Source organism: Morganella sp. Je.2.23 (assembly GCF_051129855.1).
Classification (GTDB): Bacteria; Pseudomonadota; Gammaproteobacteria; order Enterobacterales; family Enterobacteriaceae; genus Morganella; species Morganella sibonii.
This window is the reverse complement of sequence record NZ_JBCPSQ010000011.1, coordinates 1-46870: the sequence shown is the minus strand read 5'-3', so window position 1 is coordinate 46870 and position 46870 is coordinate 1. Positions and strand designations below refer to the sequence as shown.

The following is a 46870-nucleotide window of genomic DNA, read 5'->3' as shown; positions in this document are numbered from 1 at the left end:
CGGTTTTAACGCCACCGGTGATTTCCAGTTTGGGATAACAAAACGCCGCACTTATCAGCGGGAATTTCTGGTTATCTTTCCCTGTCTGTAATGCGCCGTTAATGATATTAAAACCGTTATCGATACAATTCAGCAGTGTCAGTTTATTTTTGTTTTGTATAAATTCCTGTTTTAGCTCTGCCGTATAGCCGTGTCTGTCACTGCCGATAACAGAGAGAACCTCACCCTCTATGGTTACGCCATTTTTTATCTGATACCGGCTGGTGTGCCTTGTCCAGCCGCTATGAGAGGGACGGTAACCGGCTGCCACATTCTGCTCTATCCGCTCCTCCTTTCGTTCGTCGTTATTTTTTTTCTTTAACGCGGATTCCAGACCGATACTGACGGTGGCGGTTAATTCCCGGTACAGAATGAGATTGAATCTGGCTGAGGCCAGATGCCGGAGTCCCTCAACAAACAGTACCGGCAGACCGTGAGTCACAGGGTTAATGACTGATGTGCCTATCTGTACGGCACGGGGCAGGGTCAGAAACGGCTTACCGTTACATTCTGCGAGTCGCATGGTGTAGTACTCCCGGTAGCGCGGGTCATCCGTCAGTCCGTCACGGCTTACCAGACTGTCAAGTACGGCAACAGGGTTATATTCGTCATAAGAGAATCCGCCGGTTTTCCCGGTATACGGCAGGGTGCCGCTGAAGGATTTTTCCGGATTAAACTCCCCGAATAAACTGCCGTCTGACCTGAAAATATTGCCGGTCGGGCAGTGAGGGCTTTTGGATATGCAGCGTTTTGCGCTGGCGGTTAATGTCAGGGGAGCTTCAGTGGCGACGTCTTCTGTATCCTGTGCTTTCATTTCCACCAGGTAATCATAGTGTTTAAAAAAATACTGCTCCTGACGGTAGGTGTCTGTTTTCCCTGCAAACACGATTTCTGCATCAAGGGTGCAGGCCGGCGGAATTTTGCAGGTCTGGCAGGCCCCGGAGATATTGGCTGTTCGTCTTTCTTTGTTGTCTGACATAGTGTTCCCTGTTCAGTCGGCACATCATGATGAATGATAGATATCAGGAAGTGCATCAAATAACGATATCATCAGCTTACAGACCCTGTAATTACCGTCACCCTCTGAATCCGACAGAAAAGAGAGCCATTCCGGCGGGATATCACTGAATCGTTTTATCCTGAAAAAGGCCAGGGCATAGCAGAAATACAGGTAGGACTCTTCCGCTGAAACCGATAACCCGTTAAACAAGGTAATAATATCCCGTGACAGTGCCAGGTATCGCTCAAGGCCGGACGGTGACAGTCCTGCCGGTAACGGTTCATAACCGAAACGGTCATTCGTCAGTGTGCGGCTCATAATGTCCGTGACAGAGAAATCTGAACTGACATTATGACTGTTTGCCTCATACATTAAAAAATAGACCGCCATTTTCTGAGCCAGCTTCCGCTCAGATACGGCACTGATTTTTGCATAATCAGCGGCGGAGAATTTCATGAACATGCCACGCATTCCGGCCTGCTCCGGATAGCGTTTCCGCTGCTCTTCAAACCGGTCAGATTGTTTATTTCCCCACAGGTTCGTTTCCAGTTTAGTGACCGGCCCCAGAAACGTATGCAGGCGCCAGTCATCAAACGTGGCCAGGATTTCCCGGATAGTCCGCGGGTCGTAAAAACGCCAGAAGACCGGTTTCTCCTGCCCCGGAATGATTACCATGGTGAATTTCCGCAGATGATGGCGTAACTCGCGCATCGTCACCGCGGAATACAGATAAATCCCCCACGGTGTCTGCCGGGTATCCAGCCATTGCCGGACGTCATCCGACACCTCAACCAGATACGGGGCCAGTTCCGCCATTTCCGGCTGCAGCGGCTCACTGTACAGGCAGCATGCCGGCGGATTGTATTCATCCAGCAGTGAAAATACGTCAGGCTCTGATGCCGCATCAATAACCGCATAGCAGATTTCCGTGTCAGTCATTATCCGTCTCCTCCGGTGTTTCCTCCTCATTCAGCGGACAGTGCGCCACAAAGGGCGCACCACCGGCTGCAGCAGCTTTCAGCACGGCAGGGTTGGTGGCCTGCAGCACATCACCGGGGCTTCCGCCTGAGTTCAGATTAATAACCGGCCCTTTAATATCAACGCCGCCGCTGTGGATAACCACAAAACTGCCTCCGACCTTCAGCGTGATTTTTCCCTGACTCTGCAGCGTGATGTCTCCATCGGCATCGGTACTGACGGTACCCTGTATACGCTCCGCGCAATCCCCGGCCACAATCCGGTGACTGTCGCCGTCAGTCTGCGCCTGATAATTACCGGTCGTTTTGTGAGCCTGATCCCCCTCAACCGTCACCGTCCGGTTACCGGCAACGGCCAGTTCATCGTTATGCCCGATACTGGTTGTTCTGTCGTGGTTTATCCGCTCTCCGCGGGAATTCAGGACCTTAACGGCCAGATTTTTCTGGGCATGAATATACACCTCTTCCTGCCCGGCCAAATCCTCAAACCGCAGTTCGTTAAACCCGTCACCTTTATGCGTTTTACTGCGGAAAATAGTCCGGGTTTTCTCTTCCGGCAGGTTCAGCGGCGGGTTATTGCGTCCGTTATAGGTGCAGCCGGTAATAACGGGTTTATCAATGTCGCCGTTCAGATAGGAAACAATCACTTCCTGGCCGATACGCGGCACCGACATAAACCCGTAACCGTTACCGTTCCAGCCGTGGGCAACCCGTACCCAGCAGGAGGCACTGTGGTCAGGATTACCGCAGCGGTCCCAGTGAAAATACACTTTCACCGCGCCCTGTTCGTTGGTGTAGATTTCTTCTCCCGGCGGCCCGGTCACGGTAGCCGGCTCGCAGCCGTCGGCCTGCGGGCGGAAGCGGTACGGGGGCCGCCATTCGCGGTCGCCGGGGATAAATTCCGCGCTGTTACTGAATGTGGTGCCCTCGCCGCCGCTGTTGTCTGCCAGCGGCTGAACGCCGCGATGATTCACGGTGATGACCTGCCACGACCGGTTCATCGCCTCTGACGGGTGGTTTTTCAGGGTAAAGATTTTGCCCGGCCTCAGCGCAAAGCAGTTGGTACCTGCGGTGCCGGTCTGCCGCTGATTCTGTGACTGCTCATAACGCAGCTGCGTGAATGGCTTACCGGTTTCATCATCACGGTAACGGCCGTAACTCTCAAACACCGGGTGCTGCTGATGTACCTCACCGGTGACGTTATGCTGAAACGGGTAAGACGGCCGGTCAGGGTTGTAATCTTTCTGGATAATCACGTCGCTGCACAGCTGTTCGGTGTAGCGCCAGGAAAAGGCGGTGCTGTCACGGATATCCGTATCCGCCTGCGGGTTATAGGTCAGATGAATACCGGCGGTCATGCCGAGATGGTTGTCGCTGTAAAAGAGTTTCGGCCCTTCCTCGAACCAGAAGTTAATGCCTTCCTCAGAGGCCAGACGGCACCAGAAATCATACGCGGATTCCCGTTTCTGCGTGATGTAATCCCGCTTCTGATGCAGTTCATCCTGATAAAATTTCCGGTCATTTTTGACGTGTGCCTCATTAAGCAGTACTGCGAGGACTTCCGGCACGGACTGTTTCTGAAAGATGCGACTGTCCTGATTCAGCGTCATAATCCACATTTCAGGGCGGATAAGGAAGTGATACCGGGTTTTGTTGCCGTCAGTATTGCCCTGTTCCGCAGAGGCCAGCAGTCCCTGTACGGTACGGACTTTAACGCCGTCACGGGTGACGGTCAGTGAGGCGGCGGCGCCGAGATGCTCCTTAAACGGGATTGACGGCAGCAGGCTGACCGCACTGAGGGTCAGTGAAAATAATGAAGACAGGGATTCACTGAGGGAAAATTCGGTGACCTGAAAGGTCTGCTCCGGCAGCCGCCCGATTTTGCAGGTAAACACCAGCCCGGAATGCCCGGGTAATAATTCAGAAACGGATGGTATCACACGGACTCCCTCAGTCAGAACAGACGGGCGACCGCATATCACTGCAGCAGGGCAGAGTTACCCGGCTCCCGTCACTGAAAACAGAACGGCCCGGCAGTCATCCTGTCCGGGCCGGTATCATTATGCTTCGATTGGTGCACGCCAGTCGTCAGCACCGGAGGTGCCTGCAACGGTGTGCTCCCAGTCAATTTTGCGGTAAGAGAGTGACACTTCAATCAGCTGGGTGTAATCCGTTTTTCCCGGGTCCTGGCAGTGCGGCATTTTGCAGTCGATATTGACGATGGTCGCATCTTCCAGTGAGGTGGTGAAGAAATGCTCCTGTTTCCCCTCAACGGAGGTGCGGTACCATTTCAGCTGCACTTTCGGCAGCATTTCACCGGCGGCCAGTGCGTTGTACAGCAGCGGAACGGCTTTGTTCAGCGCCACGGTGAATTTAAACGGACGGTGCGCACGCTGGCCGGACGGCTGACCGGACTGCGGGTCGGTCGGCACGGTGACGATATGGTCAAACTGCTGGACCAGCATCTCATCCTCATGCCCCTGCACATAGATGTTACCGACGGACTCGGCAGTAAATGCACCGGCAGTGATATTGCCCTGGGTTTTCCCTTCGATCGAGATATAGCACGGAGTTGGCATGGTAAATTCCTTATAAGATAAATGATAACAGTGCGTTATCTGACGGTATGTTGTCATCAGCCGGTGCGCATGGTGTGAACAGGGAAAGCATAAATTTCACTTACGGGTCTGTAAAGGGCGGAGGCGGTGCTGTATCTCACAGGATGTATAACTTAAGTTAAACTCGTTGCAAAAACAGGATATCAGGCTGAGGGGAGTCATAATAACCGGCGGGGACAGTGAAATATGTCAGATTAAAAAAAACGATAATGACCATGAAATTTAACATATACATATAACACACTGTAAAACAAAATAAAAAACACCATTCCTCTTATGATCACAGAAATAAAACATGTAACAAAATGTAATATCATCATAACCTGATGAAATGTAATGATAAAAAACAAAAAATAAGCCCGGTGATAAAAACAGCCTGATTTTTCACAATTAAATATCCTTCACATGCATGATAAATCAGTATATTCCACTGCATTACCTGATTTGGTTATTTTGTTTTTAAAACAGCGGGTCGTAAAAATTACCGGAGTGAATATTTAACCATAATAAATGTATGGTTATGGGGGTGTGACATTCGGGTGTACCCCAGTGTCATAACCTGAAATACTGCCATTTTTCCATTAGATCATGACCTATCTGTCACGTATATTAAGATCATCATTTAAGTGTCACAAACGGGTGAAAAATGTACATTCATGGTTACCTCCGCGCCTCAACAAAAGAGCAGGATGCTCTCCGGGCAAAAAACAGGATGAAAGCTTTTGTGGAAGAAAAAGGATTCCGGATGGCGAGCTGGTACACCGAAAATGTCTCCGGGGCGTCACTACAACGACCGGAACTTTTACGGTTACTTGATGACGCTGCGCCCGGTGACATTATTCTCATCGAGCAGGTTGATCGCCTTTCGCGCATGGATGAGGACGGCTGGCAGAAATTAAAGCACCTTATCAGTGAAAAAAACCTGGTGGTTGTCAGTCTTGACCTTCCGACGAGCCATATGGCGCTGACATCACCTGCCGGTGATGAGTTTACCCGGGCAATGCTTAAGGCGGTTAACGGGATGATGCTTGATATGCTGGCCGCGATAGCCCGCAAAGACTACGAGGATCGCCGCCGTCGCCAGAAAGAAGGTATTGTGAAAGCGAAAGCAGCCGGAAAATACCGGGGCCGCCGGGCTGATGAGCAGTTACATAAAAAAATAATCGAACTCCGGGTCAAAAACAGACAGAGTATCCGTGATACCGCGAGGTTGTGCGGTGTATCAGAACGGACAGTGATACGGATTGTTAAACTCAGCGCAGGCTCCTGATGCGTATATTCCGGACGTCTGGTGTATTTGATAATGGGATAGTCTAAGCCCGTTTTTTAAGATGCATTATTTTTTTCGTGTTATACTACGCATAATTAACCGTGTATCTTACACGATAATTGGTGCGAGGAATCTATGGCTATAAAACAACGGGCAACCAAAAGCGTTACCATGACTGTAGAACGAGTCTTGCTCAGTCGTGCGCGGGAGGCCGGAATTAATCTCAGTGCTACCCTGACAGCTGCGCTTGATGCGGAACTACGCCGGTATGAAGCGAAAAAATGGCAGGAGGAAAATAGTGAAGCACTGGAAGCACTCAACCGGTTTCATGATGAACATGGTTGTTTCAGCGATGAATACAGGACATTTTAAGAATGCAGTTCACTGTATACAATAATACCGGGAAAAGTGCTGTCTATCCTATGTTGCTTGATGTAACAAGCGATATTATTGGTCAGTTGAACCGCAGGATTGTGATTCCCCTGCTGCCCGTTGAAAATTATCCGGCAGGTACTCGTCCCAAACGGTTGGTTCCGCTTATCAGACTGACCGACGATAAAGAATATGCAGTAATGACACATGAGATGGCCAGTATTCCCGCCCGTTCTCTGGGTATTGTGTTTTGTGATGCCTCCCTTTATCGTACAGAAATAAAAGCGGCGATTGATTTTCTTTTTGATGGTATTTAAGAATGATGAATTAATACCGGCAGGAACCCGTAATGAGTGATACATCCCGTCCCGTTCTCACGCTGAACCGTAAACCGAAAGCGGAGGCGGAAAAAAATAAAGACACCCCAATACAGCCGGTGTTCCGCAGAAAACAGCGGATAGATGCTGTCCCACGCCCGAAAAAAAATAAAGCGGCTCCGGCCGTAAAGCCCCCTGCCCCCGTCAAAAAAACAAAATTCCCTGAACCGCCTGCGGTGAAGCCTGAAAAAGTCCCGGTCCCGCCGACACCGCCGAAAAAACGGATGAATATCATTGAGGCACTGGGGATTATTACCCGGTACTGGCCGAAACTGTTTCCGGACGGTCAGCTGCGGCCGATGAAAATCGGACTAAAAGAAGATTTGCTCCTGGACCGGAAAGTCAGGGAGCTGCCGGTTTCAGTGCGGACACTGACCCGCTGCCTGTCTTCGGTATCGTATGCCGGAGGCTATCGTCTGACGGTGATTGCCGGTGCGGCTCGTTATGATAAGGACGGACAGCCCTGCGGAACAGTGACCCCGGAAGAAGAAGCGGATTCCGTGAAGCGGCTGGAAAAGTTAAGAAAACGACAGGCAAAAGGAAAGGCGGAGTAACGTAAGTCTGGGGTAAGTTGATTAAATAATGCACAGGTTGGTGAGGTGGCTGCGGAACGGTGGATACAGCCTGTTTTCCCCCGGGATTCACTGATTTACCCACAGAATTTCTGGATAAAACGCCCTGCTCTGCTCTTCCTGTCAATGCTCTCAGTTTTGCCGGACAGTTCGGTAAATCTGTTCTGAAATCAGTTTACCGGCTTCCGGCGTGTAATGGATACCGTCAGCAGTACGCAGAACAATCCCATTGACTGAATATGTCCATGTCCTGCCGGTGAGCGGACGCGGATCAAATACGGTGTAACCGGCTATTATTGCTGTTTCTGAAATAATTCTGCGGGTATTCACCAGTGCGTTTTCTGTCTGTGTGTTTTTCATGGCCGGAGGCAAGACCCAGATAATATTGGCCGCCGGGTAACGTGTTTTCAAAACGGAAATAAACTGCCTGATCTTCTGGTTGTAACGATAACTGGCAGAGGCAGAAATACCATCATTAGCACCCAGCGATACGATGATAATATCAGGGGAACTGACAGGCATCCGTTGCACGAATGCCAGCCAGTCATAAAATGCCCCATTTATTAGTCCTGATCTGTCCAGGTAATAATATTCCAGAACGTCCAGCTCTTTCGCACCTTTTGCCAGGCTAAGAGTCAGGCTATCTCCAATAAAAATAGATTTAGCAGATGAATCAAAGCTCATAAACATCATACAAAGATAAAAAATATATTTCTTATCTATCATATAGATAACCATGTTATAGATAATTAATCCATTATATAATTGAGTAATTGAGTAATTGAGTAATTGAGTAATTGAGTAACTGAGTAACTGAGTGTCATTCGTTTTTCAATAACCAATTATCAACCAGATCATTCATTACATCTGAGATAGATAGTCCTTTTCGGGCACAGGTAGCTTTCAACCTCTGATGTTTATTTTCTGGCATATTGAAATTAACTCGTTTTTGAGTTTCCGTTGATTTTGCCGAAATTATTTTTTTCAAATCTCGATTATCACCAAATGTCATGATTTTATTTGATGCACTTGCACCATTACCTTTTTTATCAAGCGCCATGATAAAGTTATCCTTTCTATCTGATTGTATATTTCTAACTTTCATTTGAGTAGATACTCAAATGAGTTTTTAAGTAACTGGGTTATGTGATAATTACCATATTTATCAATGGTTATTGAGAACAATATTCATGAAACTAACTTTAAAATCTCATTAGCTAAAACGTCAATTTCTCCTTTTGCGGCGCTATCATTAGTCTCAAAAACAGTTTCTCCGTCGAGGATTGATTTAACATAACTCTGTCTTTGGTTAACCGATGTTTTAAGTAATCCAATTCCAGTAAGGGCAATGCTTTCACGTAACACTGATAACATAGAAGCCTGTTCAATCTTTCGGGTAATAAGGAAACGACACTCTACTGGCCGGTTATATGATTGTGCTTCCAAGACATTGATAACTGCACCTGCAGCTGAAAAATCTAAAGGTGAGGGAGTGACCGGAACAATAACTAAATCACTAACCATAACCGCAGCTGCGGTGATAACAGACAAAGCACCTGCTCCGTCAATAACCACAAAATCATAATCACTTAATTCTTTTCTTATTGTATATACGTCTTTTTCGGATGCTGCTGTATACACATCAAAGTTAGCTTTATCGGCCTTGTTCCAATTAGCCAAGCTTTGCTGTGGATCTGTGTCAACTACGGCTACTCTGTAATTTTTAGCTATGCTTGTGCTTACATTAATTGCTACGGTAGTTTTACCACTACCACCTTTAGGATTTAAAAACGATATGACTTTCATTAAGTTGCTCCACTGTTTTACTCATATGAGTATATGAGTTCATAATACATTCTCTGCTTGTTTGTGTAAATGAGTAAATGAGCAAATGAGTTTTTTGTGAGTAATTGAGCTTTTGAGTAATTGGTGTTGTTATTTTGCTTTATTTTCAAAGTGATAAATCAATGCTATATCGCGTGAGTGATTTAGTACCACTTAAAAAATAATGCTCAAACAGCCAAACTACCAGTTCAAAAGAATTTCGCCCCCGCAGTGTAAGGGGCAGTACGTCCGGGTGACCCGGCCGTCATTCTCTCCTGTGTTTCATTTCTCCTCCGTATCGGGGTTCGAGGTCCAATGATGTAAAAAACCACGCTAAGAGGTTAATCCATTGTTTGTATTGAAATTTAACGGCCTTAACTCGCCCTTCAAAATATCTTCTGGTAACGAAAACGTATAATGCCCCAGCATATTTATATGGCCATGTATCAGCGGCGATAATCTTGCCAGGTGCTCCTCCTCAGGCGCTTCCCCCGATTTGCGAAGATGTGACAACGCCTCCTGCATGTAAAGTGTATTCCACAGCACAACCGCATTGGTCACCAGGCCCAGAGCACCCAGTTGATCTTCCTGACCTTCACGGTAGCGTTTTCTAATCTCACCACGTTGTCCGTAGCAAATGGCTCGAGCCACTGCATGGCGTCCTTCTCCCCGGTTGAGCTGAGTGAGTATCCGACGCCGGTAATCCTCATCATCGATATAGTTGAGAAGATACAAAGTCTTGTTGACCCGGCCCACTTCCATAATCGCCTGAGCCAGACCAGATGGTCGGCTACTTCTCAACAGTGAACGAATAAGCTCTGATGCATGGATGGTCCCAAGCTTCAGTGAACCCGCCATTCGCATCATTTCATCCCATTGGGATTCTATTTTTGAAAGTTCAACACATCCCCGGGCCAGCTCATTCAGGGCACCATAATGGGCCATTTTATCTGCCCGCCAGAATATCGCCCCACCTGCATCGGCCAGACGAGGGGAAAACTGGTAGCCCAGTAACCAGAACAGGCCAAAAATGATATCGCTGGATCCTGCCGTGTCCGTCATAATTTCTACCGGATTCAGCCCGGTCTGCTGCTCCAGAAGCCCTTCCAGTACAAAGATGGAATCACGAAGCGTACCGGGAACGACAATGCCATGGAAACCGGAGTACTGATCTGAGACGAAGTTGTACCAGGTGATACCGCGTCCTGAACCAAAGTATTTACGATTTGGTCCGGAATTAACCGTTTTAACCGGTGTGACAAAACGCATACCATCTGCGGAGGCAACCTCCCCACCTCCCCAGAACCCCGCGAGCGGAAGCGTGGACTGAAAATCAACCAGCCGTGCATTAGCGCTAACCAGCGTTTCTGCCCTGAGATAATTTTGTTTAACCCAGCTCAGACGATGGCGAGTAAGCGCGGGAATATTATGCTTTATCAGAGGTTCATGCCCTATATTGCAGGCTTCCGCCAGCAGTGTTGCGCACAGACTGACCTGGAGATCCTGCGCCCGTGCACCTGATTCACTGACGTGGCTGAAATCGCGGGTAAAACCGGTTCGGGCATCTATTTCAAGTAACAGCTCAGTCAGATCAACGGGTGGGATCAGTTCTCTTACCCGACGATTCAATTGTATCAGTGCCGGTGGCTCATCCAGCTTATCCAGACTACTGATCGTCAGTGAGGGATGCTTACCTTCATTGCTTATGCTGACTGCCGCGTTGCAGGCAAAACGTGAAGCCACTGATTTCCAAGTGTCATCAAGCCGCGTAGCCAGTTGCTCTGCTGCTTTAGTTCCGTCTGATGGATGACCCAGCGCCCGACATACCGGGATCCGTTGTGCGTGCCATTCAGCTCCCTGAAGCAATTTTTGACGCGGGTCACCCCATCGGTCACTGTTCTCCAGCCAGAGATCACGACGGCGCAAAGAGTCCTGAAGACGCTCGAGAAGGCACAACGAGTAACCAGCGCGTAGAATCCTGCCATCTCTGTCGTATACCAGTCGTTTCCAGGGACTGGAAATGATGTGCTCTGGTGCATCGTCGAGAATTCGCTTTTTTGAGCCACTCAGTTCGGCCAGATAATGGATTGCTGACAACGTGTGCTCCCCGGCCGGGGCAGCCTGAAAGTGTAAGTCACGCAACATCGCGGACAGAAAGCGCTTCACCCGTCCATATTGTTCCACCATTTCATCCTGAAAGTGAGTATCCTGCGGGCGCGCCAGCTCATTTACCTTACCGACGGATTCAGCCAGTTTGTCCTTTGGTATGCGGCGAAAAATAGCCTGCCGCAGAGCTGCTTCATCGGTGTTCTCATCAAGTAATAACGAGCATGCCCGTGCCAGCAATAGCGCGGCACGATCAAGATCTTTCAGGGTCCTGAGCCGCTTTTTCTGCCCAATGTTTTTCGCAGAACGAGTGATATCCAGAATAAGCATATCCAGCACATCCACGGCCTCGTCAAGCGCCGAAATTTCCTGCGCTTTCACAAACGCAGTAAGCACGGCCAGTCGCCGTTCCTCAGGCATTCTTGAAATATATTTCACCGAAGCCATTCCGGCATAACGGGCCAAATTCCGCAGCTGGATGGCAGGCAGACCGGAAAAATTCAGCCGGGAAAACTCCATGCTACGCAGTCGGGTATATCGCTCCAGGGCGTCAGTAAATGACGGTCCACTGATAGTGACAGGACCTTTTCGTATCTCCTCCAGAACCGATATACGCTGCCCTTCAGGTATTTCAAGTAAACCGTCCAGTTGCGCTTTCTGCCAGCTGTCAGGCAACAAAGCCAGCCTTCGCCACAATCGTCGACTTGCCCGTTCACGTACTTCGCCAATCAACCTTGTCAGAGTCGAGGCTGCGGGTAACAGGATCTTATTTTGCAGCAACCATGCGGTAGCAAAATCAAACAGCAGACCTGGGCGCTCATTGCTGAGCCAGGCGCGAGTATAGAGCAAACGCTTCAGTCTGAATGTCCAGGGGAAATCACCAAAATCATGATAATCATAATAGAGCTTGATAAGCCCCTGATGCTCCCAGCGGGTATTTTTTCTTTCAGCATATCGGGAAAGGATCTCTGGTCGGCTGATGTTCAACTGTGCCGCAATGTAAAAACGGATGAATGAGGGTATTTGAAGGGGATCAGGAAGAAACGTTCCCAGGAAGCGCGCCGTAGTCAGTTGAAGTGCAATCCCAAGACGGTTATGTTTTCCCCGTCGCTGATTAATAAAAGCAAGGTCACGCTCATCCAGATGAAAATATCGGGCCAGTTGAACCTCATTTGGCTCTGCCACATAGCGACCGTAGTTTTCTGTCTGTTCTCTGGTCAGAAAATCGTCACTCATTGCGCATCCTTTCGTAAACTGGCGATCTGCTCTATTTTTGACAGTCTCAGATATTATAAGTTTTGAGACCTAGCTAAATGGGTATAAACATGAGTATCAAAAATCGTATTTTATGCTTTATGATACTACGCAGTATCAATATCGATTTATGAGACCAATATGGCATTACTGGGATATGCGAGAGTATCAACCAGCCATCAGAAACTGACGATGCAAATTTCTGAGCTGAAATCTGCCGGGGTCAGGGACGATCGAATTTTTACTGACATGATGTCGGGAGCCACAGACGCACGGGAAGGGTTGCAGCGGCTGCTGGCACGGGCAGAAAAGGATGACGTCATCCTGTGTACCAAAATGGATCGTATGGGCCGTAATACCGCTGATATGATCCACATTGTGGATGCCTGCTATAAAAAGGGGATCGCCATACGTTTTCTGGAAAACGGCCTCAGTACCGAAGGAACTATGGGAAAAATGGTGATACAGATTCTGGCCGCCGTGGCTGAGGCAGAACGGGAACGCATTCTTGAGCGTACCAATGATGGCCGGGTGATAGCTATGGCTGCTGGTGTTAAATTCGGGCGAAAACCCCATAGCAAATCTGTGATTGCCCTGCAATTTATACATCAAAAAATGACGGCTGAAGCCGTGATGAACAAAACGGGGATTTCGCGGGCAACCTATTATCGTTTGAAAAAAGTAGCACTAAATCCTTTTTAAATCGACGCTAAAGAATGAGCAAGTTCACTCATTTCAGGAACAAATTTTCATTCCGGTATCAGGTTGCCAGTTTTTTAAAACTATTCTGATTTCTTAGCTTCCGCTCAGGCCTTTTCGTGATCAACAGGTACAGGACCGCGAAATGCCCGGCGCCATTCGCTTGGGCTGACGCTGAATTTCGCCTTAAAACTCTGGCGGAAAGAGATTGGCGACTGAAACCCGGCCATGTTAGACACGCTTTCAATACTGCTGTCCGTAGTTTCCAGTAACTCCTGGCTTCTCTGAAGACGCTCAGCGTTTAGCCAGTCACCCAGCGTTGTCCCGGTTGCCTTAAAAAAATGACGGGTAAGTGTCCGCCTGCTCATGCTGGCAAACCCCGCCAGCGAGTCGAGGTCGTGCGGCTTGTCCAGATTGCGACGCAGGTAGTCCATCAGCTCGTTCATTTTTCCGTCCCGCGTAGATACAGGGACCGGGCGTTCAATAAACTGTGCCTGACCGCCTTCCCGGTAAGGAGGAACCACCATTCTTCTTGCTACCCGGTTTGCAACCGCTGAACCGTAATGATCCCTGATGATATTAAGACAGCAGTCAATACCGGCGGCGGTGCCGGCAGAGGTAATAAGGCGTTCATCGCTGGTATACAGCGAGTTGCTGTCCAGACGAACGGCGGGAAATCGTTCAACGAAGTCCTGCTCGAACTCCCAGTGTGTTGCAGCCCGGTGCTGATCCAGCAAGCCGGAATACGCGAGCACGTAAGCTCCCAGGCAAAGCCCCACCACTTCTGCGCCGCGCTGCCATGCGTTTATCAGCTTATCAAGTAACGCCTGAGAAGGCCGCTCTTCCGGATGATTCCAGTAAGGCACGATAATAATGTCTGCGACGTCAAGTAACTCAAGGCCATGTTCCACATTGATTGACAGGCCAATATCTGACAGGACGACGCCCGGTTTTTCAGCACAAATTTCCACGCGGAATAAATCCGGCTGCGGCATAGACTGTCCGAAAATAATACAGGGGACTGAAAAGTGAAACGGGCTGAATCCGGCCGTGGCAATCACGGCGACCGTCAATGCAGACATAACGTTAACCTTACCGTAAAGGATAGCCACCGGAACACCGGCGGCAGTATTGCTGATTCCGATTGATCAGAGGATAACAGGTGACCTGTCGGAATACATTCTTCCCCTGAATCAATCTTATTGGCTTATCAGAAAGCCATTGTTTCACCGTCTGCAGGAATAAGAATCTTATCTTCAATACCGTGTTCAAGTGAGAACTCGCGTAATTCTGCGCGGGTAAGGAGGCAATGATTGATTGATTCCATGTGAGACGCCACGATGGTCGCAGTTGGCAACATCTTAAGCGTGCGCAAGGTATCTTCTTTGCCCATGATGATCGGACCGTACAGGTCGTTGACCGCATAGCCGGTATTGAGTACCACAATCTCTGGCTTGAAGCGCTGAAGGCTTTTTACATAAGGCTTAACCCAGACGGTGTCACCGGCGATATAAATCGTTTTTTCATCATGATGCATGAATACCAGACCGCATGCGTCACCCAGTAAATCACCCAATTGGGCATCGGCGTACAGTTCGTTACTGCCGTGCTGGCCGTCAGTTTTATAAATCGTCAGTCCGTCAACAAAATGATTTTCATCTTTCAGTACCCGGATGTTAAAAAAGCCCTGAGAACGGATCAGCGCCGCATCTTTTTCATCCTGCGTATAAATAAGCATGTCTTTAGGAACAGCCTGCTGCGCTGCTTCGTCCCAGTGATCGGTATGAGTGTGGGTCAGGATAACGGCATCAACAGCCAGTAAATCTTCTACAGGCACAGGCAAAACAACCATGGGATTACGCAGGTGCGGGCGAGCACTCCCGGCAAAACCATCCCAGGCTTCCTTTTCTGCCAGCATTGGGTCGATAAGGAATTTTTTACCGGCATATTGCAGCACGAGAGTGGCATTGCGGATTTGCGTTAATTTCATTAGTTGCTCCAGGGATTCATCAGATTTTGAGGCTCAGCCACTGCGTTCGGCTGGGTGGCTGCGAGTGGCTTTACTATAAGAGCAGGAAGGGATAGGCCGTGATATGCCCACAGGTCATAAGTCGATGAAATCAGGTCAATCGCAATGGTTAAGTTTTCTTACTGTCCTTTCTCCGCTGCCAAAAGGCCTGTTCAAAGGTAATAGAAAAAAGGGATCAAAAAGGGAACAACCAGCGTCGTGATCCCGCCCATCAGAACAGCAAAAGGGACATAATCCGCGCCGCAGTACTTCTCAATAACTGGCAGCGTCACATCAAGAGCAGTTGAACCGGATATAGCGATGGTGGCGTTGCTGTAACCGAACCGCGAAATCAGCGGAATGAGCATCAGCGCAGATATCCCGCGAAACAGGTCGCTTAAGAAAGCCACGGTTCCTAACAGAGGATTGCCCATTTTGGTGAATAGCGTTCCAGAAAGGGTATACCAGCCAAACCCGGATCCGATCGCAAGAACCTCATGGAGCGGCACGTTGATAAACAATGATGCCAGGGCGGCCCCCATAAATGATGATAATATCGTGACCAACGTCAGCCTCAGGTTAGCTTTGTTTAACAGCACGCGTTTAATACTGATATTCGAATACGATAATTTTACCGCGACGGAAAATATCAACAGATACAGAAGCAAAGAGATAATGCGGTCTGCGTCCAGGTCGGGCATTAACCCTCTGAACCCCAGTATAAAGCCGGCCGCCGCCGTGATTATCTGAGTAAGTGTGGGAAGAAAAATTGACAGCAGATCTGAATGACTGTTCTGCAGGTGTGAAGCATTACGGAGAAGCCGTTTTTCTCCACTCAGCTTGCCCACAGCGACCAGGGTAATAAAGGTAACCACCGATGTACCTGACGCAATGATCAGAGCATTAAAGCCCGCGACGGAGAGTTGCCCCTTAATATCAGGGATCTCGCCAACCGTGGCCCCCATAAACAACAGAAGCAAATACAGAGACAGCATTGAAATTTTATCAAAGAAGGAAGGGTTACTATTTTTAACGACTTTTTTCAGGTTAAGTCCGCCCGCAAAGGCCAGGAAAATAGGCAGCAGGCTGTATAAGGCGATGAGCATTTTTTCCTTAATAAATTAAGCAGATGTTTATATGAATAAGCGGTCGTACACTGTAAATAGCCACGATGAAGCCGGGAGGGTTATCAAAGAGAGGGCTGTGTTATCGGGTAACAACACAACCCATATATAGACCTGCGATTTTTACAAACCAGAGAGTTATTTTACGCTGCAGCGCGCACTCAGTCCGAACAGGGCAAGGTCGCTCAGTGCTTTGGTTGGTGCAGCGCACCCTTCAGCAATAATGTGCATATTCATCCCCAGTCCCTGCGGGGAAAGTGCCGTATGCGTGACACAGTGTTGCGTCATCATGCCGGTAAGATAAATATCAGTAATGCCGTTGTCACGCAGCAGCTGCTCAAGACCGGTTTCGAAGAAGCTGTCTGCCTCTTTCTTAATGATAACCGGCGCATCTCCCAGTGCAGCGACAACATCCGGATGAATTTTTGCACCCTCACTGTCAGGCCTGAAGAATGGTGCATCGGCTGTTGCGATATGCTGAATACCGACGATCAACCAGCCTTCCTCACGCGCTTTTTCAATCGCGTTAACTGCACCTTTACAGGCTGTTTCAGGCGCCTCAAGTGGAAAGGAACCACCAGGGAAATAATCATTCTGGATATCGATAACGATCAGTGCATTTTTCATGTTCAGTCCTTGGGATTTATTTGTCGAAAGGGTCACCGAGTGACCTAAAAACTAGCAGCTAAACACTCAATCCCGTGAGGGGGCGTAAAGTCAAATTTCGATGGGATCGGGCCAATAAAAAATTATTTTTTCCTGTGTATTTCTTCATAAGATCAGGTATCCCGCCTTACGGCAACGGCAAAGTGACCTCATCCCCTGTTATAGCGTGACGTTTTTTACACAAAGCCAGCCAAAGCAGCGGTACCGCAAGGCCAAGCACCCAGGGCACCAAAATAAGATGCATGGTTTTCCAACCATAAGCATTGAGCAGTGGGCCAGCTCCCAGAGAACAAAGAAGGCTGAAGATAAAGACGCTCATGTCATTTGCCGCCTGTGCAACCCCCCTTTCTCCCGTGGTGTAAGTTGTTGCCAGCAGGCTGGTTCCGCCGATGTAGAGAAAATTCCACCCTATCCCCATCAGGACTAATGCAATGGCAAATATCCCCCACGTAACGCCCGAAACAGCCAGAGCAATGTAGGCAAGCATGAGAAGAACGCCCGTCAGCTTAATGTTAATGACACCGAACCGGTCGATCAGTTTTCCCGTGAAAAACGACGGTACGAAACGGCCCAGTATGTGGAGTTGGATCACGACGGCGATTTGTGACAAGTCAAAACCGTAATGCTTCATTGCAATGGGCGTTGCCGTCAGGCCCAGAACCATTATTCCAAATCCGGATGCGCCGGAAAAAAGGGCGACAAGATACGCAGGCTGAGAAACTATTTTTTTCCACGGCCTTGCCGGCACTTGCCCGGAAGGTTCACCAGGCTGGACCGGTATCTGCAAACGTGACAATAACAACAGGCCCAGCGAGGCCAGTATGCCCATAAAGAGGAATGAGCCTACATAGGGCACACTGAACAATACACTGCCGCGACTGGCCAGAAACGGTCCTAACAGGGCTGCCACAACGCCGCCGGCCAGTACCAGCGAAATAGCTTTAGTACGAAATGCCGGGAGTGCCACTTCTCCCGCCGCAAAGCGATAAAACTGCGCAAAAGCCTGAAAGATCCCCAGAAAGAACATCCCGAGACATAGCAGAATGAATGAATGATGGAACATTGCGATCATGGAAATGACTGCCGCAACTATTCCACACAGAGCGCCGGTGATGAAGCCTATTTTTCTACCTGCCCGGCTCATCCATAAAGACGCAGGAAACATGACTAACACCGTTCCGAGACTCGCCATTGAGAGCGGAACAGTGATCAACGAAAGACTGGGCGTTAATAGTGCGCCGGCCAGCCCACCGATGGTCATTATCAGAACCGATATTGACTGAAAAAGGGCCTGAGAACCCGCAAGTATCAGGACTTGCCGATGCATATTTAACATTATTGTGAAGCTCCTGAAGATACTGAAATCAGCTTATAGTGAGTGTCAGACTCTGACTTCCTTACTGTCTGAGAAAGCGTCCTAACGAGCAGATAACAAAGTGAGTAATGAGGCCTGATAGAGTTCAATCGGGTGATTTTATTCATCCAGATGAGCCAGCAACCTGTGACTATGCCAGTATAAGGACACTTTCATGGCAGGGTGAGTAGCCTGCCAGCCAATTACCAATGGAATTGGGTCAATGTGTAATGGGGTTTATAAGAAGTGGGTATATGGGGAAATATCCGCAATCTGAAAGCTCTTAGCGTGGTTTTTTACATCAATGGCCCTCAAACCCCGACTACAACCCGGACAGTGAGGCGCTGTTTGAGGTGATGTGTCCGGTCGAAACCCTGGCCGCGCAGTGCGGTCAGCTGCATCAGTATGAGAACGGCCGTAAAAGTTATGACCCGGTGCTGCACGCGCTGCATGACTGGGAGGCGGCGAATCTGATTATTATTCACCGTGACTTTGACCGTGAGGCGAAACAGTACAAGGCGATGCGCATCTGGCTGCGGCCGGAGTTTTTTGCCGGACTGGGGTTTGACCTGGCGGCACTGCGTGACATTGTCACGCGTTTCCGGCGCTGGATGGAGCGCAAAGGACTGCGGGAAGAATACCAGAAACGGTATGCCCGCCATGTGCTGCGCCTGAGCCGTTCTAATGTGGCATCACTGGATAACCGGCACGCACTGAAAAACCTGCTGAAAAAACTGCGCCGTCTGGTGACCGGGGATGATGAGGCGCTGGAGAGTGAAAGGAAACACCTTGAAAAAGCCCTGAAAGAGAAGAAAGTGCAGCTGAAAGCGTCCCGTCCGCAGGAAGAAGCTCCCGGAAACGCCTGGCGGCTGTATGAGCGCTGGAAACAGCTGAATCCGGTGGCGGTGGTGCGTGAGTTTGAGCAGCGGATAAAATCGCAGTTCCCGGCGCTGTACGGTGAGCTGCTGTATCAGTGTTACCTCGATAACCTGCCTGACCATTAATCCCGTCTCTGTGTGAACTGACCGCCTCCCCGGCGGATTTCGTGCCGGCTTTCTGCCGGAAATGCCCTGTTTTTATGTCCCGGAGCGGTACTTTTTTACCGGCGGAGAGAGAGCCGGTGCTATCGCGTCCTCTGATTGTTCATAATACCGTCAGTTAATTTCGTATGGTATGAAAGCACATCAGTTAACTTCGTACAGGCTGGTATGAATCAGGTTAACTTCGTTCTTAGTTTCTGAACTAAACGTCCTTTTTTAATAAAAAGGAGATTGGGGCGCGTTTTTAAAGCGCACCCCATCAGTAAACATCAGATAATGCCTTCGCTCACAGGGAACTGCGTTCCCGCCGCTCAGAGCAGTGAGGTTTCAGATTCCGGTGAATATTCCCCGTAATGCCGCACAAGCGCAGCATAACGCGCAGTACATCCGGGTAAACCCGGCTAACTGCGGCCAAAGGCGGGAATAAGAAATAACAAAGTGGTTTTACAGCCTGATTGTTCAGGCAGGGCGGGGGGGGGTATGCGGACTATAACAGCCTGTAACCGGCGCTGCCGGGCTGCGGCGGCCATTGGCCACTGTGACATTCTCAGTAATTTCTGCCGCCTGACATGCGCTTACGCGCATAAAAACGTAGCATTACAGCCCTTTCACCATCTGTTAATATTTAAGTAAGACCATTTACTTTGCGGATCTGCTGAAAAAACAAGGGTAGGGATTTAAGGGCCAATGGAACGAAAACGTACGTTAAGTAAGTAACTATATGATCTTAATCATATAAAGCTGTTATGTTGTCGAATAGACTTACTTTGATTTGATTTGATTTGATTTGATTTGATTTGATTTGATTACCTAGTTTATTAACGTCGGAAGTGCCTGAAATTGCATGGATACTGGCATCAATGAAAAGAGTAAATAAAACACTCATTTTCTTTACTCGCCCTGACTGCTCAAAAAATTCACTTGGTGTACAGTTTCGTACGCTTGGGCTTCAGACCCTGCATACTGAATTGCTGCCTCCTTATCGAAAATACTCTTTATGTCTTTGTTATAATAATTTAATTATAGAAAATAAACTGAGGTTGTATCGAATAAACAAGCAACTAATAAAAGGTGGCCGTTATGACCACCCAGCTTACGTAAAAACTGATTACCCTCTATCAACAATATGGATAAAATGAATATGTTTCTCATACTGATCCAGGATATCGTGAATAATCTGAGCTTCACTCCATCCCATAATATCGTAATCCTGACCGCCTTCTTTTAAATAAACTTCAGCACGATAATATTTTTGAGACTCATTATTTTCGTCATCATCAATCCCTGTCAGTGCAAAAGATGGGGTAAAGTATCCCCGTAATCTGACTTCATAAATAAAGTGAAGATTATCTGCGAAGTCAACATCTAATATAATACGGTCTTCTTTATCGGTATCAATGTGGGCAGCTATACCTTGTTTTTCAAGTTCAGCAATCACTGACTGCATACCCGGCTCGATGACCTCACTCATAAAGCGTTTTACCTGATTACGTTTAGGAAAGTATGCAATTTTACGTAGTCGTCTTTGCCATGATATTCCTCCACGTCCTGCATTGGGCGCCAGTGTCGCCAACTGCTGACTGTCTTTTTTGTACACATCAATCCGTAAAGCTTTCAGTAATCCGACAATAGCCACAAGTAAAACGACCGCAAATGGTAATGCTGTCGCAATAGTCATGGTCTGAAGTGCTGTTAAACCACCTGCCAGTAATAAGGTAATCGCAACAGCTCCCATCAGAAAGGCCCAAAAAATACGCTGCCAAACTGGTGTGTGAGTTTGTCCTCCGGATGCTAAAATATCGACTACCATGGCTCCGGAATCTGCTGATGTCACAAAAAATACAATCACCATCAGCATGGCAATAAATGAGAGTACTGATGAAAAAGGAAAGTAATTTAAAAATTCGAAAAGTGCTAATGCGACATCTTGCTGCACAACCTGAGCCAGTAATTCAGCGCCTTTATCACGTATAAAAAATATCGCGCTGTTACCAAAAAATGTCATCCAGAGCAGAGTAAATCCTGCCGGGACAAACAATACACCAGTGACAAATTCGCGGATTGTACGTCCGCGGGAGATACGGGCGATAAACATACCGACAAACGGAGACCAGGACAACCACCATCCCCAGTACAGTAATGTCCAGCCTCCTAACCATTCGGATGATTGTGGTTCATACGCATAAAGATTAAAGGTTTTATTGACGATATCCGAAAGGTAGGCACCGGTATTTTGCACAAAAGATTTCAGTAATAAAACCGTAGGGCCTAAGATCCCGACCAGTAAAAGTAATACTCCGGCCAGACCCAGATTTAACTCGGACAATAAACGAATACCTTTATCCAGACCGCTGACTACCGATAATGTTGCCAGTCCGGTAATTACAATAATCAGCGTTACCTGCATGGCAGGACTGACTGGTAAACCAAAAAGATGGGATAAACCGGCATTAACCTGTAAAACACCGAAGCCTAATGAGGTCGCGACACCGAAAACCGTACCGACGACAGCAAAAATATCAACCGCATGACCTATCGGTCCGTAAATACGCTCACCAATGATGGGATAAAGAGCTGAACGCAGCGTCAGGGGTAACCCGTGACGATAACTGAAAAAAGCAAGGATTAGTGCCACAATGGCATAAATAGCCCAGGCATGTAATCCCCAGTGAAAAAAGGTAATTCCCATCGCTTCTCTGGCAGCCTGAACCGTCTGCGGATCACCTGCTGGGGGGTTAAGATAGTGCATTACGGGCTCGGCAACCCCAAAAAACATCAGGCCGATCCCCATTCCCGCTGAAAACAGCATGGCAAACCAGGAAATATAGCTGAACTGAGGCTGAGAGTGATCTGGTCCGAGTTTAATCTGCCCGAATCTGGATAAGCCCAGATAGGCAACAGTCAGTAAAATTAATGCTACCGCAAGAATATAAAACCAGCTGGCATTTTCAAACAACTCAGACTGCAGAGCTTTCAGCATTATTTCTGAATGGTCTGGAAAAATCGCTGCAACAGCTACAACAGATAAAATAATCACTGCGGATATAAAAAAAACCGGAGGGTTTAAAGTCTTCCTGTCAGACTTATTGGCAGATAATGATGACATACAATAGCCCTGTTTGAAATTTAAGGATATTAAAAGTGGTGATATTCAGATAATAACAGGACACGATAAATTTTCACAACCACTAAGCAAAATAATAAAGATATATCTGAAATAAATAAGGATGTCGGTGATATATGCAAGGTACTCTCTCCGGTGAATAATGAAATGATCGCAACACTGAAAAATTCAGCTGATGCCCGGTTTTTTCTGCCGGTACAGTCATTGTTACCACGATTTTGAACGGTGGCAGTCTCTGCCCTGTCAAAAGATAAGCATGTAGCAGATACCGGTGATAATTTACCAGATTTATTTCGGCATTGTTGGCATATAATATATTATGAATGTATATCTAAGATATGGCGTCGCATACGTTTTGTTTTCAGTATACAACTAATCCTGATGTAATGTTATAGTCCGCATGGTGTATTAACTTCGATTTTTAGTCAGGAAATGTATCTGTTTGTGAACAGATACATTCTTTGCTGAGAGATTCATGTGACTGGATTGGACACAGCCAGCAATATTCGTTTGCACTATTGTTTCATTCAGACGTTGACATTGATCCTGCTGTATTTTCGTTTATAGTAATGCACGTTCTGTATGTATCATGCACAGAGCAAGTGGTCAGAATTAAGCTGGCTTATCCTGCTCATTAAGAGTTGAGTACCTTTTTCGAGGATTGACCTGACAATCATGCGTATTACGCCACCCTGAGTTTTTCCATCTCTCACCGTACTGAAAAAGTTTCAGTATCTACTCAATGACATCCCGTCTGTGGATGTGTTTTCTGTACATAAAAATGTTGCCCTCAGGGGCTGACTATATCTAAAAACTGAGAAATTATTATGTTGCTGTCCTCGACGCGTAAGGACTGGCTGGGTAATGTCCGTGGTGACGTTCTGGCCGGTATTGTCGTTGCGCTCGCACTCATTCCAGAAGCGATCGCTTTTTCCATTATCGCAGGTGTCGATCCCCAGGTGGGACTCTACTCGGCGTTCTGTATCCCTCTCGTTATGGCCTTCTTTGGCGGACGTCCGGCGATGATTTCGTCATCCACCGGGGCAATGGCGCTGCTGATGGTGATGCTGGTCAAAGATCATGGTCTGGAGTATTTACTGGCCGCTTCCATACTTACCGGGGTATTCCAGTTGATAGCCGGATATCTGAAGCTTGGAGGGCTGATGCGTTTTGTTTCACGCTGTGTGGTCACAGGATTCGTTAATGCGCTGGCAATACTGATTTTTATGGCCCAGTTACCTGAGTTGACCAACGTGACCTGGCATGTATATGCCATGACTGCAGCAGGGCTTGGGATCATCTATCTTTTCCCGTATATTAACAAAACCATTCCTTCACCGCTTGTGTGCATCGTGGTGCTGACCGGCATTGCCATGTGGCTGCATCTGGATGTGCGAACAGTCGGCGATATGGGGAAACTTCCCGACAGTCTGCCGGTCTTCCTGCTCCCTGACGTGCCTTTAAATCTCCAGACACTGCTCATTATTCTGCCATATTCTGCGGGACTTGCCGTTGTTGGCCTGCTTGAGTCGATGATGACCGCCACTATCGTGGATGACATGACCAATACACCAAGCGACAAAAACCGGGAGTGCAAAGCTCAGGGGATTGCGAATATCTGCACATCCTTTATCGGAGGAATGGCAGGTTGCGCGATGATTGGACAATCTGTTATCAATGTAAAATCCGGCGGTCGCGGACGACTTTCAACCCTCACGGCGGGCGTGGTACTGCTTTGCATGATTATGTTTCTGCGCGACTGGGTATCCCAAATCCCGATGGCAGCGCTGGTCGCGGTGATGATTATGGTTTCCGTCGGGACATTCTCCTGGCGCTCCGTTATCAACCTGCGTACACACCCCCTTTCAACCAGCGTGGTCATGCTTGCCACCGTCGCTGTTGTGGTGGCAACACATAATCTGGCTTTCGGTGTACTGATCGGTGTATTGATAGCCTCGCTCAACTTTGCCGCTAAAGTATCCCGGTTTATGCGTATAACCTCAGTTCTCGGGGGGGGGCGGCCGGACGTATACCGTTACCGGGCAGATATTTTTTGCATCAGCAGACCGTTTTATCAGCCACTTTGATTTCCGTGAAGCGACGGAGAGCGTCGTGATTGACGTTTCACATGCTAATTTCTGGGATATCACGTCCGTCAGCGCCCTGGATAAAGTGGTCATTAAGTTCCGCAGAGAGGGCACCGGGGTTGAGATCCGTGGGATGAATGAAGCCACTCGCACGATCGTTGACCGGTTTGGTGTTCACGATAAACCTGAAGAAGTCGAAAAACTGATGGTTGGTCATTAACAGGCCGGAGGGAAAACTATGAATAATACTGTTACAGGCTGTGTGGACGGTTCGGTTTCAACACGAGCCGTGTGTGAATATGCTGCGTGGGCAGCCCGTACTTTACACTCACAGCTCGCGCTGTTGCATGTTATCGAAAAAGACAGCATTCCGGTGGTGTCAGACCTGACCGGCATCCTCGGCATAGACAGTCAGCAATTGCTGACTGATGAATTGGTAGAGCTCGAAGGCCAACGTAATCGCCTGCTGATGGCTCAGGGGAAAGCAATACTGGAAAGTTGTGCACAGCTGCTTCAAAAACAGGGAATCCCGGATGTGGTGTTGCTGCAAAAACACGGTACACCGGATGAAACTCTGGCAGAACTGAACGACATTCGTCTTATGGTGCTGGGGCGTCGGGGCAGTCAACACCAGGTAGGCTCTCATCTGGAAAGCGTCATTCGTCTGCAAAAGAAACCCCTGCTGGTTGTTCCGGAGAACTACTCAGTGCCTTCCAGAGTCATGTTTACTTATGATGGTAGTGAAGAGAGCCGAATAAACCTGGAGCGTATGACGATGAGCCCCTTACTCTGGGGGCTGGAGTGCCGCCTTGTCATGGTAAACGGTAAGAAAGAAGAGCTGCTGACCGCACAAAAAATTTTATGTGACGCCGGTATAGAAAACAGCACAACACATCTCACCGGACAATCAGTCGGGGGGGAACTTATTCGTTACGCAGAGGAAAATACTGTCGACCTGATAGTGATGGGGGCCTATGGTCATTCCAGATTGCGGCAGTTCTTTATCGGTAGTCATACCTCTGAAATGTTACAAAAGGCGCAACAACCACTTCTGATCCTCCGTTAGTACTAAAAAGGGGCGAGTACGCTCGCCTTTCTTCAGGAGGTGCGTTAGCCGTTTTTAGTTGGCCCCTACAAACAATATTTTTTCTTTTATCAAAGGATATACCAATTTTATCTGTTTACGGATGACTAATACATGTGATTTGACGAATATGATAGTGTGGTGTAGTTTACAAACAATACAGGAAAACCTATGGAACCTTTACAACTATTCAAAATGTTAGGCGACCAGACGAGACTGGATATTGTATTGCTTCTTAAAGCATCCGGCGAGCTGTGTGTCTGTGATATCTATACTGCGTTAAATCTGTCCCAGCCAAAGACATCCCGGCACCTTGCAATGCTAAGAGAAGCCGGATTATTGCTCGATTCAAAGCACGGTAAATGGGTTCATTACAGGCTGTCACCCGCTTTGTTACCCTGGACAAAAAATATCATTGATGCTGTTTACGTTACAGAGAAAAACAGAGTGTCACAACTTCTGACATCAATAACAGATAAAACCCTGTCAGAGTTGAGTTCCGTATAATTATTTTAACTAAATATATGCGATTAAACATATATAAGGTGTATTTATGAAAAAACTGGAAGTGTTTGACCCTGCATTATGTTGCAGCACCGGTGTCTGTGGCACAGATGTCGACCAGGCGTTAGTGGACTTTGCCACCGATGCTGATTGGCTGAAAAAACAGGGTGCTAATGTCCGTCGCTTTAATCTCGGGCAAGAACCGATGGAATTTGTCAATAACGCAAAGGCTAAGGTCTTTCTCGAAACTGCCGGCGCAGATGCACTGCCATTACTGCTTCTTGATGGCGAGGTTGTTCTGACAGGACGTTACCCGAAACGGCATGAGTTAGCCCGCTGGTTTGGTATTCGCATTTCTGATGAAAAATCAGTTCCGTCAGCCGGTTGCTGCGGAAACAATAAGACATGCTGTTGAGGAGACAAAAATGAAATTTCTGGATAACGCGCCCGGTTACTTATTTTTTACCGGTAAAGGTGGTGTGGGCAAAACATCAATTTCATGCGCAACTGCGATTAAGCTGGCAGAGAGCGGAAAAAAAGTTCTGTTGGTCAGTACCGATCCGGCGTCCAATGTCGGACAGGTATTTTCACAAACTATTGGTAATACGATTACACCGATTTCCGCCGTACCTAATCTGTCCGCTATCGAGATAGACCCGCAGGCCGCTGCGGAAGAATACCGGAAAAAAATCATAGACCCGATAAAAGACAGTTTACCGGCAGCCGTAATTCAGAGTATCACCGAGCAACTATCCGGTGCCTGTACAACCGAAATTGCTGCATTTGATGAATTTACCGGCTTACTGACAGATGCAAAAATCACAAATCAGTTTGACCACATTATTTTTGATACAGCACCGACCGGCCATACTATCCGGTTGTTACAGTTACCGGGTGCCTGGAGTGATTTCATCAGTGATAATCCGGATGGTGCTTCCTGTCTCGGCCCGATCTCCGGACTTGAAAAGCAACGTGAACAATACAGCATGGCAGTTGACGCACTGAGCAATAAACAATTAACCCGCGTAATGCTGGTTGCCCGCCCTCAGTCAGCCGCATTGCGTGAAGTTGCCCGTACTTATGATGAGCTTTCAGCATTAGGTGTAAAAAATCAGCAGCTGATAATTAATGGTGTATTCCCTGAGTCTGCGGTTACTGCCGGAGATTCATTATCTCAGGCAATTTGCAGTCGTGAACGGGCTGCAATACAGAATATGCCGGATATACTCCGCAACCTGCCGACAGACACGCTGATGCTACGTGTCCGTAATATGGTCGGGATCGAGGCACTAAAAGAATTATTATCTGACAAAGAACAAACATTGCCGGCTATTCACAATACTAAGCCTGACCTGTCATTGCAGCCACTATCGTCTCTTGTTGACGAGATTGCAGTGCATAAGCACGGACTGGTGATGCTGATGGGTAAAGGCGGTGTCGGTAAAACCACGATTGCCGCGTCAATTGCAGTAAAACTCGCAGAACAGGGTGCTGATGTTCATCTGACTACCTCAGACCCGGCTGCACACCTGGAAAATACATTAAACGGGAGCCTGCCTAATCTGCAGGTCAGCAGGATTGACCCTGTTGCAGAAACCGAACGCTACCGCAACTATGTACTGGAGACAAAAGGAAAATCTCTGGATACGGAAGGCCGGGCATTGCTTGAGGAAGATTTGCGTTCTCCGTGTACAGAGGAAATTGCTGTATTCCAGGCATTCTCACGCATCATCCGTGAAGCCGGGAATCGTTTTGTTATTATGGATACAGCACCAACCGGGCATACTCTGCTTCTGCTCGATGCTACCGGTGCCTATCACAAAGAAATCGCAAAAAAAATGGGCGAAAAAGGCCATTTCCTGACACCTATGATGCAACTGCAGGATCCGGAAAGAACCAAGGTCATCATTACGACCCTGGCAGAAACAACTCCGGTACTTGAAGCCGAAAACTTACAGAATGATCTTATGAGAGCTGGTATTCATCCGTGGGCCTGGGTCATCAATAACAGCCTTTCTGTCACTGAAACAACATCTCCGTTATTACTTTCCAGAGCAGAGCATGAAATTCCGCAGATCGAAAAAGTGACATCATCACTGGCAAAACGAGCAGCAATCGTACCGCTGCTTGAAAACGAGCCTGTTGGTACCGTGGCACTGAGCCGGTTGGCTGACTGAGTTTTATCATTGACAGAAGGAGCTTCCTGCACCTTCTGAAAGAGGTTGCTATGCTTGTTGCTGCATTAATATTTGTTCTGACCATTACCTTTGTTATCTGGCAGCCCAAAGGGCTGAGTATAGGCTGGAGCGCGGCCCTGGGTGCGTTGGCTGCATTATTAACCGGCATTATTACTGTTCAGGATATCCCTGTTGTCTGGGATATCGTCTGGAATGCAACGGGTACTTTTGTTGCTGTTATTATCATCAGTCTCATTCTGGATGAGAGTGGTTTTTTTGAATGGGCTGCACTCCACGTAGCAAAATGGGGGGGCGGAAAAGGGAAACTATTATTCAGTTATATTATCCTGCTCGGTGCAAGTGTTGCGGCCTTATTCGCCAATGACGGGGCGGCATTAATATTAACACCCATCGTTATTGCTATGTTACTGGCGCTGGGATTCAGTAAAGGGACTACACTGGCTTTTGTTATGGCAGCCGGATTTATTGCCGATACGGCCAGTTTACCGCTGATAGTCTCAAACCTGGTGAATATTGTTTCTGCTGACTTCTTTAAGATCGGGTTTACAGAATATGCTTCTGTCATGGTGCCGGTAGATATTGCAGCTATTATTGCAACGCTTGCTATGCTGCACTGGTTTTTCCGGCGGGATATTCCAAAGTACTACGATACGTCAAAACTGGTTATTCCGGCATCGGCTATCAAAGATCTGAAAACATTTAAGGCGGGATGGTTTGTCCTGATTTTACTGCTCATTGGTTTCTTTGTTCTCGAACCGCTGGGTATTCCGGTCAGTGCTATTGCGGCAGTGGGTGCATCTGTTTTATGGCTTGTTGCGTCACATGGCAAAATAATTAATACACGGAAAGTGTTACGTGGTGCTCCGTGGCAGATTGTTATTTTTTCGCTGGGTATGTATCTTGTCGTCTATGGTCTGAGAAATGCCGGACTCACAAATTACCTGTCAGAAATACTTAATTACCTCGCTGATAAGGGAATATGGGCAGCAACACTGGGAACAGGCTATATCATTGCTTTTTTATCTTCTGTTATGAATAACATGCCGACCGTCCTTGTCGGGGCATTATCGATTGATGGTAGCAGTGCAACCGGTCTTATTCAGGAAACCATGGTCTATGCCAATGTTATCGGTGCAGATTTAGGTCCGAAAATTACGCCTATCGGAAGCCTTGCAACATTATTATGGCTTCATGTCTTATCTCAGAAAAATATGACTGTCACATGGGGGTATTACTTTAAAACAGGCATTATTATGACTGTTCCGGTCTTAACCATTACTCTAATCACTTTAGTCATAAGGCTTTCGTATCTCAATTAATGGTGACTACATGATCAATATAACGATTTATCATAATCCGGATTGCGGAACATCCCGGAATACGCTGGCGATGATCCGCAATAGTGGTAGTGAACCTGATATTATCTATTATCTGGATACTCCACCAAGCAGAGCTATTTTGACGGGTCTTATTGCAGCGATGGGAATTACAGTAAGAGATCTGCTGCGTAAAAATGTCGAACCCTATGAGAAAATGGGCTTAGAAGAATATTCATATACTGATGAGCAATTAATAAACTATATGCTCGAATATCCTATTTTGATAAATCGACCTATAGTAGTAACGCCTTTAGGGGTAAGATTGTGCCGCCCATCTGAGGTTGTGCTTGAGATACTCCCAGACCGTCAGAAAGGGATTTTCATCAAAGAAGATGGAGAAGCTGTCACAGACAAGTTTGAAAATAAAATTTAAGAGTAAAACCAGTGGGATACCTTGTGGGTATCCCACTAAAAAGTGACATTTTCCCTTTTTTATTAAAATATTTAGTAGATTATATGTTATTGTTATTGTTATTGTTATTGTTATTGTTAAATGTTAACCATGATATAAACTAATCTGTAAGATAAATAATAACTCTGGATTTACGGTTATTTATAATAGAAAAAATAAAGAATTATCTCATTCTTTCGCTTGCAAGATTATAAATATCACTACGCTCCCGTTTACCAACAGCTACAACAGCGATAATTAATTGAGCATCAATCACCTGATAAACCAGGCGAAAACCAGACGAACGAAGTTTTATTTTGTAGCAGTCTTTCATTCCCCGAAGTTTCGCTGACGGAATATGAGGGTTGTCACAGCATTTTTTTAATTTTTTGGCAAACTGCTGCTGTATTGCTTTATCCAATTTTTGCCACTCTTTCAGCGCATCCTCTCTGAATTTGACTGAGTAAGTCACAGGTAGCTATCCAGATCCACGTCAAGCAGCGGCTGGTTGCTGCGTTCGGTTACCAGATTTATCAGTTCCTGATCGTCCAGTGCATCAAGCATCTTTTCGTACAAAGCTGCCGGAACGCAGTAAAAAGCGGGCTGATTACGGTTCAGAATTGCAACAGGAAATCCGTCCCCGGCACCGACGGTCGCCATTGGGTTTTTCTTGAGTTCACTGACACTGGCGCTTGTGTCACTCAGAATGATGTTTGGCATATATTACCTTTAGAGACTGTTTGATCTGTATTAAATATACCGCTCAAAAGACCTGTTAACAAGTCTTTTTATTGTTTTTTATTCGGGGGAAGAGCCGGGGTTGTAATCGGGAAGAGGACTCTCTTTCTTCCGGCAACGTTGATTAAGTACAGGTTTATTAAAACGAGAAGCTGTGGCTGTCGTTTCCCGGATTTTACCCGGAATTTGTGAAAGTAAGGCTGTCTTATTAAAATCGAACCCAGACGGATTATCAGCCGTTTTTTAACGCAGCCATGCAGATGTATTACCACGGATAAAAAAATCACTCAGAGAGTGTTATGTGAAGCCTGTTTTTTGACCAACCTTTATTTTTTCATTTATTGCGGTTTACCGTTATTTTCCGCAATGGCTGATCCTCCGCGGATCGGATGCATATAGTGCCTGTCTGTCTGTAATGACACTATATGCTGATAATACGGGGATCTGAACAGCGCGTCATCATGCCATGCATTGCGGTTTTGCGGCATTAAAGCCATAATACCGCATTCCGCGGATCTTTTTTTTTGCTGCTGCGGCGGGCTGATCACCTTTCCGGCCACCGGAACAGGACATGCCGGCAGCCCTGATTATTATCGTGATGTTATTATTAAGTTGAGTTATAGTAACCTTGGGCATTGTGTCCCGGGCACTGACAGCAGGTACGGTTATGAACGACAACTTTCCTGAGCTTTCCGTCGCCGGCAGGGCGCTCAGCCGGCGGCAGTCCTCCGGTCTGCAGCCGGCTGAGCATCTGGAGCGGGCCCGTCAGCTGCGGATGCTGGCTGTTGCTGCCGAGCTGGATTGTCCCCGCTATCTGCTGGCGCCGGAAATTAACCGGCTGCTGCAGTATATTCCTGATCTGCATCAGCGCACCCTGATTGATACACTGTGGAATACCGGCGGGCGTATTCATGAGGTGATGACGCTGACCAAAGGCGATTTTTATTTTGATGCGGAGACACCGTTCGTGGTGCTGAGGACGTTAAAGCAGCGCCGGCCGCTGAACACGACGGAAAAATATAAACCACAGGCGGTAAAAAAGCGGGCTGTTCCGTTGTTTGATGCGGAATATGTCCGGCTGATGAAAAGTTACTTTGCCACCATGCGCTATAAAAATCAGAGTCAGATCTGGCCGGTGCGCAGTGATAACACGGTGCGTAACTGGCTGCGGGATGCGGTCCGGTCTGCGTCAGCAGACGGTTTCTCATTTATCACCGGGCCGGTGACCTGCCACACTTTCCGTCACAGTTTTGCCATGCACCTGATTTTTCATGGTGTCCCCTTAAAGCTGATCCAGTCGTATCTCGGGCATAAAAAATCAAGTTCCACCGATGTATACACAAAAATATTTACATTAGATGCAATGATGCATTTTGATATTTCTTTCCGGTAATTCTTTCCCTGCATGATATTTCAGTCCGGTACAGCAGTAATATTATATTACGCAGCTGTGCCGGTCTTTCTCCGTGGTCCTTATATTGCCGGCTGGCACAGGGTTGTTTTTGCCGGTTTTGCTGATATTTTCCCTGAAACAGGGTGTTTTTGTATCTTTTTTATGACCGGTTGATGATTATCCTCCCCTGAAGGGGCAATCGGCTATATTTATAAGATAATATTTGTCAGCAGAATAATGCACCGCTCAGTCATGACGATTTGTTTTGTTCCTGTGCATCATCTGTATACTGTAAAGAGATAAAACAGAGCGAATTAGCCGAAGTCACAAAAACAGAGGTTACCGGGCGATTTACGGGCAGTATGTTGTTATTTTGTAATTTATCATTAACTGTTAATGCGGTTTATTTCAAGACGGGTGGTATGAATTGATAATATGGTGATTTCAGTCTGAAATTCAGTATTGAAAATGAGGTAATTAATTAGATATCAATTAGTTACATATTGTTTTGTGTGTGGAGAAATAAATTTTCGCAAGAGTGTTTGCAATTATGTCAATATGTAGGATACTCTACAAAATATTGAAATTCTGCATATCCGGAGGCTGGTGTGGTTAATGTTAATGGACAGTTTAATAAAATCGCTGAGCGTTCTATGCGGCTTTTACAGTCATTAACGACACAGGTACAGACGCAGAAAGAAGAGCTTAATGAAACCTCTTACTATCAGGTTTACTCAAAAGCGGCGGTAGCCAAACTCCCCCGTCTGACCCGGGCCGGTGTTGATTCCGCCGTCAGTGAAATGGAAAGCATGGGGTATGAATTTGAAAAACGTGAGGCGGGAACCGCGCTGAAATACGCGATGAATATTCAGAACATTGTGGATATTTATCATCACAGGCATGTTCCGAAATACCGTGACCGCTATGATGAGGCGTTTACGTTTTTTATCGGTAACCTGAAGGGCGGGGTGTCAAAGACGGTGAGCACGGTTTCACTGGCTCACGGACTGAGAACGCATCCTCACCTTATTTCGGAGGATCTGAGGATCCTTGTTATTGATCTTGACCCGCAGTCCTCGGCCACGATGTTTCTTGATCATACACAGTCTGTCGGGTCCGTCGAAACAACCGCGGCTCAGGCGATGCTGCAGAATGTTACCCGTGAAGAACTCCTGAATGAGTTTATTCTGCCGTCTGTTGTACAGGGTGTTGATGTGATGCCCGCTTCAATTGAGGATGCTTTCATTGCATCACAGTGGGAAATACTCTGTGCTGAATATCTGCCGGAACATAATATTTACACTGTGCTGCGTGAAAATATTATTGAAAAACTAAAGCAGGATTATGATTTCATTTTTATTGACAGCGGTCCTCATCTTGATGCATTTCTTTCGAATGCGATTGCGGCGGCTGACATTTTAATGACCCCGATACCCCCTGCTCAGGTGGATTTTCACTCCACACTTAAGTATTTAACAAGGCTGCCTGAGCTGATTGGTATGATTGAGTCAACCGGTGCACAGGTGAACCTGATAAGCAATATCGGTTTTATGTCCAAACTGGTGAATAAGACTGATCATAAGCTGTGCCACAGTCTGGCCAAAGAAATCTTCGGCGGCGAGATGCTGGATGTGGCATTACCGCGGCTGGATGGTTTTGAACGGTGCGGCGAATCTTTCGATACTGTTATTTCCGCTAATCCGGCAACCTATATAGGAAGTGCGGAAGCACTGAAAAGTGCCAAATCAGCAGCAGAGGATTTCTCCAAAGCTGTTTTTGATCGTATAGAATTTCTTCGTCTGAACCGGGGGTATTATGCAAACTAAACGAAAGACTATAGGCCGGACACTCAGTGCGGTATTACCTGCATATCCTGCCACAGATAGCGGTCATGTTCAGCGCTTTATGCTTAAATCCGGAAAATCAGCTGTTTTCCGGTTTGAAAATATTCCCGCCGGTGAGGTCAGTGAACGCACTTTTGTCCGCTTTTCTGTTAACGGGCGGGATCAGAGTGCACTGACACCTGAATCACTGGCAGATATTCTGCGGACGATTAAGCTGCAGCAGTTCTTTCCGGCTATTGGTTACCGTCATGGCGATAAAATTGAAATTCTTGATGGTTCAAGAAGACGTGCAGCAGCTCTGCTTTGTCACGTGGGGCTGAGTATTCTGGTGACAGAAACAGAAATCAGCAATGATGATGCAAGACAGCTTGCAGCGGATATACAGACAGCGAAAGAACATAACCTGCGTGAAACAGGATTGCGGCTTTTACAGTTGCGTGAAAAGGGGATGTCACAGAAAGAAATTGCATTCTCAGAACAGTTATCCGCAGCAAAAGTCACCAGAGCAATTCAGGCTGCTTCGGTCCCTGATGACCTTGTTTCTCTTTTTCCTGTACAGTCAGAACTCACCCATACTGATTACAGACAATTGCTGCTCATTGATAAAATGATGAAAGACAAAAAATTATCGCGGGAAATCATTCTTGCAGATGTGAATGAAAAAGTATCATCATTTAATGACTCAGATAATGTTGCAGCTGATGAACTGAAAAAATTTATTTTATCGGAACTGAAAGAGAGTACAGATAAACAGATTATCAGTATAAAAACAGATGTACCGGCAGTTATCCCGCTGAAAACGTTTGATGATAAGAATATATATGCCAGAAAAAGAATAAAAGGCAGGGGGTTCAGTTACGAATTTAACCGGATCCCCAGACAGCTGCAGGATGAGCTTGATAACGGGATTCAGTCAATTTTGTCGCAGTATTATTCCCGTGAAAGTCATTAACGTTCTGCGCGGTAAAAGCAACGGAACTTTACAGGAGCCGGAGCGCTGTCAGTTTTTTGTAAAGACAGGTGCACCGGCTGAATAAAAACCCCTGTAATCTCAATCTAACTTGGCGGTCGGAAAGATTAGCAGGGGTTATCACATCTATTCAGGCAGGAGCATTGTTGAGCTCTTACCTAGGAGTATAGAATTATGCAGAATAAAATTCAACTCCTGCGGCACAACATAAGTGCAGGAGACTGTGTCTGACTCCCTGACTCTTTACACCCCGGTGAATGGTCATAAAATTCACCGTCACTATATCCCTGTTTTTAAGGGGAAATTACCGGCAATTGCGGCGGTGCGCCGTTTTTCGGCGGCATTATCCCGTCATGACTGGAACCGTAATCCCCATATCTATAATCTGCGCTGTGAACGTAACCAGCGTGTCTCCGTGCGCTCAGAGCGGCGGGAGACCTGGTATGCGCTGGCGCTGGCGATGATTGCCAATGCGGACTACAACCCGGACAGTGAGGCGCTGTTTGAGGTTATGTGTCCGGTCGAAACCCTGGCCGCGCAATGCGGGCAGCTGCATCAGTATGAGAACGGCCGCAAAAGCTATGACCCGGTGCTGCACGCGCTGCATGACTGGGAGGCGGCGAATCTGATTATTATTCACCGTGACTTTGACCGTGAGGCGAAACAGTACAAGGCGATGCGCATCTGGCTGCGGCCGGAGTTTTTTGCCGGACTGGGGTTTGACCTGGCGGCACTGCGTGACATTGTCACGCGTTTCCGGCGCTGGATGGAGCGCAAAGGACTGCGGGAAGAATACCAGAAACGGTATGCCCGCCATGTGCTGCGCCTGAGCCGTTCTAATGTGGCATCACTGGATAACCGGCACGCACTGAAAAACCTGCTGAAAAAACTGCGCCGTCTGGTGACCGGGGATGATGAGGCGCTGGAGAGTGAAAGGAAACACCTTGAAAAAGCCCTGAAAGAGAAGAAAGCACAGCTGAAAGCGTCCCGTCCGCAGGAAGAAGCCCCCGGAAACGCCTGGCGGCTGTATGAGCGCTGGAAACAGCTGAATCCGGTGGCTGTGGTGTGTGAGTTTGAGCAGCGGATAAAATCGCTGTATCCGGCACTGCACGGCGAGCTGCTGTATCAGTGTTACCTCGATAACCTGCCTGACCATTAATCCCGACACTGTCCTGACTGACCGCCTCCCCGGCGGATTTCGTGCCGGCTTTCTGCCGGAAATGCCCTGCTTTTATGTCCCGGAGCGGTACTTTTTTACCGGCGGAGAGAGAGCCGGTGCTATCGCGTCCTCTGATTGTTCATAATACCGTCAGTTAATTTCGTATGGTATGAAAGCACATCAGTTAACTTCGTACAGGCTGGTATGAATCAGATTAACTTCGTTCTTAGTTTCTGAACTAAACGTCCTTTTTTAATAAAAAGGAGATTGGGGCGCGTTTTTAAAGCGCACCCCATCAGTAAACATCAGATAATGCCTTCGCTCACAGGGAACTGCGTTCCCGCCGCTCAGAGCAGTGAGGTTTCAGATTCCGGTGAATATTCCCCGTAATGCCGCACAAGCGCAGCATAACGCGCAGTACATCCGGGTAAACCCGGCTAACTGCGGCCAAAGGCGGGAATAAGAAATAACAAAGTGGTTTTACAGCCTGATTGTTCAGGCAGGGCGGGGGGGGGTATGCGGACTATAACAGCCTGTAACCGGCGCTGCCGGGCTGCGGCGGCCATCTGACCACAGTGACATTCCCGGCAATATCTGCCGCCTCACATGCGCTGATGCGCATAAGAAAAACATAATAAGAGGAGTTTGGAGTCCAGCGGTACGAAAACTCACGTTAGTGTAGTAACTATTTGATACATCAAACATAATAGACATAGAAAAAAACATTCATAATGGTGTCTTTTTAATCGAAAAACAGTACTTAACGGACTGTGTTGTCTGTTAATCGATCTTTCAGGCAACCATTTTTTACGGGTATTTTTACCCTGTTGGTCCTCAAACCTCATTAACACTCTTTTTGGATGGACAAAAAAACAACATCGTTATACAATGTATAACATTAAATAAGGGGATATTATATGAATAAAAATATGACAAAAGCTATCAGACTGAATAATGAAGACTATACTCTGTTTGAATCCTATGCGAGTGCTAAAGGGCTTACATTCAGTGAATTGTGCAAAAGTGCGGTACGGGAAAAAATCGAGGATGAGTTAGATTTACAGCTTGCTAATGAAAGCTATGAGGATTTTCTCAGAGATAAAACCACAATAAGTCATAATGAATTATTTGAATCTGTCTGAGGTAGTGAAATGACGCGCTACCGGACAGAGTACACAAAACGGTTTGTAAAAGATTTTAAGAAAATAGACTCAGTACACCAAAGAATTGTTCAGAAATATATTGAGATAAATATCAATAATACGATAAACCCGCGTTTAACAGGGAAAATCCTTAAGGGGGATAAAGCCGAATTTATCCGCTACCGTATAGGAGATTACCGTCTGATAGCCGCGATAGAAGACAATAAATTGTTGGTAATAGCATTAACAGTCGGACACCGTAAGGATGTCTATAAAAAATTTTAAACAGTTTCAGCTAACGGGGGTTATGTACTGTAGCTCTTTTTTGGGCATCGAACCCGAAAAAGCCAGGCTATATTCCTCCATCGCCCATCGCCCATCGTACAGATGGCCGGAGGTTCCCAATATGGAATGACACAGTTGTTGCTTCGGTAAGACAGGAATAGCACTGTATACAGTTTTATTTGTGAGGTTGCTATGTCACAAGTTCCCTTTTTTGATTATCCGATGTTCTGTGGTTTTCCCAGCCCGGCGGATGATTTTTAGGTACAGCGTATTTCACTGGATGCGGAATTAGTCCGTTATCCTGGAAGTACCTATTTTCTCCGTGCTGAGGAGCATTTGATGAAAGATGCCGTGATTTTTAGCGGTAATTTTCTGGGGTGCGGAAAGCTATGGTAATCCCCCCGAAAAACCGGTGTGTTCATAAGTAGAATTTTCTCGTAATCTGAACCGGGGAGAATTCTATGAAGAAAGCACGTTTTACCGACAGTCAGATCATGTCTATCCTGAAACAAGCAGAGGCCGGAACACCGGTAACTGAACTGTGCCGCGAGCACGGCATGAGCAATGCCAGTTTCTATAAGTGGCGTTCACGCTATGGCGGCATGGACGCTTCTATGATGGCCCGCCTCAAAGAGCTGGAAGATGAAAACCGCCGCCTTAAAAAGATGTATGCTGAAGAACGTCTCAAAGCCGAGATCATTCAGGAGGCCATAGCAAAAAAGTGGTAAAGCCATCATGCCGGAAGCAGATGGCGCAGGATGTAGTCAGAAGCCGAAACGTCAGTATACGTTTTGCCTGCCAGCTGTTTGCTGTCAGCGAAAGTTGCTATCGTTATCAGCCTAAACTGAATGAAGAAAATCAGGTCATTGCCGACTGGTTGCTCCGCATTACTGACAATCAGCGCAACTGAGGATTTGGCCTGTATTTTTTGTACCTGCGCAATGTAAAAGGCCTGCGGTTCAACCACAAAAGGGTGTACCGGATTTACTGCGAGTTGTCACTGAACATGCGCATCAGGCCCAAAAAACGACTGAAGCGGGATAAACCGGAACCACTGACAGTGCCTGAAAGCAGCAATGAATGCTGGTCAATGGACTTTATGCACGATCAGCTATCAGATGGTCGCTCAGTCCGTTTACTGAATGTTGTCGATGATTTTAATCGTGAGGCACTGGCCATAGAGGTGGATTTTTCTCTGCCAGCAAGTCGGGTAGTCAGAACACTGGGGCAACTCATTGAATGGAAGGGAAAACCCGCAGCCATTCGGTGTGATAACGGACCGGAATATACAGGTAACATACTGATATCATGGGCAGCTCAACAGAATATAATGCTTCGCTTTATACAACCAGGTAAACCTCAGCAGAATGCTTATATTGAACGATATAACCGGACAGTGCGTTATGACTGGCTGGGGCAACACCTGTTTACATCACTGGATGAATTACAAAACTATGCGACCGGATGGCAATGGTTTTATAATCACGAACGACCCAATATGGCGTTGAATGGCTACACACCGATGCAGCATATTCAGCGTATGGCCTGATTCTACTTATTACCTCCGTTGAAAATGGGGGGATTACCATTTCAACAGCCATTTCCTGCTCACGTACGGAAGAAGAAAGGGCATTCTTAAGTTTGCTGCGCCAGGTATAAAGCTGTGACTCATACAGACTGAGTTCACGGGCTGCGGCGGCAATACCAATGCGTTCAGCTAGTTTTAGGGCTTCATCGCGGAATTCTGGAGTGTATTGTTTACGGAGCTTTTTGCTGGTTGATACTGATTTTGTCATGAGTAATCACCTCTGGATGAGAGTTTACTCACTTAGTCCCGTGTCCACTATTGGCGGGTAAGATCACAAACAACCAGAAAGGCTTTGGCAGGTGATTAACGGTGGCGATTCAGGATTACCCAATGCACCTTCCCTGTAAAAATCGCGGTTGATTCAATCAACCGCGATAGAAACACAAATAAAGGCACTGAAATTATCAACGTGTTTGGGTATTAGTTTTTTATTTTTTCACTTTATGAACGATATCAAAGTACTTAGTTTTATTCTCGGATGATGGATAAATACGATAAGTATACTCATCAGGAGTCACCGTGACATTCTCTACAACTCTTGTGAATAAAACCTCACCTTTATCATTTTTCGCAACTAATGTTCGACTTTTCCCATCATCACTAAATGACCAATCACCTTGCATTTTTGGCTTTCCATCTAAGGTGAGCATTTTAAATGTCCCATCAGGGAAATATTCAGCTAAACCAAAAAAATTAGCAACCTGATCATTTGTTGCTGGCACATCCTTTTTATCTTGGTCTAAGGCTTGAGTAGTAACCCAAACTTTACTAATCACCATTTTCTCATAGTCATTATTCTTTTTTTTACTCATCTCTTTTGTCTCTTCAGCTGGTTTAGATGTATCAGCCTGAGCAGAAAAAACAGCGGTTGTGGAGAGTAAAAAAATAGCAGTTGTTAATGTTTTCAATTTCATAAATTCTCCTTAAGTTAAATAGGCTATTTTTAGGACTCTTGTTCTAAAAATAAGTTCCGATAAGACCCATTATGTAAAATGGGTAAGTTTACTGTGTGATCTCCTCCCAAAATCAGCGCCAGGCATTCCCGACTAAAATTATCGACTACAGTCAGCGCCCGGATCCGGCGCCCGTTGAACAGATTATCAGCAACGAAATCCATACTCCAGCACTGATCGGCTGCCGTCACTGCCGGACGCTCCTGTCTGTGTCTGGCTGTGACATGTCGCGGGGTCGCTTTGTCCGCAGATTCAGTCCTTCCTGACAATAAATACGGTGGGTTTTCTTATGGTTAATCAGCCAGCCCTCCCGGCGCAGCAGGATATGTATGCGCTGCACGCCGTAGCGGATGCGGGTTTCCGCTATTTCCCTTATCCGCTGCGTGACTGCGCGGTCGTCACGCCGGCTTTGATAGTGGTAGACCGTGCGGCTCTGCATCATCAGACGGCAACCACGCCGCAGCCCGATACGGTAGGCCTCCGGCAACCAGGTTACCGCCTCCCGCTTCTGGGCCGGTCTCAGAACTTTTTTTTGATGACCTCCTGCAGCATCTCTTTGTCCAGACTCAGATCTGCCATCAGGCGCTTCAGACGCTGGTTTTCTTCCTCGAGCTGTCTCAGGCGGCGAAGTTCCGTCACACCCATACCACCGAATTTTTTCTTCCAATTGTAAAAAGTGGCTTCAGAAATACCCATCTTTCTGCACACTTCCTCTACCCGGGTACCGGTTTCAGCCTGTTTCAGGGCAAATGCGATCTGTTCTTCGGTATAACGTGTCTTTTTCATGTCATATGACCTCTTTTTTCAGGAGAAGAAAGGCCGGAAACTCTACTTTATACCGGTACTGAAGAAAGGGAAGAGGTCAGAAAGCATGATAAAAAAGGCATTATAATGAAAATGTTATCTTCTCATAACAACGATTAAATCGCACTTTCCCTTAGTCCTGTGTCTGCTATTGGTGGGTAAGATCAATCAAAGTCTGGTTACTGCGACTAAATTTTTTTAGCTTCCACTCTTTATTATTGTATTTAAGTAATGCAAACTACTCTCTTATGTAGTATATTTAATAAAAATCAGAAAATATTATTTTGTTATTACAGTTAATTATGTAAAAGTCATGTTAAATAACAATAACTTACCTATGGTTTCGATTTTATATTAAATGATTATATGCTGATAACAGAAAGAGTAATGGTTAAGAATAAAACAACATTTAACACACTGATAATACTGGTTTTTATTCAATGAAGGAGCTGGCAAAACTTTTATCTGATGTGAGAAGAACAGTAAAGCAGAACATTGAGCTTTCTTAAAGAAGATAATAGATTTTGTTACTTTCGATGTGTTTGTAATAGGTTCTGTAGTAACAAAAACAACTAAAATCAAAAATATAAGAATTTATACCCTGGTCTGGAAAATAAAATTACAGCTAATCCGGAACTACAGATAAAATTATCGATACTACTAATTCCGTAATATAATGGCTGATGCCGTCAGGTTACAGGTTGGTTACTGTAATAATATAATAAATATAGAGTTGAGTTATCAGTATTACTGACAGATAGCTATTATTCTGAAAAATCAGTTACCTTACCGTACTGATTTATTAAGAGTGATTTATATTCTTTTGGTTTTAATGACATTTTTTGGAGTTTTTATGACAATATCAGAAACTGAAACAGCTATTAATAAATTAGTTGGTATTAACATCATGAATAAAAGGAAAAAACTAGGATATTCTGGTCAATTTTTGGCCGATTGTATTGGGGTCAGTCAACAACAATTATCACGGTATGAGAGAGGAAACAGCAGGATCAGTGTGGAAATGTTATTTAAAGTATCTGTCATATTAAAGGAGCCTATAAGTTATTTTTTAATTTCTGAACCAATTCATTGATACTTCTGGTGAAGTATTGATATTCACTGTTGGGATTCAGTATTGTGGCCATTTCAGAGAAATACTGTTTTTAAGGATCTACAGATCCTGTTAAAAATGTTCTGTTGATAAAAATCTGATAGTATCCGCAAGAAAAAGTTTTTCTTATGGTATATCCACCAAATCTTCTTAGCCGAGAAAAACTTTAATTTAACACAATGTCACTAATATGTAAAAGGAATATTATGAATATTAATTTATTCACCAGAGGATACCGGGCATCTTCTTATTCTGAAGGTACTATCCTACCACTACGGGGCCGGCTAACTGTTGTCGGGCTTATTAGCCTGAGTACTGTGGTCTGTTTGCAGACAGCCCTGGCTGCGGATATAGGTAGTCAGAGTGGAGCCAGTATTACAGTTAACGACGGTGACCGGATTATCGGCGATGCCTTTGATGATTCCGGAAAGCGCTATGGTGTTTTTAACTCCTATGGCAATGGTTCGGGAACCATTAATCTCGGTAATAATGTGACTGTTAACGTGACAGACACCTCCGCGAATGCTAAGGGTGTGGTTATTGAGGGAAGTAATAGTGTATTAAACGCCAATGGCTTATCCGTGAATGTGAACGGTAAAAATGCCGTCGGTATTGACCTCAATGCTCAAAAAATACAAGCCGACCTGGGAACAGGCACCAGTGTTAAAGTTGAAGCACCAGAGCGGGGTTTTATATACGGTGTGAAAATGAAAGGAGCCTTGACCCTAACAGCCGATCATCTATCAATTGAAGTTAAAAACGGGCAAGGCTTTACAATTAGTGATTACGGCAGCAGTGCTAACTTAGGTAGTGGCAGCACAATCAAAACTAACGGTGCGCTTAGCCATGGTATTTTGATCGACGGCCTGAATGGCAACCAATCTGAAGGTCCTGCTTCTTTTACTGCCACCAACCTGACTGTCGATGCACAGGGAGACCAGGCATACGGCATGAATATCCAGAAAAACTCGATTGTTGATCTGGGTACCGGCAGCAAAATTATGACCAACGGCGATAACGCCAACGGTATCTGGAGCTCTGGTGACATCAAAGCAGATGCCCTGACAATTATTTCCCGGGGAAATCGCTCCACAGCACTGAATATGAGTAACTGGAGCGGGATTGCCAATATTGGCGCAGACAGCCATTTTTTTGCTGAGTTATCCGATGGCTTGCTCGCCTATGGCAGCACTATTAACTTCACCGGTACAGCAGATAACCGTAATACTATTTTTTCAGGTGGTGGTAGAGCTGTGTCTTCTGTAGGTAATGATGCTAAAATCAACCTGACAAATACGGATATTACTGTGGATGGGAAAAGCAGCGTTGGATTGAGAACGATAGGTGGCGCAGTTATCACTGGTAAAAATATCACGATAACCGGTGCTGCCGGAACGTATGGTGTCTATGCCAGGGCCAACAGCCAGATTGATCTGACCGGCGACCTCGCGATTAATATGGTAACCGCCGATCAGATGGCCATTATCGCCCAGTCCACTGACGGCGATACGGCCAGCCGGATTAATGCAACAGCTAAAATGCTGATTAACGGCGGTATTCAGTCCCGGGGCGGGCTGATCAATATGGATATGGCCTCCGGCTCACTGTGGACCGGAAGCGCCTACAGCGATAACGTCAACGGTGGCCTGCTGAATGTCACCATGGACAACAGCCGCTGGAATGTCACGGATGATTCCAACCTCGATAATCTGATACTGAATAATACCGCTGTCGACCTGTCGCACAGATTGTCCGATACCGGTTACTCAACACTGAGTATCGCCAATCTCAGCGGCAACGGCACATTCACACTGCGTACCGATATTGTCGGTGACGGAGATGGTGTCAACAACGCCGGTGACAAAGTGGTAATAACCGGCACCAGTGCCGGTGATCATTCATTAACTGTATTAAACCGCGGCAGCCTGGCAACAACCGGTAATGAAATTCTGACCGTTGTGGAAACCGCAGACGGTGCAGCTAATTTCACCTCCGCATCTGAAGTCGAGTTAGGCGGTTATCTGTATGATGTACGTAAAAACGGCAATAACTGGGAACTGTATTCATCAGGTGCCTACGTTCCGCCGGAACCGGAAAAACCAAAACCACCGATCACCACCACAGCCGATGCTGGCGGTAATTTCCTGAATGTGGGCTATCTGATTAACTACGCAGAGACCCAGACACTGATGCAGCGTATGGGCGACCTGCGCCGGAACGGCGGAGATAATAATGCCTGGCTGAGAGGCTTCGGCGGTAAATTCAATTCCTTTGCCGGCGGTAAGATGAGCGGATTTGACATGACCTACGGCGGTACACAGCTGGGCTTTGATAAACGTATCTCTCCGGATACACCGCTGTATATCGGTACCTTTGCGGGCTTAACGCAGGGCTCACCGGATTACCGCGGCGGGGACGGTACTGTCCGCTCATACCATCTGGGGCTTTACACCACTTATATGGCGGATAACGGTTTCTATGTTGACGGTATTGCCAAAGTTTCCCGGCTGAAAAATAAATTCAGTGTCTCGGACAGCCAGAACAGTAATGTCAGCGGCGACGGCAGCTCAACAGGAATCAGTGTGTCAGCAGAAGCTGGCCGGAAATTCAGCCTGAGCCAGACCGGTAATGGTTTCTATATCGAACCGCAGGCGCAGCTGACTTACAGCCATCAGGATTCAGCAGGCATTCACGCCAGCAACGGCCTGAAAATCGATCTCGGCAGCTATGATTCCGCCATCGGGCGCGCAGGTACACTGATTGGGTATGAAACCACAACCGGTGACAGCCAGATCAACGTTTACCTGAAAACCGGTTTTGTCAGAGAGTTTCAGGGCAATACGGACTATAAACTGAACGGCTCCCGTGAAGCACACAGCTTCAAAGGAAACTGGTGGAACAACGGACTGGGTATCAGTGCCAATATCAATAAAAAACATACTCTGTATGCTGAGGCGGACAGTGCAACAGGTAACCGGTTTGATCAGTATCAGATTAATGGCGGGTACCGTTTCAGCTTTTGATATGTGAGGTACTGTAAATAAAATTCTGTCGCATTAACCGTATAGGTCTGCAAATTAATACTGCCGTCTGAAGGTCTCCTTAATAAGTGACATGACGGGCTATCCGGTGAGAGTCTAACCTTACCCTGTATACCGTCTTAATGCGACAGATTCTGAAAAATTATTGTACAAATATAACCGTAAATACCCGTATGAATTACTGGGCAATATTACTTTAAAGGATAATTATATGTCTTACACATATCTACATATCAGGACAGAGCAAAACAACAAAATCTGTCAGCACTTGCACCGAACAACCTTATCCCTGATTATCGGTACAGTATTTTGTACAGCAACTGTCGCCAGAGCAGATTGTGTGGCAAACCCAGTACCTAATATCAAGGGGGGAGTTGATATGATTTGTGAGGGTACCGGTATTTCACAGGATATAAGCCTGCTGGGTAACGGACAAAATAATAACGTAATGGTACAGGGTAATAATACATCAATTTCTAGTAATATTTTTGGTGCTAATTTCTCATCCTCACTTCCAATCTCTGATAATATTTTATTGACAGGGAATACTGTAACCCTCAATGACAATGTTGTTGTAAGTTATGATATTATTGGCGCCATTATAGTCACCAATAGCTCGAAAAGCCTAACAGTAACGGGAAATTCAGTGATCTTAAATGATAACGCCTATACATTTCGCGGCGCTTACGGCGGTTATATTGAAAACAACGGTACGAGTGATATTACAGTTGCCGGAAATTCCCTGACTCTCAATGACAACGCATATTTAAGTGATGTTGCTATCGGCGGTAGCGGTTATAAGCGACATACTGGTAATGTTACAGTCTCAGGAAATTCCGTGACTTTTAACAACAATGCAAGGGTACCCTTTTATGTTAGGGGGGCCTGGGGCACTAGCTATGATACGGGTAATATTATAGTGACGGGAAATTCTGTGACTCTCAATGACAACGCGGGTGTAAATAATACTAATTATGCCAACATTTATGGCGGTTGGGCCGATAAACAGGGGGGGGGTGATATAACAATGACAGAGAATTCTGTGACCCTCAATGATAACGCCTATGTGAACAACGATATCTATGGCGGATATGTTGATGTTTCTGGGGATCTTGTCACCAGTGTTAACATAACAGATAACACGGTCAATATCCGCAATTCTGCCAGGGTATCCGGTTCTCTGTATGGTGGATTTATTGATGGTCCCGGTACCGCCGGTTATTATGATTCTTTCACGGGCAACACCCTGAATGTCGCTGCGGCCCCCTTCGAGCTCAGTGGTGAAATGGCGAACTTCGAACACTACAACTTCACAGTAGATCCGGCCCACGTCAATTCTGACACCGCGCTGATTACCGCAGATACCATCGTTTTCGGGACCAGTGAATATAATATGAACGGCGGTGAAGCTAACACCTCTAAAATTCAGGTGGTGGGGATTAAAGCCGGTCAGGAACTGTTTGCCGATGATAAATTTGTACTGATGCGGGCAACCGACACCATGAGCGGTGAAGCAGAGGGACTGACCACCCGCGGCATTGCCCAGCAGGGTGTTTCGCTGCTGTATGATGTCAGAACCGATGTGGATATTAACGGCAAGCTGGTGACCGCCACTATTCTCGGCAATAACAAACCGGTTGACCCAGTAGACCCGGAAACCCCGGCAGCCCGCGTGAACCCGCAGCTGAAAGCCCTGTCCGAGGGGCATCTGGCCTCGGCCATGATGCTGACCCGCGGGGGCGATACCTTGGCATACAATACCGTGCACACCATCC

The 46870-nt window shown here is 46.6% G+C and carries 38 protein-coding genes and 5 pseudogenes; 23 read left to right on the top strand and 20 right to left on the bottom strand.

Annotated elements, in window-relative coordinates; genetic code table 11:
- From AAZR23_RS20225 to AAZR23_RS20210, 4 genes and pseudogenes are all read right to left on the bottom strand, one after another.
- Positions 1–1018 (bottom strand): annotated as a pseudogene (locus tag AAZR23_RS20225) (hypothetical protein); the annotation flags it as partial.
- A 24-nt stretch (positions 1019–1042) separates the two neighbouring features.
- The gene (locus AAZR23_RS20220) at positions 1043–1978 is read right to left on the bottom strand and encodes a DUF4123 domain-containing protein (RefSeq protein WP_434694480.1); all 936 of its coding nucleotides are present in this window, start codon (positions 1976–1978) and stop codon (positions 1043–1045) included.
- On the bottom strand, positions 1971–3956 hold the full coding sequence (locus tag AAZR23_RS20215) for a type VI secretion system Vgr family protein (RefSeq protein WP_434694479.1): 1986 nt from the start codon (positions 3954–3956) through the stop codon (positions 1971–1973). The genes AAZR23_RS20220 and AAZR23_RS20215 overlap by 8 nt, the downstream gene beginning before the upstream one ends.
- A 120-nt stretch (positions 3957–4076) precedes the next feature.
- Positions 4077–4595, bottom strand: coding sequence for an Hcp family type VI secretion system effector (locus tag AAZR23_RS20210; protein WP_434694478.1), 519 nt, complete (start codon positions 4593–4595; stop codon positions 4077–4079).
- Between the two features lie 685 nt (positions 4596–5280).
- On the opposite strand from AAZR23_RS20210, the gene AAZR23_RS20205 reads away from it, so the two are divergent.
- The 4 genes from AAZR23_RS20205 (at position 5281) to AAZR23_RS20190 (ending at position 7207) form a co-directional block, all read left to right on the top strand.
- Positions 5281–5904, top strand: coding sequence for a recombinase family protein (locus tag AAZR23_RS20205; RefSeq protein ID WP_314048703.1), 624 nt, complete (start codon positions 5281–5283; stop codon positions 5902–5904).
- 135 nt (positions 5905–6039) lie between these two features.
- Positions 6040–6276, top strand: coding sequence for a type II toxin-antitoxin system CcdA family antitoxin (locus AAZR23_RS20200; protein WP_036419383.1), 237 nt, complete (start codon positions 6040–6042; stop codon positions 6274–6276).
- A gap of 2 nt (positions 6277–6278) precedes the next feature.
- A complete protein-coding gene (locus tag AAZR23_RS20195; RefSeq protein WP_262862893.1) occupies positions 6279–6593 on the top strand; it encodes a CcdB family protein in 315 nt (104 codons plus the stop codon).
- 32 nt (positions 6594–6625) lie between these two features.
- Complete coding sequence (locus AAZR23_RS20190; RefSeq protein ID WP_434694477.1) at positions 6626–7207, top strand: ProQ/FINO family protein; 582 nt, start codon at positions 6626–6628, stop codon at positions 7205–7207.
- 150 nt (positions 7208–7357) lie between these two features.
- Here AAZR23_RS20190 and AAZR23_RS20185 read toward each other — a convergent pair whose 3' ends face one another.
- The 4 genes from AAZR23_RS20185 to AAZR23_RS20170 form a co-directional block, all read right to left on the bottom strand.
- Positions 7358–7909, bottom strand: a complete 552-nt coding sequence (locus tag AAZR23_RS20185; RefSeq protein ID WP_434694476.1) for a GDSL-type esterase/lipase family protein — start codon at positions 7907–7909, stop codon at positions 7358–7360.
- Between the two features lie 136 nt (positions 7910–8045).
- On the bottom strand, positions 8046–8285 hold the full coding sequence (locus tag AAZR23_RS20180; protein ID WP_049246523.1) for a plasmid partition protein ParG: 240 nt from the start codon (positions 8283–8285) through the stop codon (positions 8046–8048).
- Positions 8286–8413: 128 nt separating this feature from the next.
- Positions 8414–9031: a ParA family protein gene (locus AAZR23_RS20175; RefSeq protein ID WP_096862164.1), complete on the bottom strand. Its 618-nt coding sequence runs from the start codon at positions 9029–9031 to the stop codon at positions 8414–8416.
- A gap of 351 nt (positions 9032–9382) precedes the next feature.
- Positions 9383–12391, bottom strand: coding sequence for a Tn3 family transposase (locus AAZR23_RS20170; protein ID WP_434694475.1), 3009 nt, complete (start codon positions 12389–12391; stop codon positions 9383–9385).
- A gap of 159 nt (positions 12392–12550) precedes the next feature.
- Here AAZR23_RS20170 and AAZR23_RS20165 point away from each other — a divergent pair, with 159 nt between their 5' ends.
- Positions 12551–13111: a recombinase family protein gene (locus tag AAZR23_RS20165; RefSeq protein WP_119675322.1), complete on the top strand. Its 561-nt coding sequence runs from the start codon at positions 12551–12553 to the stop codon at positions 13109–13111.
- Positions 13112–13215: 104 nt separating this feature from the next.
- Here AAZR23_RS20165 and AAZR23_RS20160 read toward each other — a convergent pair whose 3' ends face one another.
- The 5 genes from AAZR23_RS20160 to AAZR23_RS20140 all read right to left on the bottom strand — a co-directional run bounded on the left by AAZR23_RS20160 (position 13216) and on the right by AAZR23_RS20140 (position 18242).
- Entirely contained in the window at positions 13216–14190 is a 975-nt protein-coding gene (locus AAZR23_RS20160) for a GlxA family transcriptional regulator (protein WP_434694474.1), read from the bottom strand.
- 128 nt (positions 14191–14318) lie between these two features.
- Complete coding sequence (locus tag AAZR23_RS20155) at positions 14319–15098, bottom strand: MBL fold metallo-hydrolase (RefSeq protein ID WP_434694473.1); 780 nt, start codon at positions 15096–15098, stop codon at positions 14319–14321.
- A 191-nt stretch (positions 15099–15289) separates the two neighbouring features.
- A complete protein-coding gene (locus tag AAZR23_RS20150; RefSeq protein ID WP_112290172.1) occupies positions 15290–16222 on the bottom strand; it encodes a lysine exporter LysO family protein in 933 nt (310 codons plus the stop codon).
- A gap of 156 nt (positions 16223–16378) precedes the next feature.
- Positions 16379–16867, bottom strand: coding sequence for an isochorismatase family protein (locus AAZR23_RS20145; protein WP_094484735.1), 489 nt, complete (start codon positions 16865–16867; stop codon positions 16379–16381).
- A gap of 166 nt (positions 16868–17033) precedes the next feature.
- Positions 17034–18242 (bottom strand): MFS transporter, encoded by a 1209-nt coding sequence (locus AAZR23_RS20140; protein WP_094484736.1) that lies wholly within the window; start codon positions 18240–18242, stop codon positions 17034–17036.
- 374 nt (positions 18243–18616) lie between these two features.
- Between AAZR23_RS20140 and AAZR23_RS20135 the strand changes: the two genes are divergently transcribed.
- Positions 18617–19264, top strand: coding sequence for a hypothetical protein (locus AAZR23_RS20135; RefSeq protein WP_434694472.1), 648 nt, complete (start codon positions 18617–18619; stop codon positions 19262–19264).
- Between the two features lie 1144 nt (positions 19265–20408).
- On the opposite strand, the gene AAZR23_RS20130 is transcribed toward AAZR23_RS20135, so the two are convergent.
- The gene (locus tag AAZR23_RS20130; RefSeq protein WP_434694471.1) at positions 20409–22406 is read right to left on the bottom strand and encodes a BCCT family transporter; all 1998 of its coding nucleotides are present in this window, start codon (positions 22404–22406) and stop codon (positions 20409–20411) included.
- Positions 22407–23251: 845 nt separating this feature from the next.
- On the opposite strand from AAZR23_RS20130, the pseudogene AAZR23_RS20125 reads away from it, so the two are divergent.
- From AAZR23_RS20125 to arsC, 7 genes and pseudogenes are all read left to right on the top strand, one after another.
- Positions 23252–24731, top strand: a pseudogene (locus AAZR23_RS20125) (SulP family inorganic anion transporter).
- 18 nt (positions 24732–24749) lie between these two features.
- Positions 24750–25577 (top strand): universal stress protein, encoded by an 828-nt coding sequence (locus tag AAZR23_RS20120; protein WP_434694470.1) that lies wholly within the window; start codon positions 24750–24752, stop codon positions 25575–25577.
- A 189-nt stretch (positions 25578–25766) separates the two neighbouring features.
- Entirely contained in the window at positions 25767–26102 is a 336-nt protein-coding gene (locus AAZR23_RS20115) for a metalloregulator ArsR/SmtB family transcription factor (protein WP_434694469.1), read from the top strand.
- Positions 26103–26148: 46 nt separating this feature from the next.
- A complete protein-coding gene (gene arsD, locus AAZR23_RS20110; protein WP_434694468.1) occupies positions 26149–26514 on the top strand; it encodes an arsenite efflux transporter metallochaperone ArsD in 366 nt (121 codons plus the stop codon).
- A 10-nt stretch (positions 26515–26524) separates the two neighbouring features.
- Positions 26525–28276 carry an arsenical pump-driving ATPase gene (arsA, locus tag AAZR23_RS20105; RefSeq protein ID WP_434694467.1) on the top strand — a complete coding sequence of 584 codons (1752 nt, stop codon included), beginning with the start codon at positions 26525–26527 and terminating at the stop codon, positions 28274–28276.
- 50 nt (positions 28277–28326) lie between these two features.
- Complete coding sequence (locus AAZR23_RS20100) at positions 28327–29616, top strand: arsenic transporter (RefSeq protein ID WP_434694466.1); 1290 nt, start codon at positions 28327–28329, stop codon at positions 29614–29616.
- Positions 29617–29626: 10 nt separating this feature from the next.
- Positions 29627–30049 (top strand): arsenate reductase (glutaredoxin), encoded by a 423-nt coding sequence (gene arsC, locus AAZR23_RS20095; protein WP_434694465.1) that lies wholly within the window; start codon positions 29627–29629, stop codon positions 30047–30049.
- A gap of 202 nt (positions 30050–30251) precedes the next feature.
- Here arsC and AAZR23_RS20090 read toward each other — a convergent pair whose 3' ends face one another.
- From AAZR23_RS20090 to AAZR23_RS20080, 3 genes are all read right to left on the bottom strand, one after another.
- Positions 30252–30539 (bottom strand): type II toxin-antitoxin system RelE family toxin, encoded by a 288-nt coding sequence (locus AAZR23_RS20090; RefSeq protein WP_112549601.1) that lies wholly within the window; start codon positions 30537–30539, stop codon positions 30252–30254.
- Positions 30536–30787 carry a type II toxin-antitoxin system Phd/YefM family antitoxin gene (locus AAZR23_RS20085; protein WP_112549600.1) on the bottom strand — a complete coding sequence of 84 codons (252 nt, stop codon included), beginning with the start codon at positions 30785–30787 and terminating at the stop codon, positions 30536–30538. Before AAZR23_RS20085 ends, AAZR23_RS20090 begins: the two co-directional genes overlap by 4 nt.
- Positions 30788–31143: 356 nt before the next feature.
- The gene (locus AAZR23_RS20080; RefSeq protein ID WP_434694464.1) at positions 31144–31302 is read right to left on the bottom strand and encodes a hypothetical protein; all 159 of its coding nucleotides are present in this window, start codon (positions 31300–31302) and stop codon (positions 31144–31146) included.
- Between the two features lie 170 nt (positions 31303–31472).
- Between AAZR23_RS20080 and AAZR23_RS20075 the strand changes: the two genes are divergently transcribed.
- The 7 genes and pseudogenes from AAZR23_RS20075 (at position 31473) to AAZR23_RS20045 (ending at position 39147) form a co-directional block, all read left to right on the top strand.
- A complete protein-coding gene (locus AAZR23_RS20075) occupies positions 31473–32198 on the top strand; it encodes a tyrosine-type recombinase/integrase (RefSeq protein ID WP_434694463.1) in 726 nt (241 codons plus the stop codon).
- A gap of 653 nt (positions 32199–32851) precedes the next feature.
- Positions 32852–34024 carry an AAA family ATPase gene (locus AAZR23_RS20070; RefSeq protein ID WP_434694481.1) on the top strand — a complete coding sequence of 391 codons (1173 nt, stop codon included), beginning with the start codon at positions 32852–32854 and terminating at the stop codon, positions 34022–34024.
- Positions 34014–34994, top strand: coding sequence for a ParB family protein (locus AAZR23_RS20065; protein WP_434694462.1), 981 nt, complete (start codon positions 34014–34016; stop codon positions 34992–34994). The genes AAZR23_RS20070 and AAZR23_RS20065 overlap by 11 nt, the downstream gene beginning before the upstream one ends.
- Positions 34995–35235: 241 nt before the next feature.
- Complete coding sequence (locus tag AAZR23_RS20060; RefSeq protein WP_434694461.1) at positions 35236–36171, top strand: RepA family replication protein; 936 nt, start codon at positions 35236–35238, stop codon at positions 36169–36171.
- A 917-nt stretch (positions 36172–37088) separates the two neighbouring features.
- On the top strand, positions 37089–37313 hold the full coding sequence (relB, locus tag AAZR23_RS20055; protein ID WP_434694460.1) for a type II toxin-antitoxin system RelB family antitoxin: 225 nt from the start codon (positions 37089–37091) through the stop codon (positions 37311–37313).
- 9 nt (positions 37314–37322) lie between these two features.
- A complete protein-coding gene (locus AAZR23_RS20050) occupies positions 37323–37598 on the top strand; it encodes a type II toxin-antitoxin system RelE family toxin (RefSeq protein WP_434694459.1) in 276 nt (91 codons plus the stop codon).
- 461 nt (positions 37599–38059) lie between these two features.
- Positions 38060–39147: pseudogene (locus tag AAZR23_RS20045) on the top strand (IS3 family transposase).
- 37 nt (positions 39148–39184) lie between these two features.
- Here AAZR23_RS20045 and AAZR23_RS20040 read toward each other — a convergent pair.
- From AAZR23_RS20040 to AAZR23_RS20030, 3 genes and pseudogenes are all read right to left on the bottom strand, one after another.
- Positions 39185–39394, bottom strand: a pseudogene (locus AAZR23_RS20040) (transposase); the annotation flags it as partial.
- Between the two features lie 220 nt (positions 39395–39614).
- Positions 39615–40100, bottom strand: a complete 486-nt coding sequence (locus tag AAZR23_RS20035; RefSeq protein ID WP_434694458.1) for a DUF4822 domain-containing protein — start codon at positions 40098–40100, stop codon at positions 39615–39617.
- A gap of 104 nt (positions 40101–40204) precedes the next feature.
- Positions 40205–40925 (bottom strand): annotated as a pseudogene (locus AAZR23_RS20030) (IS3 family transposase); the annotation flags it as partial.
- Positions 40926–41796: 871 nt separating this feature from the next.
- Between AAZR23_RS20030 and AAZR23_RS20025 the strand changes: the two are divergent.
- The 3 genes from AAZR23_RS20025 to AAZR23_RS20015 form a co-directional block, all read left to right on the top strand.
- Positions 41797–42036, top strand: a complete 240-nt coding sequence (locus AAZR23_RS20025; RefSeq protein WP_434694457.1) for a helix-turn-helix domain-containing protein — start codon at positions 41797–41799, stop codon at positions 42034–42036.
- Positions 42037–42260: 224 nt separating this feature from the next.
- On the top strand, positions 42261–45077 hold the full coding sequence (locus AAZR23_RS20020) for an autotransporter outer membrane beta-barrel domain-containing protein (RefSeq protein ID WP_434694456.1): 2817 nt from the start codon (positions 42261–42263) through the stop codon (positions 45075–45077).
- A 229-nt stretch (positions 45078–45306) separates the two neighbouring features.
- Positions 45307–46870 (top strand): hypothetical protein (locus AAZR23_RS20015; RefSeq protein ID WP_434694455.1); only part of this gene is annotated, 1564 nt, incomplete at its 3' end.

Excerpts from the sequence above, each read along its gene's own strand:
- AAZR23_RS20115 (WP_434694469.1), top strand. The coding sequence starts at position 25,767 with ATGGAACCTTTACAACTATTCAAAATGTTAGGCGACCAGACGAGACTG.
- arsD (WP_434694468.1), top strand. The coding sequence starts at position 26,149 with ATGAAAAAACTGGAAGTGTTTGACCCTGCATTATGTTGCAGCACCGGT.
- AAZR23_RS20165 (WP_119675322.1), top strand. The coding sequence starts at position 12,551 with ATGGCATTACTGGGATATGCGAGAGTATCAACCAGCCATCAGAAACTG.
- arsA (WP_434694467.1), top strand. The coding sequence starts at position 26,525 with ATGAAATTTCTGGATAACGCGCCCGGTTACTTATTTTTTACCGGTAAA.
- AAZR23_RS20035 (WP_434694458.1), bottom strand. The coding sequence starts at position 40,100 with ATGAAATTGAAAACATTAACAACTGCTATTTTTTTACTCTCCACAACC.
- AAZR23_RS20185 (WP_434694476.1), bottom strand. The coding sequence starts at position 7,909 with ATGAGCTTTGATTCATCTGCTAAATCTATTTTTATTGGAGATAGCCTG.
- AAZR23_RS20210 (WP_434694478.1), bottom strand. The coding sequence starts at position 4,595 with ATGCCAACTCCGTGCTATATCTCGATCGAAGGGAAAACCCAGGGCAAT.
- AAZR23_RS20070 (WP_434694481.1), top strand. The coding sequence starts at position 32,852 with ATGCGGCTTTTACAGTCATTAACGACACAGGTACAGACGCAGAAAGAA.
- AAZR23_RS20150 (WP_112290172.1), bottom strand. The coding sequence starts at position 16,222 with ATGCTCATCGCCTTATACAGCCTGCTGCCTATTTTCCTGGCCTTTGCG.
- AAZR23_RS20200 (WP_036419383.1), top strand. The coding sequence starts at position 6,040 with ATGGCTATAAAACAACGGGCAACCAAAAGCGTTACCATGACTGTAGAA.
- AAZR23_RS20080 (WP_434694464.1), bottom strand. The coding sequence starts at position 31,302 with ATGGCTTTAATGCCGCAAAACCGCAATGCATGGCATGATGACGCGCTG.
- AAZR23_RS20050 (WP_434694459.1), top strand. The coding sequence starts at position 37,323 with ATGACGCGCTACCGGACAGAGTACACAAAACGGTTTGTAAAAGATTTT.
- arsC (WP_434694465.1), top strand. The coding sequence starts at position 29,627 with ATGATCAATATAACGATTTATCATAATCCGGATTGCGGAACATCCCGG.
- AAZR23_RS20100 (WP_434694466.1), top strand. The coding sequence starts at position 28,327 with ATGCTTGTTGCTGCATTAATATTTGTTCTGACCATTACCTTTGTTATC.
- AAZR23_RS20190 (WP_434694477.1), top strand. The coding sequence starts at position 6,626 with ATGAGTGATACATCCCGTCCCGTTCTCACGCTGAACCGTAAACCGAAA.
- AAZR23_RS20175 (WP_096862164.1), bottom strand. The coding sequence starts at position 9,031 with ATGAAAGTCATATCGTTTTTAAATCCTAAAGGTGGTAGTGGTAAAACT.
- AAZR23_RS20075 (WP_434694463.1), top strand. The coding sequence starts at position 31,473 with ATGAACGACAACTTTCCTGAGCTTTCCGTCGCCGGCAGGGCGCTCAGC.
- AAZR23_RS20025 (WP_434694457.1), top strand. The coding sequence starts at position 41,797 with ATGACAATATCAGAAACTGAAACAGCTATTAATAAATTAGTTGGTATT.
- AAZR23_RS20145 (WP_094484735.1), bottom strand. The coding sequence starts at position 16,867 with ATGAAAAATGCACTGATCGTTATCGATATCCAGAATGATTATTTCCCT.
- AAZR23_RS20020 (WP_434694456.1), top strand. The coding sequence starts at position 42,261 with ATGAATATTAATTTATTCACCAGAGGATACCGGGCATCTTCTTATTCT.
- relB (WP_434694460.1), top strand. The coding sequence starts at position 37,089 with ATGAATAAAAATATGACAAAAGCTATCAGACTGAATAATGAAGACTAT.
- AAZR23_RS20155 (WP_434694473.1), bottom strand. The coding sequence starts at position 15,098 with ATGAAATTAACGCAAATCCGCAATGCCACTCTCGTGCTGCAATATGCC.
- AAZR23_RS20180 (WP_049246523.1), bottom strand. The coding sequence starts at position 8,285 with ATGGCGCTTGATAAAAAAGGTAATGGTGCAAGTGCATCAAATAAAATC.
- AAZR23_RS20220 (WP_434694480.1), bottom strand. The coding sequence starts at position 1,978 with ATGACTGACACGGAAATCTGCTATGCGGTTATTGATGCGGCATCAGAG.
- AAZR23_RS20170 (WP_434694475.1), bottom strand. The coding sequence starts at position 12,391 with ATGAGTGACGATTTTCTGACCAGAGAACAGACAGAAAACTACGGTCGC.
- AAZR23_RS20135 (WP_434694472.1), top strand. The coding sequence starts at position 18,617 with ATGTGTCCGGTCGAAACCCTGGCCGCGCAGTGCGGTCAGCTGCATCAG.
- AAZR23_RS20130 (WP_434694471.1), bottom strand. The coding sequence starts at position 22,406 with ATGTCATCATTATCTGCCAATAAGTCTGACAGGAAGACTTTAAACCCT.
- AAZR23_RS20085 (WP_112549600.1), bottom strand. The coding sequence starts at position 30,787 with ATGCCAAACATCATTCTGAGTGACACAAGCGCCAGTGTCAGTGAACTC.
- AAZR23_RS20205 (WP_314048703.1), top strand. The coding sequence starts at position 5,281 with ATGTACATTCATGGTTACCTCCGCGCCTCAACAAAAGAGCAGGATGCT.
- AAZR23_RS20140 (WP_094484736.1), bottom strand. The coding sequence starts at position 18,242 with ATGTTAAATATGCATCGGCAAGTCCTGATACTTGCGGGTTCTCAGGCC.
- AAZR23_RS20160 (WP_434694474.1), bottom strand. The coding sequence starts at position 14,190 with ATGTCTGCATTGACGGTCGCCGTGATTGCCACGGCCGGATTCAGCCCG.
- AAZR23_RS20120 (WP_434694470.1), top strand. The coding sequence starts at position 24,750 with ATGAATAATACTGTTACAGGCTGTGTGGACGGTTCGGTTTCAACACGA.
- AAZR23_RS20065 (WP_434694462.1), top strand. The coding sequence starts at position 34,014 with ATGCAAACTAAACGAAAGACTATAGGCCGGACACTCAGTGCGGTATTA.
- AAZR23_RS20195 (WP_262862893.1), top strand. The coding sequence starts at position 6,279 with ATGCAGTTCACTGTATACAATAATACCGGGAAAAGTGCTGTCTATCCT.